General features: G+C 39.8%; 58 protein-coding genes and 4 pseudogenes. 32 read left to right on the plus strand and 30 right to left on the minus strand.

Annotation, left to right across the window (positions count from 1 at the left end; genetic code table 11):
- Positions 1-1,682 (plus strand): cadherin-like domain-containing protein (locus tag VB691_RS16845; protein WP_323292678.1); only part of this gene is annotated, 1,682 nt, incomplete at its 5' end.
- A gap of 208 nt (positions 1,683-1,890) precedes the next feature.
- A complete protein-coding gene (locus VB691_RS16850; RefSeq protein WP_323292679.1) occupies positions 1,891-2,181 on the plus strand; it encodes a hypothetical protein in 291 nt (96 codons plus the stop codon).
- 47 nt (positions 2,182-2,228) lie between these two features.
- Here VB691_RS16850 and VB691_RS16855 read toward each other — a convergent pair whose 3' ends face one another.
- The 5 genes from VB691_RS16855 to VB691_RS16875 all read right to left on the minus strand — a co-directional run bounded on the left by VB691_RS16855 (position 2,229) and on the right by VB691_RS16875 (position 5,886).
- Complete coding sequence (locus tag VB691_RS16855) at positions 2,229-2,609, minus strand: hypothetical protein (RefSeq protein WP_323292680.1); 381 nt, start codon at positions 2,607-2,609, stop codon at positions 2,229-2,231.
- A gap of 5 nt (positions 2,610-2,614) precedes the next feature.
- A complete protein-coding gene (locus tag VB691_RS16860; RefSeq protein WP_323292681.1) occupies positions 2,615-4,630 on the minus strand; it encodes a ribonuclease R family protein in 2,016 nt (671 codons plus the stop codon).
- 183 nt (positions 4,631-4,813) lie between these two features.
- Positions 4,814-5,029, minus strand: a complete 216-nt coding sequence (rpsR, locus tag VB691_RS16865) for a 30S ribosomal protein S18 (RefSeq protein ID WP_323292682.1) — start codon at positions 5,027-5,029, stop codon at positions 4,814-4,816.
- 34 nt (positions 5,030-5,063) lie between these two features.
- Positions 5,064-5,258, minus strand: a complete 195-nt coding sequence (rpmG, locus tag VB691_RS16870) for a 50S ribosomal protein L33 (RefSeq protein WP_323292683.1) — start codon at positions 5,256-5,258, stop codon at positions 5,064-5,066.
- Between the two features lie 166 nt (positions 5,259-5,424).
- Positions 5,425-5,886 carry a hypothetical protein gene (locus VB691_RS16875; RefSeq protein WP_323292684.1) on the minus strand — a complete coding sequence of 154 codons (462 nt, stop codon included), beginning with the start codon at positions 5,884-5,886 and terminating at the stop codon, positions 5,425-5,427.
- Positions 5,887-6,117: 231 nt separating this feature from the next.
- On the opposite strand from VB691_RS16875, the gene VB691_RS16880 reads away from it, so the two are divergent.
- A complete protein-coding gene (locus tag VB691_RS16880; protein ID WP_323292685.1) occupies positions 6,118-8,205 on the plus strand; it encodes a M13 family metallopeptidase in 2,088 nt (695 codons plus the stop codon).
- Between the two features lie 237 nt (positions 8,206-8,442).
- Here VB691_RS16880 and VB691_RS16885 read toward each other — a convergent pair whose 3' ends face one another.
- Complete coding sequence (locus VB691_RS16885; RefSeq protein ID WP_323292686.1) at positions 8,443-8,604, minus strand: hypothetical protein; 162 nt, start codon at positions 8,602-8,604, stop codon at positions 8,443-8,445.
- Between the two features lie 98 nt (positions 8,605-8,702).
- Positions 8,703-9,137 carry a peroxiredoxin gene (locus VB691_RS16890; protein ID WP_323292687.1) on the minus strand — a complete coding sequence of 145 codons (435 nt, stop codon included), beginning with the start codon at positions 9,135-9,137 and terminating at the stop codon, positions 8,703-8,705.
- Positions 9,138-9,246: 109 nt separating this feature from the next.
- On the opposite strand from VB691_RS16890, the gene VB691_RS16895 reads away from it, so the two are divergent.
- From VB691_RS16895 to groL, 6 genes are all read left to right on the plus strand, one after another.
- A complete protein-coding gene (locus VB691_RS16895) occupies positions 9,247-9,651 on the plus strand; it encodes an Npun_F0494 family protein (protein ID WP_323292793.1) in 405 nt (134 codons plus the stop codon).
- 74 nt (positions 9,652-9,725) lie between these two features.
- A complete protein-coding gene (gene cobQ, locus VB691_RS16900) occupies positions 9,726-11,213 on the plus strand; it encodes a cobyric acid synthase CobQ (RefSeq protein WP_323292688.1) in 1,488 nt (495 codons plus the stop codon).
- Positions 11,214-11,231: 18 nt separating this feature from the next.
- Positions 11,232-11,471, plus strand: a complete 240-nt coding sequence (locus VB691_RS16905; protein WP_323292689.1) for a 2Fe-2S iron-sulfur cluster binding domain-containing protein — start codon at positions 11,232-11,234, stop codon at positions 11,469-11,471.
- A 154-nt stretch (positions 11,472-11,625) separates the two neighbouring features.
- A complete protein-coding gene (gene cysE, locus VB691_RS16910; RefSeq protein WP_323292690.1) occupies positions 11,626-12,387 on the plus strand; it encodes a serine O-acetyltransferase in 762 nt (253 codons plus the stop codon).
- A 233-nt stretch (positions 12,388-12,620) separates the two neighbouring features.
- The gene (groES, locus tag VB691_RS16915; protein WP_323292691.1) at positions 12,621-12,932 is read left to right on the plus strand and encodes a co-chaperone GroES; all 312 of its coding nucleotides are present in this window, start codon (positions 12,621-12,623) and stop codon (positions 12,930-12,932) included.
- Positions 12,933-13,010: 78 nt separating this feature from the next.
- Entirely contained in the window at positions 13,011-14,633 is a 1,623-nt protein-coding gene (gene groL, locus VB691_RS16920; RefSeq protein ID WP_323292692.1) for a chaperonin GroEL, read from the plus strand.
- Positions 14,634-15,117: 484 nt separating this feature from the next.
- Here the strand turns inward: groL and VB691_RS16925 are convergent, their stop codons facing one another.
- The 5 genes from VB691_RS16925 to VB691_RS16945 form a co-directional block, all read right to left on the minus strand.
- Entirely contained in the window at positions 15,118-15,669 is a 552-nt protein-coding gene (locus tag VB691_RS16925; RefSeq protein ID WP_323292693.1) for a Uma2 family endonuclease, read from the minus strand.
- Between the two features lie 81 nt (positions 15,670-15,750).
- On the minus strand, positions 15,751-16,302 hold the full coding sequence (locus VB691_RS16930; protein ID WP_323292694.1) for a Uma2 family endonuclease: 552 nt from the start codon (positions 16,300-16,302) through the stop codon (positions 15,751-15,753).
- A 146-nt stretch (positions 16,303-16,448) separates the two neighbouring features.
- Positions 16,449-16,781, minus strand: a complete 333-nt coding sequence (locus VB691_RS16935) for a XisI protein (protein WP_323292695.1) — start codon at positions 16,779-16,781, stop codon at positions 16,449-16,451.
- A gap of 67 nt (positions 16,782-16,848) precedes the next feature.
- A complete protein-coding gene (gene ahr / locus VB691_RS16940) occupies positions 16,849-17,850 on the minus strand; it encodes an NADPH-dependent aldehyde reductase Ahr (RefSeq protein WP_323292696.1) in 1,002 nt (333 codons plus the stop codon).
- 79 nt (positions 17,851-17,929) lie between these two features.
- A complete protein-coding gene (locus tag VB691_RS16945; RefSeq protein WP_323292697.1) occupies positions 17,930-18,820 on the minus strand; it encodes a J domain-containing protein in 891 nt (296 codons plus the stop codon).
- A gap of 304 nt (positions 18,821-19,124) precedes the next feature.
- On the opposite strand from VB691_RS16945, the gene VB691_RS16950 reads away from it, so the two are divergent.
- Complete coding sequence (locus tag VB691_RS16950) at positions 19,125-19,775, plus strand: lysophospholipid acyltransferase family protein (RefSeq protein ID WP_323292698.1); 651 nt, start codon at positions 19,125-19,127, stop codon at positions 19,773-19,775.
- 3 nt (positions 19,776-19,778) lie between these two features.
- On the opposite strand, the gene VB691_RS16955 is transcribed toward VB691_RS16950, so the two are convergent.
- Positions 19,779-20,276 (minus strand): GAF domain-containing protein, encoded by a 498-nt coding sequence (locus tag VB691_RS16955; RefSeq protein WP_323292699.1) that lies wholly within the window; start codon positions 20,274-20,276, stop codon positions 19,779-19,781.
- Positions 20,277-20,377: 101 nt separating this feature from the next.
- Here VB691_RS16955 and VB691_RS16960 point away from each other — a divergent pair, with 101 nt between their 5' ends.
- Positions 20,378-21,709, plus strand: a complete 1,332-nt coding sequence (locus VB691_RS16960) for an FAD-binding oxidoreductase (protein WP_323292700.1) — start codon at positions 20,378-20,380, stop codon at positions 21,707-21,709.
- A 237-nt stretch (positions 21,710-21,946) separates the two neighbouring features.
- Here VB691_RS16960 and VB691_RS16965 read toward each other — a convergent pair whose 3' ends face one another.
- Entirely contained in the window at positions 21,947-22,357 is a 411-nt protein-coding gene (locus VB691_RS16965; RefSeq protein WP_323292701.1) for a hypothetical protein, read from the minus strand.
- A 120-nt stretch (positions 22,358-22,477) separates the two neighbouring features.
- Entirely contained in the window at positions 22,478-22,843 is a 366-nt protein-coding gene (gene patD, locus VB691_RS16970; protein WP_323292702.1) for a heterocyst frequency control protein PatD, read from the minus strand.
- Positions 22,844-23,106: 263 nt separating this feature from the next.
- On the opposite strand from patD, the gene VB691_RS16975 reads away from it, so the two are divergent.
- From VB691_RS16975 to VB691_RS16985, 3 genes and pseudogenes are all read left to right on the plus strand, one after another.
- On the plus strand, positions 23,107-25,350 hold the full coding sequence (locus VB691_RS16975) for a bifunctional (p)ppGpp synthetase/guanosine-3',5'-bis(diphosphate) 3'-pyrophosphohydrolase (protein ID WP_323292703.1): 2,244 nt from the start codon (positions 23,107-23,109) through the stop codon (positions 25,348-25,350).
- Positions 25,351-25,545: 195 nt separating this feature from the next.
- A complete protein-coding gene (locus tag VB691_RS16980) occupies positions 25,546-26,043 on the plus strand; it encodes an orange carotenoid protein N-terminal domain-containing protein (protein ID WP_323292704.1) in 498 nt (165 codons plus the stop codon).
- A gap of 89 nt (positions 26,044-26,132) precedes the next feature.
- Positions 26,133-26,402 (plus strand): annotated as a pseudogene (locus tag VB691_RS16985) (nuclear transport factor 2 family protein); the annotation flags it as partial.
- Positions 26,403-26,527: 125 nt separating this feature from the next.
- Here VB691_RS16985 and VB691_RS16990 read toward each other — a convergent pair.
- Positions 26,528-26,968, minus strand: coding sequence for a hypothetical protein (locus VB691_RS16990; protein WP_323292706.1), 441 nt, complete (start codon positions 26,966-26,968; stop codon positions 26,528-26,530).
- 157 nt (positions 26,969-27,125) lie between these two features.
- Entirely contained in the window at positions 27,126-27,368 is a 243-nt protein-coding gene (locus VB691_RS16995) for a hypothetical protein (protein WP_323292707.1), read from the minus strand.
- Positions 27,369-27,536: 168 nt separating this feature from the next.
- Here VB691_RS16995 and VB691_RS17000 point away from each other — a divergent pair, with 168 nt between their 5' ends.
- Positions 27,537-27,689: a chlorophyll a/b-binding protein gene (locus VB691_RS17000; RefSeq protein ID WP_007308517.1), complete on the plus strand. Its 153-nt coding sequence runs from the start codon at positions 27,537-27,539 to the stop codon at positions 27,687-27,689.
- 224 nt (positions 27,690-27,913) lie between these two features.
- On the opposite strand, the gene rpoD is transcribed toward VB691_RS17000, so the two are convergent.
- The 3 genes from rpoD to crtE form a co-directional block, all read right to left on the minus strand.
- Positions 27,914-29,197, minus strand: a complete 1,284-nt coding sequence (rpoD, locus tag VB691_RS17005) for an RNA polymerase sigma factor RpoD (RefSeq protein ID WP_323292794.1) — start codon at positions 29,195-29,197, stop codon at positions 27,914-27,916.
- An 870-nt stretch (positions 29,198-30,067) separates the two neighbouring features.
- Positions 30,068-30,526, minus strand: a complete 459-nt coding sequence (locus VB691_RS17010) for a divergent PAP2 family protein (protein WP_323292708.1) — start codon at positions 30,524-30,526, stop codon at positions 30,068-30,070.
- A gap of 21 nt (positions 30,527-30,547) precedes the next feature.
- Entirely contained in the window at positions 30,548-31,477 is a 930-nt protein-coding gene (gene crtE, locus VB691_RS17015; protein WP_323292709.1) for a geranylgeranyl diphosphate synthase CrtE, read from the minus strand.
- A 262-nt stretch (positions 31,478-31,739) separates the two neighbouring features.
- On the opposite strand from crtE, the gene VB691_RS17020 reads away from it, so the two are divergent.
- The 4 genes from VB691_RS17020 to dps all read left to right on the plus strand — a co-directional run bounded on the left by VB691_RS17020 (position 31,740) and on the right by dps (position 35,630).
- Positions 31,740-32,258 (plus strand): type II secretion system protein, encoded by a 519-nt coding sequence (locus VB691_RS17020; RefSeq protein ID WP_323292710.1) that lies wholly within the window; start codon positions 31,740-31,742, stop codon positions 32,256-32,258.
- A gap of 69 nt (positions 32,259-32,327) precedes the next feature.
- Positions 32,328-33,065 (plus strand): class I SAM-dependent methyltransferase, encoded by a 738-nt coding sequence (locus VB691_RS17025; protein WP_323292711.1) that lies wholly within the window; start codon positions 32,328-32,330, stop codon positions 33,063-33,065.
- A gap of 87 nt (positions 33,066-33,152) precedes the next feature.
- Positions 33,153-34,862 (plus strand): P-loop NTPase fold protein, encoded by a 1,710-nt coding sequence (locus tag VB691_RS17030; RefSeq protein ID WP_323292712.1) that lies wholly within the window; start codon positions 33,153-33,155, stop codon positions 34,860-34,862.
- 246 nt (positions 34,863-35,108) lie between these two features.
- Complete coding sequence (gene dps, locus VB691_RS17035; RefSeq protein WP_323292713.1) at positions 35,109-35,630, plus strand: DNA starvation/stationary phase protection protein Dps; 522 nt, start codon at positions 35,109-35,111, stop codon at positions 35,628-35,630.
- Positions 35,631-35,720: 90 nt separating this feature from the next.
- Here the strand turns inward: dps and VB691_RS17040 are convergent, their stop codons facing one another.
- Positions 35,721-36,260, minus strand: coding sequence for an EF-hand domain-containing protein (locus tag VB691_RS17040; protein WP_323292795.1), 540 nt, complete (start codon positions 36,258-36,260; stop codon positions 35,721-35,723).
- A pseudogene (locus tag VB691_RS17045) lies at positions 36,237-37,580 on the minus strand (NAD(P)/FAD-dependent oxidoreductase); the annotation flags it as partial. The pseudogene VB691_RS17045 and the gene VB691_RS17040, both read right to left, overlap by 24 nt.
- Positions 37,581-37,837: 257 nt before the next feature.
- On the opposite strand from VB691_RS17045, the pseudogene VB691_RS17050 reads away from it, so the two are divergent.
- Positions 37,838-37,942, plus strand: a pseudogene (locus VB691_RS17050) (hypothetical protein); the annotation flags it as partial.
- A 46-nt stretch (positions 37,943-37,988) separates the two neighbouring features.
- Here VB691_RS17050 and VB691_RS17055 read toward each other — a convergent pair.
- Entirely contained in the window at positions 37,989-38,537 is a 549-nt protein-coding gene (locus VB691_RS17055; RefSeq protein ID WP_323292714.1) for a PAS domain-containing protein, read from the minus strand.
- Between the two features lie 365 nt (positions 38,538-38,902).
- On the opposite strand from VB691_RS17055, the gene sufD reads away from it, so the two are divergent.
- The 5 genes from sufD to VB691_RS17080 all read left to right on the plus strand — a co-directional run bounded on the left by sufD (position 38,903) and on the right by VB691_RS17080 (position 45,075).
- Complete coding sequence (gene sufD, locus VB691_RS17060; protein ID WP_323292796.1) at positions 38,903-40,249, plus strand: Fe-S cluster assembly protein SufD; 1,347 nt, start codon at positions 38,903-38,905, stop codon at positions 40,247-40,249.
- Positions 40,250-40,330: 81 nt separating this feature from the next.
- On the plus strand, positions 40,331-41,593 hold the full coding sequence (locus tag VB691_RS17065; protein ID WP_323292715.1) for a SufS family cysteine desulfurase: 1,263 nt from the start codon (positions 40,331-40,333) through the stop codon (positions 41,591-41,593).
- 93 nt (positions 41,594-41,686) lie between these two features.
- The gene (locus tag VB691_RS17070; protein WP_323292716.1) at positions 41,687-42,145 is read left to right on the plus strand and encodes a chemotaxis protein CheW; all 459 of its coding nucleotides are present in this window, start codon (positions 41,687-41,689) and stop codon (positions 42,143-42,145) included.
- A gap of 4 nt (positions 42,146-42,149) precedes the next feature.
- Positions 42,150-43,367: a CheR family methyltransferase gene (locus VB691_RS17075; RefSeq protein WP_323292717.1), complete on the plus strand. Its 1,218-nt coding sequence runs from the start codon at positions 42,150-42,152 to the stop codon at positions 43,365-43,367.
- Positions 43,368-43,395: 28 nt separating this feature from the next.
- Positions 43,396-45,075, plus strand: a complete 1,680-nt coding sequence (locus VB691_RS17080) for a methyl-accepting chemotaxis protein (protein WP_323292718.1) — start codon at positions 43,396-43,398, stop codon at positions 45,073-45,075.
- 55 nt (positions 45,076-45,130) lie between these two features.
- On the opposite strand, the gene VB691_RS17085 is transcribed toward VB691_RS17080, so the two are convergent.
- The 5 genes from VB691_RS17085 to VB691_RS17105 all read right to left on the minus strand — a co-directional run bounded on the left by VB691_RS17085 (position 45,131) and on the right by VB691_RS17105 (position 47,845).
- Positions 45,131-45,469: a DUF433 domain-containing protein gene (locus VB691_RS17085; protein ID WP_323292719.1), complete on the minus strand. Its 339-nt coding sequence runs from the start codon at positions 45,467-45,469 to the stop codon at positions 45,131-45,133.
- 63 nt (positions 45,470-45,532) lie between these two features.
- Positions 45,533-46,243 (minus strand): hypothetical protein, encoded by a 711-nt coding sequence (locus tag VB691_RS17090; protein WP_323292720.1) that lies wholly within the window; start codon positions 46,241-46,243, stop codon positions 45,533-45,535.
- Positions 46,218-46,544, minus strand: coding sequence for an ATP-binding protein (locus VB691_RS17095; protein ID WP_323292721.1), 327 nt, complete (start codon positions 46,542-46,544; stop codon positions 46,218-46,220). Before VB691_RS17095 ends, VB691_RS17090 begins: the two co-directional genes overlap by 26 nt.
- Before the next feature lie 97 nt (positions 46,545-46,641).
- Positions 46,642-46,992 (minus strand): phage holin family protein, encoded by a 351-nt coding sequence (locus VB691_RS17100; protein WP_323292722.1) that lies wholly within the window; start codon positions 46,990-46,992, stop codon positions 46,642-46,644.
- Positions 46,993-47,029: 37 nt separating this feature from the next.
- On the minus strand, positions 47,030-47,845 hold the full coding sequence (locus VB691_RS17105; RefSeq protein ID WP_323292723.1) for a hypothetical protein: 816 nt from the start codon (positions 47,843-47,845) through the stop codon (positions 47,030-47,032).
- Positions 47,846-47,957: 112 nt separating this feature from the next.
- Between VB691_RS17105 and VB691_RS17110 the strand changes: the two genes are divergently transcribed.
- From VB691_RS17110 to VB691_RS17135, 6 genes and pseudogenes are all read left to right on the plus strand, one after another.
- Positions 47,958-48,350 carry a hypothetical protein gene (locus VB691_RS17110; RefSeq protein ID WP_416245234.1) on the plus strand — a complete coding sequence of 131 codons (393 nt, stop codon included), beginning with the start codon at positions 47,958-47,960 and terminating at the stop codon, positions 48,348-48,350.
- Positions 48,351-48,622: 272 nt separating this feature from the next.
- Positions 48,623-49,872: pseudogene (locus tag VB691_RS17115) on the plus strand (RNA-guided endonuclease InsQ/TnpB family protein).
- A gap of 53 nt (positions 49,873-49,925) precedes the next feature.
- Positions 49,926-51,098, plus strand: a complete 1,173-nt coding sequence (locus tag VB691_RS17120; RefSeq protein WP_323292725.1) for a transaldolase — start codon at positions 49,926-49,928, stop codon at positions 51,096-51,098.
- A gap of 177 nt (positions 51,099-51,275) precedes the next feature.
- On the plus strand, positions 51,276-52,025 hold the full coding sequence (locus VB691_RS17125) for a Uma2 family endonuclease (protein ID WP_323292726.1): 750 nt from the start codon (positions 51,276-51,278) through the stop codon (positions 52,023-52,025).
- Between the two features lie 79 nt (positions 52,026-52,104).
- The gene (locus tag VB691_RS17130; protein ID WP_323292727.1) at positions 52,105-53,088 is read left to right on the plus strand and encodes a GntR family transcriptional regulator; all 984 of its coding nucleotides are present in this window, start codon (positions 52,105-52,107) and stop codon (positions 53,086-53,088) included.
- An 11-nt stretch (positions 53,089-53,099) separates the two neighbouring features.
- Positions 53,100-53,777, plus strand: coding sequence for a lecithin retinol acyltransferase family protein (locus VB691_RS17135; RefSeq protein ID WP_323292728.1), 678 nt, complete (start codon positions 53,100-53,102; stop codon positions 53,775-53,777).
- A gap of 24 nt (positions 53,778-53,801) precedes the next feature.
- Here the strand turns inward: VB691_RS17135 and VB691_RS17140 are convergent, their stop codons facing one another.
- Together VB691_RS17140 and VB691_RS17145 are read right to left on the minus strand one after the other, a co-directional pair.
- Positions 53,802-54,641 (minus strand): lysostaphin resistance A-like protein, encoded by an 840-nt coding sequence (locus VB691_RS17140; protein WP_416245250.1) that lies wholly within the window; start codon positions 54,639-54,641, stop codon positions 53,802-53,804.
- A gap of 269 nt (positions 54,642-54,910) precedes the next feature.
- Positions 54,911-55,309: an AbrB family transcriptional regulator gene (locus VB691_RS17145; protein ID WP_323292729.1), complete on the minus strand. Its 399-nt coding sequence runs from the start codon at positions 55,307-55,309 to the stop codon at positions 54,911-54,913.
- Positions 55,310-55,898: 589 nt separating this feature from the next.
- Between VB691_RS17145 and VB691_RS17150 the strand changes: the two genes are divergently transcribed.
- The gene (locus VB691_RS17150) at positions 55,899-56,879 is read left to right on the plus strand and encodes a succinate dehydrogenase/fumarate reductase iron-sulfur subunit (protein WP_323292730.1); all 981 of its coding nucleotides are present in this window, start codon (positions 55,899-55,901) and stop codon (positions 56,877-56,879) included.
- Positions 56,880-57,671: the final 792 nt, after the last annotated feature.

Below are 57,671 nucleotides of genomic sequence, written 5' to 3' on the forward strand. Positions count from 1 at the left end.
ATACCTTCACCCCAACTGCTGACTTTAATGGTGCTGTTAATCTTTCTTACGGTGTAAGTGATGGTACTGTTACCTTAGCAGGTCAAACTCAAAGCTTCTCTGTAACTGCTGTTAATGATGCTCCTGTTGGTTCACCGACGGCAACTTTAGGCAACACTGCTGAAGATACTGCGATTAATATTGTTGCTGCTGACTTATTAGCAGGTTTCAGTGATGTAGATGGTGATACCTTATCCGTAGTCGGTTTAACTGCGAACAATGGTGCATTAGTCAACAACAATAACGGTACTTATACCTTCACCCCAACTGCTGACTTTAATGGTGCTGTTAATCTTTCTTACGGTGTGACTGATGGTACAGATACCTTAACTGGTCAAACCCGTAGCTTCTCTGTGACTCCGGTTAATGATGCTCCTGTAGGTGTTAACGATAGTGGTGTCGGTTTCAGCACCAATGAAGACACCGCCTTCCTCACTGCTAACGTCCTCACCAATGACACCGATGTGGACAACGGCGATGTATTGACCATTATCAGTTTCAATACCATCGGCACATTAGGTTTAGTCACCAACAATGGCAATGGCACTTTCAGCTACAACCCCAACAACAAATTTGAGTCTCTCAATAATGGGCAAACAGCTACCGATAGCTTTAGCTACACGGTTTCTGATGGCAATGGTGGAACTAATACAGCCACTGTCAGCATTAACATCAATGGTGTAACGGATATACCCGTACTAACCCAGATCAGTGCTGAAAGCCTTACCAATGTTACGGGCTATCGGATTGAGAATAATGCGATCGCTGAAGGTGGCTCAATGCTAAGTCTGATTAACGGAAGTGCTAACGAAGTCGGCACTGCTACTTTCACCTTTAACGGTCCCTCTGGTCTCTATCATGTGATTATCGGCACCTTTGATGAGAACGATGGTCAATCTACATTTAACCTAACCCAACAGGGCAATCTCGTTGGCTCTATCGTGCTTAACCAAGACCTTAACAGTAATGTTCCTAGTAGTACGACGAAGGTAGAACGGATCTTGGGCGGTGATCTAACTGTCACCACTGGCAATAGTTTCACAATCACGGGCTTCGAGAATGATGGCGAACCTGCCCGCTTGGACTTCATTCGCTTTGTCCCAGTTGATGCAGTAACTACCGCGCCTGGAGGCAATGGTTCAGATAACATCATCGGCGGTAGCGGTAGCGATACCCTCGGCGGCGGTAATGGTAACGATAACATCTACGGTGGTAATGGTTCAGATAACATCATCGGCGGTAATGGTAACGATACCCTCATCGGTGGTGGCGGTAGTGATACCCTCTACGGTGGTAACGGCAACGACCTCTTGTACGGTGATGGCTTCCTAAGTGGCGGCATTGGCAACGATGTTCTCTATGGCGATAATGGTAACGATACCCTCTATGGTGGTCTTGGCAGTGATACCCTCACAGGTGGCAATGGTCAAGATGTATTTGCCTATACTGGTGGGGATGGTTCTGATACCATTACTGACTTCGTTAAGGGTCAAGATAAGATCGGACTGTATAACGGTTTCAGCTTCGGGCAACTGAGTTTCTCAGGTAGCACTATCAAGGTGACTTCCACTAATGAAATTTTGGCAACACTGACTGGTATTAATACCACGACGCTAACGGCTGCTGATTTCGTCTCCTTGTAGACTGATTTAATCCTTTAATCGTCAAAAAGATCGTCCTCTACTGTAGAAGGGCGATCTTTTTGCTTTTAAGTGCCTAAACAAAATTAATTGCACTATAAGTTGATTCATAAAAATTGAATTTCAAGAATATTTGACTTCATTATTGCCTCGTTATATAAAAGAGCGTAAAATAACCTATGTCAACAGATATCTGAGCAAATTCTTCGATATGGAAAATCAAAAACCCCAATGGACTATGACTGAACATTCTCTTTTGGCGATCGCTACTGAAATGCACAGTCATTTTCGTGATCTACAATCCTACTACAAAATTGCCAAAGGAAATTTATTGAGTAAGTTAGAATCAACTTCTGATCAACAAGAAATAACAGCCATCCAAGAGGATCTTCATGACGTTGAAGAAAAATTAACTTTCTTTCATGTTCTCAATAACTCTATTTCTACCGTTGATACTGTTTTGCATACTCCGAAAATGATTACTGAATTCAAAAAACCTTAGCAGGATGATGAGGGTTTTACGATTAATTGATTGCAATAAAACTCAGGTTAACTAAATTTTTCAGGATGATCTTGCCAAACCTGAGTAATAAACTGCCTTAATTTTTCTTTAGCTTCTTGTCGACTTTCTGGGGAAGTTTTTTGAGTTTCTATCTCAGTTAATAAAGGTATAACTTCTGTATCTAAAGCCACCCTAAAAAGAGTTATGGGATATAATAAATCAGACGTTGAACGAACATCAATCAAAACTTTAGGCATTGATAACTGATGATAAACCTGTCTATCTTCAGCAATAACCGCCAAAAATAAAGGACGAACCCAACACCGTTGACGCAATTCAACCACTTGAATCACTTCACAATAAAGACGGTGATCATCATGTTCTAAACAAACAATTTGATGAGGACTAAATAAAGCAACTTCAGTCATAAAATCTAAATCATTGTTGACTGAACTTCATTTTCAAGCATTTCACGGAAACGAATTTCATCACGATGGGGATCAGCGCGACTCACTTGAACATTCAAGCGATCGCCTAAAGACACCGTGCGCTCAAAGCGATGAGGTAATTCTAACCCCAATTCTTCCAACAGCAAAACCCCCAATTTTTCATCCTCCCGTAACCACCGTAACACCACCCCTTGCCAAATTTGATCCCCATTGCGACGCAAAAACTCTAACCCCCAATAACGGTTGGTTTGTCGTTCGAGGAAGGTTGCTTCCTGGGCTGAGAGAGTGACACTATATAAAATCTGTTGCATCACATCCAAAGGAAAAGGCAAAGGATCACCCCTTAAATGGGCTTTTAACTGAAAATGGGTTAATAAATCCGTATAGCGACGAATGGGGGAAGTTACCTGAGTATAAGTATTTAACCCTAAACTAGCGTGACGACTGGGCAAAGTGCCAATTTCACTACGAGGCATACAACGACGTAAAGCACAAGCACGAACCGGCCCTGCTGGCAAGACCAGCAACTCCTCATCTGAGGGTAATTCTGGTTGGGGTTGTCCCCGAAAGGGAACAGGAATATTATGTTCTTGACAATAGCTTCCTGCCACTTCTCCCGCGAGAATCATCATTTCTGCCACTAATTGACGAGAGATCGAATTATCCACTAATTCAATAATAATCTCGTCTTCCGATTTGACCTTAATCACCGCCTCTGGCATTTTAATGGTGATTGAACCCTGAGACTGTCGCCAATAGTGTCGTTGTTTCGCTGCACTGGCCAACACCGCTAATTCTGATTCAGCAGTAATGCCTAACTGCAACATTTCATCCACATCATTATAAGTGAGGCGATAAGTTGGTTTAATCAGACTGGCATGAATAGAATAATCTTGTGCCGCCCCTTTCTCATCTAAGATAATCCCAAAACTGAGAGAAGGACAGATTTTGCCCTGAATTAAACTCATCGGCCCCGTTGCTAACTCTGTGGGAAACATCGAGATCATGCCAGTGGGTAAATATAACGTTGTGCTGCGTTTTCTAGCTTCTAAATCTAGCTCATCCCCTGGGGTGATAAAACGAGTAGGATCAGCAATATGCACCCATAACTTGACCCTATCCCCGTCTAAAAATTCCACACTCAACCCGTCGTCAATTTCTTCCGTACTTTCATCATCAATGGTGTATACCTTAAGATGAGTTAAGTCCAAGCGATCGCTATCAGCATCGGGGGGTAGATTTTGTAAGCAAGAATACGCCACGTCCAGTACCTTTTTCGGAAAATTGATCGGATAAGAGCTACGCCGCAAAAATAGGTTTTCATGACGACTCCACCATCCTAACTCTACCAATAATTCAAAGGCAGCTTCAGAGGTCGTGGGTCGCCCAATTTCGCTGAGAAGATCTTGAGCATTGCGGTGGGTTTGCTCTGGTTGTAAAATAAATTTTTCTAACTGTTCTAACCTGGTGCGATCGCTTTCTGTCCAGTCAATGGCTTCTTGGGCGATCGCCTGTTGAAGATGCCCAAAAAAGGTCGCTTTTTCTTGTTCACGTTGTTGTTCAACATCAAGTTGGTGTTTAATTTCTTCAACTTGACTGGCCGAACGCGGTTCGTAATTGTCGCCTTTTTTCTTAAAATAAATCTTATCGTCACATAGTAAACTATGGGCGGCATAACAGAGGCCGGGGGTTTGTTCAGAGAACAGAAAATTAGCCAATTCCCCTGGACTGACGGCCTCTCCTTCTTCTACCAATAATTCCCAGGCCACCTCTAAACTTGATGGATCTAGGTACGGTTGAACTTCTCGGAGAAAGGGCGCAATATCCGCCGTGGTGTAGGGGCCCCCTTCTACTTCATATTCTACCCGTTGGGGCCGCAGTTTATGGGAGTGACCCCCACTATCAATCACTATCCAGTCTTTTTTGCCTTCTGGACGCTCAACAACCGCCAAACGACGTTCTCCGTTAACTCTAAATTCAATGAGTTGTCCTTTTTCCACCCGCTTTTTGCCTTAATTGTTTTATGCAGATCTTTAACTATTCTATTTCCAGTCTAGCTTGACTAGGCCGTCGGGTCTGGGATTCACAAGTAATAAGTGTTAAGTAATTAAGTTTGGTAAAGGGGGTAAAGTGTCGAGACGAGTTTTTAACTGACGACACCTCACGCCCTTGCTTGAAAAAGGTTATGCTTCTTTGTTGACAAAGGGCAACAAGGCTAGAAAGCGGGAGCGTTTGACTGCCGTGGTTAAGGCTCTTTGCTGTTTGGCAGTTAACCCCGTAATGCGTCTGGGTAGAATTTTTCCCCGTTCGGTGATAAATTTCCGCAGCAGTTCCGTATCTTTGTAGTCGATCGGTTGCTTGGGGGGAATGGGGGAAAGACGTTTGCGATAATAACTCATGAGCTTGACTTTTTCCTTATGTTATGCTAGTCAATTATTTAATCTCTTTGTGAACGGTATGAGCGTTACAGTGACGACAGAACTTTTTGAGTTCTAATCTTGCAGTGGTGTTACGGCGGTTTTTGCTGGTGGTATAGCGGTTAACCCCAGGCGATCTCTTGTCTGTATTTGTCCGACATTCTGTACACTCTAAGGTGATAATCTGTCGAACCCCTTTTTTGCTGGCCATAGTTTAATTTAGCAAATCACTCAATTAATTTAATTTACACACAAACGGCTATTATCGCATATTGTCAAGGAGTTTGCAACTGGCGACTCAGGGCAACGGGCAACGCCGCATCTGGCAACGCCGCATCTGGCAACATTAAAATCGTTGAATTTACAACGAAGTTCGCTTACTTTTTACGCAAAAAACTAAACCATAAAGCCCCAACTCCTGCGGTAATTAATAAACTTTGAATAGGAGCGAGGGGAAAAGAGCTATAGTGTAAATCTTGTTGAGAGTCATGGCTAATTTTATCAACCTCAACCCCTTTTTCAGTGACAGGAACAATTAAAATTTCTCCATGGCCTTCATCTATGATTTGTACTTCCCAGTCTCCAGGAATGGAGGTATCAGGTAAAAAAGCAAACCTTCCTTGTTCATCGGTTGTAGATTCTAACCAAGGTTTTTCCGTATCATTTGGCGCAAAAATAATCACATCGGCATTTTTCGCTACTTCATCCGTACTGTAAACAGTTTGAAATTCTAATTTATCAGAGAACAAATAATTTGTTTGCATGGTGTGGGCTAAGGTTTCAGAAGATATTCCCATCACCCCAAATAAAAATGGTAACGAAAGTATGAACTTTTTCATCTCGACTACACTCCTCATTAAGACTGGATTAGAGCTAGGAAAATTATAACAATTCTCAAACATTAGTTAGCGATCGCGGGAGCAAAAAAACTCTAGCACTAGAGAAATCCTGGACTATATATGAGTTCAAAAGAACTATTCAGCTTGAAGAATAGTTTTGACTCAACCCAGTAGGAACAATCTAATCTCAAAATTTATCAGGTATCCCAATAAACTCGATTAATTTTGCTCATGATGAAGTCTATTGCTCATATATCCCTCGTTACGATGACGGCGATCGCTCTTTTAGGTTCCCAACCTGAGTACGCATCCAGCCAGTCTACAGATTCCACTCTTTCTAAAGCAGAACCCTCGCAACAGGGTTTTTCTGTGAATCACATGGATTTGTCCGTTGAACCCCAGAAAAACTTTTATCAATTTGCGGCGGGTAACTGGCTCAAAAAGGCCGTTATTCCTGACGATAAACCATCAGTGAGTAGCTTTGATGAATTAGACGAACAAAATAATCAAAAAATCCAAAAAATCATTAAAGAAGCCCAGGCAAAAAGTTCTCAATCCCCTAAAGGTAGTATTACTCAACAAGTCGGCGATTTCTATACGGCTGGCATGAATACCGAGTTGCTAGAAAAATTAGGAGCAACTCCTCTAAAGTCTGAACTCAACAAAGTTAAGACCTTAACTTCTAAAAAAGACTTAATTCCTTTACTCGCTCATCAGAATTTAATCGGTGTAAGTTCCATTGTGGATCAGTATGTAGCCCCCGACAAAAAACAAGCGACGGTTAATGCGTTATATCTTAGTCCTGCGACTTTACCTGTCAGCAATAGAGAGTTTTATTTAAGTCCTAATTTTGAGCCTCAACGGAAGGCCTATCTGACCCATATTGCTAAAATGTTATCCCTCATCGGAGAGAATCCCAGTCAGGCAGAAGCCCAGGCAAAAACCATTTTAGAGATGGAAACGGCTCTTGCCAAAGTGACCCTTTCACCCACTGAAGCGCGAGATGTGGATAAAGTTTATAACAAATTTACTCTAGCTCAATTACAAAAAAGTTATCCTAATTTTGATTGGCAACAATATTTTTCTCTCTTGGGCTTAACGGATGTTAAAGAAGTTATTGTAGAAGAACCCCGCTATTATGAGAAAGTTAATGTCCTATTAAAAGAACGTTCCCTAGAGGATTGGAAAACCTATCAACGCTGGCAATATTTAACTGCTAAAGCAGTTTATCTGAATGATGATTTTCTTCAAGAAAAATTTGACTTTTTTGGTAAAACGATGTTCGGAGTTACCGCCCTACCGCCCCGCAATCGGATTATCACAGACACGCTATTGTCTTCTTTAAATCCTCCTATTTCCCAATTATTTGTTAAACAATATTTTCCCCCTGCTACCAAAGCTAAAACAGAAATAATGGTAGCTAATATAAAAGCGGAATTTAAACGTCGTTTAGAACAGAATCCTTGGATGAGTGAGGCAACTCGTCAAAAAGCGATCGCTAAATTAGACAAAATGAAAATCTTAGTTGGCTATCCAGAAAAATGGCTAGATTATTCTGCTATTGAGATTAAAGCTGATGACTATTTTGGCAATCATACTCGTCTGACGGAGTGGAAAAATCGATATAATTTGGCCAAATTAAAACAGCCTGTTGTTACTGAATATTTTGTCTTAAATGGAACGTTTCCTACCCAAGTTAATGCCGCCTACGTTCCCAGTAGTAATAGCATTCAAATTCCTGCGGGAATTTTACAACCGCCTTTCTTTGATGCCAAACTAGATAATGCGGTAAATTATTGTTCTATTGGTGCAGTGATCGCCCATGAATTTACTCATGGTTTTGATGATAAGGGTCGTCTTTTTGATGGGGATGGTAATCGTAAAGATTGGTGGACAAAAGAAGATGGGGAGAATTTCTCTCAAAGAGCGAATCAATTAGTGAAACAATATAATCAGTATGAAGTGTTACCTGGATTATTTGTCAATGGTCAATTAACTTTGGGAGAAAATATTGCGGATTTAGGTGGTATTACCATCGCCCTTTCTGCGTTAAAACGTTCCCTCACAGCCGAAAAACTTGCAACTAAAATTGACGGTTTTACTCCTGAACAACGGTGTTTTATTGCCTGGGGACAACTCTGGAAGACGAAAGATCGTCCTGAAATTGTGCGACAATTAGTCCAGACAAATCCCCATCCTCCCAGTGAGTTTCGGGTAACGGGGCCGTTGGTAAATGTGCCTGAATTTTTCCCTACTTTTAGCATTAAAAAGGGTGATCCTTTATGGCGTGATCCTGCTGAGCGGGTCACAATTTGGTAATTTTGATGAAGTTAGATCCAGAAAATCTGTAGTGGCAGGTTTAACCGCAAAAGTGGCTCTCCCGTACCTGTGGTGATAAGTAAAGCTTATAATTCGTAGGGTGGGTTAGACGCGGCAACGATTTTGAGGAAAAACTAATAAGTTTTAATCCGCGTCGTAACCCACCATCTTAAGTATTGTATCTGATTATACATTTTATACCAAGATGTCGGGAGAGCCAATAAATTAACAGTATTGTTACTGAGCAACAATTTTAGCAGGATGACGAGGCGGTTGGCTTGGCTGATGGGAGATGGCCTCTGATTTTTCAATTCCGAATGTAAAGGAAAAATTAACAGAGGACTTTGGAGAATCGTCGTACAGTGATGCAGCGATCGCCTTGCCCAAAAACTCTAGCACTAGAGAAATCTTGGACTATATATGAGTTCAAAGGAACTATTAAAATAAAAAACCCCACCATCAGGTGAGGGAAGATGAATTCGAGTTAATTGTTTTAATTAACCCACAATACCTAAAATATCTTGAGCATGGGTAGCAGTTTGTACTTTTTCATCCACATAACTAATTTTCCCTTCCCCGTCAATGATGTAGGTGACGCGCTTAGAATATCCGCCACCTGACACATCATAAGCATTGGTTAAGGTTCCGTCTTTATCAACCAACAGTTGGAAAGGTAAACCATACTTTTCCTTAAACATTTTATGGGAAGTTTGATCATCCATACTCACCCCAAAGACAACCATATCCTTATCTTGATATTGTTGATAATTATCACGGAAGCTTTGAGCTTCTTTCGTGCAACCAGGAGTATCATCTTTGGGATAGAAGTATAAGACGACGATTTTACCTTTATAGTCTGATAAAGAGACAGTTTTGCCCTCATCATCAATAGTGGTAAAACCAGGTGCAACAGTTCCAACAGCTAAAGCCATAGCTTCTCATTCCCAAATCAAAAAGTGATCACTCTTGATCATAAAACTTTACACGACAATCGAAAACCTTTCATAATAAAAATAGTCATCTTCTAAGTCTTTGACCATGATGAGAACATCAACCCAACCCCTTAACCTTACTTATACCAATAACACCCTAAAACGGGCAGAAAGAGCTTTAGGCTGCGCTCCCTTTCAGTTAAACTTATTTACAGCCATGAAGACAGACAGTGTACCTTTGCCCAATATTGCGGGAGAAACCGGAGTCAAACAAGGATATACTCTTAAATCTTTATCAGAACAACGGGTCGAAAAAGACCTCCTGTGGTTAATTCAGGTGGGGCTGTTGCGACGAGAAGTCGATGGACAAGGAATTACCGATAGTTTTCGTTTAACCCCATTAGGACGGCAATTAGTGGCAAAATGGAAAGAACAAGGAGAAAAGCTGCCTCAACCGTCTTGGTGGGAACGACTGGTTAATCAATTTATCCGTTGGTTTAGTCTACCGTTTTAACATCTGTAGGGGTCAACGGCCGTTGACCCCTACAAAATTCCAAAACTGAATAACCGAGAGGTCAATAATTATTAATGAAAGCCATGATGGTAGTGGGAACTACCTCCCACGCCGGAAAATCCTTTATTACTGCTGCCATTTGTCGCATTTTAGCCCGTCAAGGCTGGCACGTCACCCCCTTTAAAGGGCAGAATATGGCACTTAATGCTTATGTTACTGCTAATGGGGGGGAAATCGGTCATGCTCAAGCGGTACAAGCTTGGGCCGCGGGAATTACCCCTAGGGTAGAAATGAACCCCATTTTGCTCAAACCCCAAGGAAATATGACCTCACAAGTGATTATGGGGGGAAAAGCAGTGGGAGTAACTACTGCAACTGAGTATTATGAAAAGTATTTTGATAAGGGGTGGCAAATTATCACAAAATCCCTAGAAAGTTTAGCAAGAGAATATGATTTTGTGGTCTGTGAAGGGGCAGGAAGTCCAGCAGAAATCAATCTCAAACATCGAGATTTAACTAATATGAGAATTGCCAAACATCTTAATGCCCCGACAATTTTAGTAGTAGATATTGATCGCGGGGGGGCTTTTGCTCATGTGGTGGGAACGTTACAATTATTAGATGAAGATGAACGAGCTTTAATTAAAGGGGTTGTAATTAATAAGTTTCGGGGACAGAAATCTCTATTAGATTCGGGGATTGAATGGTTAGAAAATTACACCGGAATTCCCATATTAGGGGTCATTCCTTGGCGTGATATGTTATTTCCTGCCGAAGATTCTTTAGATTTATTAGATAGGCAAACCTCTCAATCTCAAAAAGAACTTAACCTTACTGTTTTACGGTTGCCTCACATCGCTAATTTTACAGATTTTGACCCCCTTGATGCTGAAAATACTGTCTCGATCAACTATCTAAATATTAACGATCATTTAGGTTATCCTGATGCGGTAATTATTCCAGGTTCAAAAACAACTATTAATGATTTAATGGCACTTCATCAAAGTGGAATGGCTAAACAAATACAAGATTATGTCGCAGCAGGTGGCATTGTTTTTGGCATTTGTGGCGGTTTTCAAATGTTAGGAGAAATGGTATTTGACCCCGATCAATTAGAAGGAAAAAATGAATCTTATCCAGGACTAAAATTGCTGCCTTTAGAAACAATAATTACTCCCGATAAAATTGTTCGTCAACGACAAACTTGTTCGGTTTATCCCTATCCAGGATTTCCCGTAACTGGTTACGAAATTCATCAAGGAATCACCCGTGTAGCTAGGATAATTCATAAACCTGCTAATACTATTACCCATGCTTTATTTGAAGATTCTAGTTTAGGTATTGTCAATGATAATCAGTCCATTTGGGGTTGTTATTTACACGGCGTTTTTGATAACGGGGCCTGGCGACGAACTTGGTTAAATTATCTACGAAATCGACGAGGTTTAGGGTCTTTACCCACAGGAATTCCCAATTATAGAGAACAAAGAGAGGCAAATTTAGATAAACTTGCTGACTTGGTTGAGGAGTTTTTAGACTTAACACCATTGTTAAATAATTGATAGATTGAGGAACATTTTATGAAAGTTCAAGTGCAATTTTTACCAGACGATATTACCATTGAAGCTGAAGCAGGGGAACCGATGTTAGAAGTAGCAAAACGGGCCGGAATTCTGATTCCTACTGGGTGTTTAATGGGGTCTTGTCATGCTTGTGAGGTAGAATTAGAAGATGGAACCCCTATTTGTGCTTGTATTAGTGCAATTCCAGCAGGAAGTAAATCTATAACTATTAATCTTTATACAGATTTAGGTTGGTAAAGGAAAAAATTTCTAAAAATTCCCCAGAAGCGATCGCTTGACTCTCATACCTTTTTTATACAATCGGAATAATCAACCATTTGGGTGAACCGTCGCCGTCCCCCAGTGATAAAATGAGGATAAGACGCACTTTTTGAACAGGAAATTCAGTTTGGTGTTATCATCCATCATCGCCGATTTTCGCATCATTTTTGAACGAGATCCCGCCGCCCGTAACTGGCTGGAAGTTCTTTTTTGCTATCCTGGACTACAAGCGATCGTACTGCATCGGTTCGCTCATCGCTTCTATAATTTTGGTGTTCCCTTTTTCCCCCGATTAGTTTCTCATATCGCACGCTTTCTGACGGGGATCGAAATTCATCCAGGGGCTAAAATCGGTACTGGTGTCTTTATCGATCATGGTATGGGCGTGGTGATCGGTGAAACCGCAGAAGTGGGAGACTATAGCTTAATTTATCAAGGTGTTACCCTAGGGGGAACCGGAAAAGAAAGCGGAAAACGTCACCCAACGGTTGGCACAAATGTTGTTGTGGGAGCCGGAGCTAAAGTTCTTGGTAATCTTAATATTGGTAATAATGTTAGGATTGGAGCGGGTTCTGTCGTGCTGCGGGATGTTCCTTCTGATTGTACTGTGGTGGGAATTCCTGGCCGCATTGTTTATCAGTCTGGAGTGCGAGTTAACCCCCTAGAACATGGTAATCTGCCTGACTCGGAAGGGAAAGTTATTCGGTTACTATTAGATAGAATTGACGCATTAGAACAACAAGTTCAACAACTACAAGAAGATAGATTAAAAGAACGAGAATTAGTGGCCAGCAAGGTTTCTCAGTCAGCTTTAGAAAATGCCTATAATGCTAGTCAAATCTGTTATTTGAAAGATAAGGAAATTGAGGAGTTTTTAGGGGGAACGATGTAAGTAAAAAGTAAAAAGTTAATTGCTTATTACTTACCCTTGATTCTTTCTTTAAGGGAAAGCCTTGATTTAAGCTGACTTTAACAGAAAAATCCGCCCTAAGTTCGGGAACCCGTACCCTTATAGCAGTTGCCAGGGGAGGCCTTATTTCGTTACATTAGCACTCGGAAGGTGAGAGTGCTAATTTTTTTGAGACAGCCCTCAACTTCATCACCAAATCTTAGGAGGATTCGTTCATGGCAGCAATCAGCATTAATGTATCTACAGTTAAACCCCTTGGCGATCGCATTTTCGTCAAAGTAAGCCCCGCCGAAGAAAAAACCGCAGGCGGTATCTTATTGCCCGATAATGCCCAAGAAAAGCCCCAAATTGGCGAAGTTGTCGCCGTCGGCCCTGGTAAACGCAACGATGACGGAACCCGATCTGCATTAGATGTCAAAATCGGTGACAAAGTGCTTTACTCCAAATATGCTGGCACCGATGTCAAGCTATCGGGAGAAGATTATGTATTACTCTCAGAGAAAGATATTTTAGCAGCCGTTGCCTAGACAAATGAAGGCAACTCACTTCATTTATTGATTCCTAACAACTCATTTTTCAGGATCTACTTACAAGAGGCATAAACTATGGCTAAATTGATTGTCTACAACGAAGATGCACGTCGTGCATTAGAAAGAGGAATGGACATCCTCGCCGAAGCAGTGGCCGTTACCTTAGGCCCCAAAGGTCGTAACGTTGTTCTAGAAAAGAAATTTGGTGCGCCCCAAATCATTAATGACGGGATCACCATTGCCAAAGAAATTGAATTAGAAGACCATATCGAAAATACCGGAGTTGCCTTAATTCGTCAAGCGGCTTCTAAAACTAACGATGTGGCCGGAGACGGAACCACCACAGCTACCGTCTTAGCTCATGCGATCGTTAAAGAAGGGTTACGCAACGTCGCAGCAGGTGCTAACCCCATTTCCCTCAAACGGGGTATTGATAAAGCTACCGACTTTTTAGTTGAAAAAATCGCCGAACACGCCAAACCCGTTGAAGATTCCAAAGCGATCGCCCAAGTAGGTTCGATCTCTGCGGGAAATGACGAAGAAGTGGGCAAAATGATCGCTGATGCCATGGATAAAGTTGGCAAAGAAGGGGTCATCTCCCTTGAAGAAGGTAAGTCCATGTTTACCGAACTGGAAATCACCGAAGGGATGCGCTTTGATAAAGGGTATATTTCCCCCTACTTTGTCACAGATCCCGAACGCATGGAAGCAGTGTTTGAAGATCCTTGCATCTTGTTAACCGACAAAAAAATTAACCTGGTTCAAGACTTAGTGCCTGTATTAGAACAGGTTGCTCGTCAAGGCAAATCTTTAGTAATTATTGCTGAAGATATCGAAAAAGAAGCTTTAGCAACCTTAGTTGTTAACCGTTTACGGGGTGTCTTAAACGTTGCTGCGGTCAAAGCTCCTGGATTTGGCGATCGCCGTAAACAAATGCTCGAAGATATTGCGGTTTTGACTGCTGGTACAGTTATTAGCGAAGATGCGGGCCTCAAGTTAGAAAATACCAAACTTGAGATGTTAGGATCTGCCCGTCGGATTATTCTGACCAAAGACAATACTACTATTGTGGCCGAAGGTAACGAAGCGGGAGTTAAATCTCGTTGTGAGTTGATCCGTCGTCAAATGGAAGATACAGAGTCTTCTTATGACAAAGAGAAGCTACAAGAGCGTTTAGCTAAGTTATCCGGTGGGGTTGCAGTAATTAAAGTTGGTGCTGCCACTGAAACCGAAATGAAGGATCGCAAACTTCGTTTAGAAGATGCCATCAACGCCACAAAAGCGGCGGTTGAAGAAGGAATTGTGCCTGGTGGTGGTACAACCCTCGCTCACCTCACTCCTGTCCTAGAGGAGTGGGCTAAGAGCAACCTGGCCAATGAGGAGTTAACAGGTGCGTTAATTGTTTCTCGTGCCTTAACTGCACCCTTAAAGCGTATTGCTGAAAATGCCGGTCAAAACGGTGCGGTGATTGCTGAACGAGTGAAAGAAAAAGAATTCAACGTCGGTTATGATGCTGCAACTGGCGAGTTTGCCGATATGTTGGCAGCAGGTATCGTTGATCCCGCAAAAGTGACCCGTTCTGGTTTACAGAATGCCGCTTCTATTGCTGGTATGATTTTGACCACTGAATGTATTGTGGTTGATAAACCTGAGAAAGACAAAGCCCCTGCTGCTGGCGGTGGAGACTTTGACTATTAATTCTCAGTTAACCTAAACTGAATAATAGGCCCTGTCCTTTGAGGATGGGGCATTTTTGTATGAACTACCTACGGACTTTGCTACGCTACCTCCGAGGTTTCTGACGCTTCATCTAAGTTACTTACCCAACAAGTTGGAACCGCTTGCAAGATAGAGGTAGCTTATCTACGTCTAAGGACGCTAGTTCCTAACGCCCATTTACAATCTTTGTTTGTAGGGGGTATTTCAACCAAATCCTACCTTACGGGTTTTCTCTCCGAATACTGCCACCAACTGTATTGATTAGGGGTAGAAAAGAGCTTTCACGGCATTACTGCACTGCGGAAAAGGTTAACATCCCTGGTAGCAAGCGGGTCTATTACTGTTTTTGCCTCGCTACACTTGATGTTACAAGAACTTTTTTGTTTTGTCCAGTAGATCTTGTCCTGGCGAGAAATCCCTCGCACTGCGTTCCTTGTGCGGGGATTTCTCGCTCCCGAAGAAGTTAATCAAACTCAGGGGGCCAGATTTCTACAACAGGTAATTCCCATCCTGGAAGGATTTCCGGTACTTCAAGCACATCCCCATCTTTCAGGACAATTTTATCTGCATTGAGGCGACAAACTTCCATAGTACGAGTTCTGGGATCGACTAATACTCCAACTGTAGTTCCTAATTCCAAAAATTGCTGTATCTTCTCACGTAATTTAGTCAAACTATCAGTTTTAGATTTAACCTCAAACATCAAATCAGGAACTAATTCGGCATAATCTTCTGTGGTGCGTGGTAAACGTTGAGCTAGGATAAAAGAAGCATCAGGTGCGCGAACATCTCCATCAGCATTAGGTAAGCGAAAACCACCGCTAGAAGCAGTTACTCTGCCTAATTTTCTTGGTCTTACCCAATTTGATAACTGAGCAACAATGGCGGCAGCTACTTCATCTGATTCTAAACCTGAAGGACTCATAAAAATAACATCTCCCCCGACTAATTCCATCCGATAATCAGGATGTTCTGCTTGTAGTTTCTCTAAATCTTTAACCGTTAAACTAGGCATTTTTAAGATCTCCGAGTCTCTATGGGTGTGGTCAAAAGTATAGCAGAGGGCGGAAGGGGATTTGATTTTCGATACTACTTATCAATCAAATTCAGGGGCCCAGATTTCGACAACAGGTAATTCCCATCCTGGAAGGAGTTCCGGTACTTCAAGCACATCCCCATCTTTCAGGACAATTTTATCTGCATTGAGGCGACAAACTTCCATAGTACGAGTTCTGGGATCGACTAATACTCCAACTGTAGTTCCTAATTCCAAAAATTGCTGTATCTTCTCACGTAATTTAGTCAAACTATCAGTTTTAGATTTAACCTCAAACATCAAATCAGGAACCAATTCGGCGTAATCTTCTGTTGTGCGAGGTAAACGTTGAGCTAAGATAAAAGAAGCATCAGGTGCGCGAACATCTCCATCAGCATTAGGTAAGCGAAAACCACCGCTAGAAGCAGTTACTCTGCCTAATTTTCTTGGTCTTACCCAATTTGATAACTGAGCAACAATGGCGGCAGCTACTTCATCTGATTCTAAACCTGAAGGACTCATAAAAATAACATCTCCCCCGACTAATTCCATCCGATAATCAGGATGTTCTGCTTGTAGTTTCTCTAAATCTTTAACCGTTAAACTAGGCATTTTTAAGATCTCCGAGTCTCTATGGGTGTGTTAAAAAGTATAGCAGAGGGCAGTATATTTGAGATAAATCTTAGTTTTGCTCGGATTATTCATGAAGTAAGAAGTTCCTTTCTCCAGTCTATGAGTATTGGAAAACATTAGCAAACTTAATGGGTAGAGAACTCAGTAAATTGGCGCATATAAGGAGAGTGAAACGCCAACACGATATCTTCTTTAGGTACACCTTTTTCTAACAACATTGTAGCAATGCCGACTTCAGTACCATCATGTTGTATCCAAATTTTGCCGTCTTTGATATCTAGATGAATACTACATCCATGAGTCCGACTATTACCACGCCAACCCGTATGTAGTAAAAGGTAGTGATCGCCTTTGGGATCTAAAACAGCTTGGGTTTCGACTTCTTCTGGGGAACATTGCTGTTGTAACCGCGCTAAAATTAAGTCTTGAATAATTTGACGATATTGTTCTATTTCCATTGAACAATTACCTCCTGTTTTTCATCATAAACCAGTAAATTAATTTGAGTCCTTTCAACTACTAAAATTAAACTTTCAACACTAAACGATATCGAGGTTGACCATTTTCTAATTTAGCGATCGCCTCATTTACCTTGTCTAAAGGAAAGATTTCGATGATGGGTTCAATTTTATGGCGTGTGGCAAAATCTAGCATTTGGGCAATGGTGGTGGGACTGCCTAAAGGACTAGCTGAGACGGTTTTTTGTCCTAAAATTAAGGGGAAAATTTGCACAGATAAGGGGTTAGGAGTAACACCCACAAAATGCAGTCTACCTTTAGGCCGTAGGGCGTTAATATAGCCATTCCAGTCCAAATCAGCGTTTACGGTTGAAAGAATGAAATCAAAGGAATTTTCCACCTCTTTTAAGGCGTTTTCATTACGAGAATTAACAAAATGATTGGCCCCTAATTGTTTGGCTTCTTCCTCTTTGTCTGAACTGCTGGAAAAAGCGGTTACATCACAACCCCAAGCATGGAGAAATTGAATGGCCATGTGACCTAAACCACCAATACCAATCACTCCCACGCGATCAGTGGATTTAATGCCACATTCTACAATAGGATTAAACACCGTAATTCCGCCACAAAATAAGGGCCCGGCGGTTTCTAGATTAATTTCTGGTGGTAAGGGAAACACCCAACTATAATGGGCCCGTACTTTATCGGCAAACCCGCCATGACGACCAACAATGGTACTTTCGGCAGTTTGGCAAAGGTTTTGATCGCCACCCATACACCATTCACAAGTTAGACAGGAACGGGAAAACCAGCCTAACCCTACTTTTTGACCAACAGAAACGGTTTTGACTCTATTGCCCACTGCACCAATGGTTCCGACAACTTCATGACCAGGAACTAGGGGATATTGAGTCGTTCCCCATTCATTATTGAGCATACTGAGATCACTATGACAAATTCCACAGTATTCGACCTTAATTTCGATTTCTTCTTCTCCTAAGAGGCCAGGATCATACTCAAATGATTTTAATTCTCCCTTGGCTTCATGGACTGCATAGGCTTTAATCATATTTGTTTCCTCACTCGTTTGTTGTGAATTGTATCATTGAATTTTGTTTACAACAAATTAATGTTAAGTTAAGGCTACTTTATTTCTTAAACCATTGTTGCAGAGAATTAATACGTTGTGCTTTCTTTTCCTGTAGTAATTGATATTCTTCATAAGCGGTATTAATACGCGCCGTAATTTGATGAGCAAGGGGGTGTAAAGTGCGATCGGGATGCCATAAACGTAGTAAATTTTTATAAGCTTGTTCTGCTTTCGTTGGAGGGGAAAAGGTGGTAATGCCTAAAATTTTCCACCAGGAAGATGATTCATCAAGTAAGGTGCGATCGATAGTCTTTCCATTATCTAAAAGCAGGAATTGTAAGGAGTCCCAAGACATTCCATAACAGAAGGAATAAATGGCTTTAAGACTTGTTAAACCTAAGTTTTGAGTCGCTTTTTGATGCCATTTTTTAAAAGCGCAAAGATTGTCCCAAGTCCAAAATAAATGATATTCTTCCCCTAAAGATTCTAAAACCTTTTTGACTATAGGATCAGGTTCTTTTAAATTTAATAAATTAGATAATTCAGGAGAAAATTGAGTAATCAAGGGTTGATTTTTCCAGTCCCAATAATTAATACCAGGTTTTCCCATTTGTTGACGATAAAATGAGAACCATCCTAATTCCCAAACACAAGCCAAAGCAGTCGCTAAGGGGTAAAATTGTCCTGTTAAAACAGTGGAAGGGGCATCTTCTAATAAACAAGTTAAGGGGGTCAGTAAGGGAGTCGCTAAGGGGTAAAATTGCCCTTTTAAGTAATGTTTTGGGATATCTTCCAATAAACAGGCAAAAGGTTTATGTTGACCGTTTAAAACTGGAGTAGAAGATGGGTGACTTTTGCCAACAGAAAATGTCCAACAAATCCCAAAAAACATTAATCCCAAGAGTAAAACATTGAACAAAGAATCATTAATGAAAGCCACCACTCCCATAACAAAACCCCTTAAAGAGTGCAAAATATAACAGAAAGCCAGAGAATATGCTTAGTTTACCATAAAGCTTTAGTCGTTATTGTTTGATTTTAATGGAATAGGATAACTTCACAAACAAAACTGAGAAGGGATCTACCAGAGCTATCTTTAATTACAGTTACGGACGATGGTTCAAAAGGCAATTCCCTAGACCATACTATCTTTTTGACAAACCGTAGTATTTTTTGTGTTAGAATAAAAGATTGAAAGGTATGTTAGGGCTATGTGTCTTAAATTTCACCCTATCCAAACAGTAAGCAAACAGATGGAAAATAGCGAATTTAGGGAAAGAGAACCCATTTCCAGCTTATTTCTATATTACCTATTCAAAGGCTCAATCATTGTCCCCACCTTTTATAGTTACTTTCGTGGACGGGTGTATGGGAGAGAAAATGTCCCCATGAAACACCCTTTAGTGGTGGTGAGCAATCATGCCAGTTATTTTGATCCCCCTATGCTTGGCTCTGGTATGGGTCGTCCTGTGGCTTTTATGGCCAAAGAAGAATTATTTGAAATTCCCATCTTAAAGGAGGGAATTCGCTTATATGGGGCATATCCCGTCAAAAGAGGAGCAGGAGATCGCGGTGCAATTCGTTCAGCGATCGCAGCCCTCAAAGATGGGTGGTTAGTGGGGATTTTTATGGAAGGAACCCGCACCGTAGACGGGCGGATTAATGACCCCAAATTAGGGGCAGCCATGATTGCTGCTAAGGCGCAAGTTCCCTTACTTCCCGTCTCTTTATGGGGAACAGAGAAGATCCTACAAAAAGGGTCTTCTTTTCCTCGTCCCGTACCTATTACAATCCGTATTGGGGAAGTCATTGCTCCCCCTCAATCTAGTAAACGCAAAGAGTTAGAAAGTGTGACGGAAAAATGTGCCATGATTATCAATCAAATGCACGATCTTGGACGCTAACAATTAATTAGTATTAGCGATAGAGGGAGAATTGGCCAGGGTAAGAGACGCGGCTTTCATAACATCAAGATCAGCAGATTGCCAATGTTTGGTATCCTGGCAATTATGGGCAATTAATAGACCCCATAACCCCAGATTATTAAGCACAGGAACGACTAAATTAGCACGAACTTGTAACCCTTGTAAAAACTCTCGATGACAAGGAGAAATAACCTCAGTTTCAATATCATCTATCGCCCTAATTCTACCTTGTTCGTACCAACTGGCATACTCTCCATTAAAACACTGATCAGGGCCCATTGAGCCTAAAATTGAAAACTGTTTTGACTGTAATGCTTCATAAGTAACTTGTCCCGTCCAATGACGATAAAAATAATATAAAACAACCCGATCTACTTTGAGGGTATTTCTTAAATCATGGGTTGTTTCATTCACCAAACGATCTCTATCTAAAGCAGAAGTTAAGCGTTGGGTGATACGTTTTAAGGAAGGATCAGACATGGACTTTTTCGGCAACAATAGTTATCATATTTAACATTCTACTACAACAATATCTTTACTAATAAACTTCGCAACCTAACTCAATTATTTTTATGGTTACTATGACATCTCCCTGGGACAAAATTACGACCGAACTCTCTCATCTTGAGATTATCACCGATCCAATTCAACTAGCCAAACTTTCCCTAGACTATTACCATTTTAGCCCCATCCTCCAACCAAAGCTCCAGGATAAACGGGGCAATTTGGTGATTCGTCCCACTAAAGAAGCAGAAATCATCGAAATTGCCCAAACTTGCCTCAAATACAAAGTTCCTCTCACCGTCCGAGGGGCCGGAACGGGAAATTATGGGCAATGTATTCCCCTGGAAGGCGGAATAATCCTGGATACGACCAAAATGAACCAAATTCACTGGATAGAAAAGGGAGTCGCTTGTGTTGAACCTGGGGTCAAAATGGCAGCCTTTGATCAGCAAGCAAGGAAAATGGGGTGGGAACTACGCATGGCACCTTCTACCTACCGTATCGCTACGATAGGGGGCTTTATTGGAGGGGGTAGTGGGGGCATGGGATCAATTAATTATGGACAATTACGCGATCGCGGTAATCTTCAGGCTTTACGGGTTGTTACCCTAGAAGATGAACCCTGTATCATGGAATTACGGGGAGATGAAGTACAAAAAGTCAATCATGCTTATGGTACAAATGGAGTTATTATTCAATTAGAAATACCCTTGGCCCCTGCTTATCCTTGGGCAGAAATTATTGTAGTTTTTGATGATTTTATGCAAGCTGCTAAGTTTGGCCAAGGGTTAGGGGATAGTGATGGCATTGTGAAGAAATTAATCAGTATTCATGCGTCCCCAATTTGTCGTTATTTTCAACCATTACAGGATTATTTACCTTTAGATAAACATTGTGCTTTATTGATGGTATCTGAATATGATTTAGAAGCATTTCATGATTTAGTTTATGAATATAAGGGAGAAGTAACTTATCTAAAAACTGCCCAAGAAGCGAGTAAAGGAAACAGTTTATTAGAATTTACTTGGAATCATACCACCCTTCATGCTCGCAGTATAGATCCAACTCTGACTTATTTACAAACTTGTTACTTTACCTTAGACAAAGTAGAACATTTTTATCAAAAGTTTGGGGATGAAGTAATGATTCATTTAGAGTTTATTAAACTTCATGGTAAAGTAATTCCCGCAGGGTTACAATTAGTGAGATTTACCACGGAAGAAAGACTAAATGAAATTATTTGTTATCATGAAGAAAATGGAGCAGGAATTGCTAACCCCCATACTTATATTTTAGAAGATGGAGGACGAAAAGTTATTGATTTGAAGCAATTAAACTTTAAAAAAGAAGTTGATCCCTATGGGTTAATGAATCCTGGTAAAATGAAAGCATGGATAGACAATGGATAATGGATAATGAATAATTACCTCTCCCTGAAAGGGAAAAGGTAAGCTAAAACCCATTTCAAATGAGTTTTACGAGACTTAAGCAACCTCTTTAATATTGAGTGTTTTTGTAGAGTCAATTCATGAATTGACTCTACGGGTAGTGCTGCTGCGTAAGTCCTGTTTTAGCTTAGCTTACCCACCTTAAAATTATCTTGGGTTTTAATGTTTTAAGATTAATAAAAAAGGAAAATCTGTCAATTAACCATGATTTCGACATTCTTCCACTAAGCCATCAAACCCTTCCCAAATTTGAGCATCAGAAGCTTGAATAAGTCCAAAAGCAAACTTAGTTTTTTCCTCAATTTCTAACACTAACATCTTTTCTGATGGCTCAAATTTATAGGAAAGTGTCGCTGCAACTGTACCATCAGAGATCATCGGTTGATTTCTCACTTTCAGTTCAATTTTACCATTATTTTCCCCATAATATTCAGCCCAACCTTGATTAGAGCCATTGGAAGTCGGGGGTTTGATACATTCATTAAACTGCTTCTGATTGATGTTTTCATATTGTCTCAGAGATTTAGCCATAGCCGGAAACATTACCCCCATACTCAAACTAAAGGAAAAAGTTGTCAGTGCAGCGATAAAGCGGAGTTGACTTGACATATACATATTCTATAGTGGCACTGTAAATAAACGTTTTATGTATGATAGCGGATTTCACTGAGAATAAAGAAACAAAAAATACAGTTTAAGGAAAATTCTAGATTTTTCCCTAGCCACAGGCTATACAGTGATCTCTAGTAATCCTTGACAGTAACTAATTAGCTGTTCAAGCCGATCGCTGATCTTTTGTAACCGTTGTTGTGTCGTCCCTGCTTGACGAGATGACTGTAAAAACAAGAGATCAGTTCCCAAAAGTCTTAACATTCGGTGAATTTCCGTTTTAGCAGACTGTTGTAAAGCGATCGCGCTAGAATCTAAGTCTTCTAAGGTTAACGCCATGATCTCCTGTTCAAACACCTGTTGCACCTGGTCAAAACTTATTCTCAGGGCATCAAGATCTAAATCCTTGGCCCTGACTTGTTTCTGGAGAATTAACAAAACTTCCCCCAGGTGGCTATAAGATTGTTGATAAAATTTCGGTAACATTAAACACCATATTGCGCTAGAATTTGTAAACTAATATTAAACTTTATCTGCGACTTTAACTAATCTGAATCTGTTCTTAAACTGAAATTATTAAAACATATCCTCACTTTTCAGAACAAAGACAGTGCTGGTGGTAAAAATAGAACTTAAGCGGCAGTAAAACTCATAGTTTGCCCCCTGAGTTTCCCATCAGAGAAGAATTCGCGTTTTAACTCACCAATTATTGTTGTTTCATTCTATCCCTTGCTCAAGCCATTACTTCTATGAACGCAGTTACTCTTCCTGATCCCAAACCTGATTCCAAACCCGTTGAACTGATCCTTCCTGATTGGTTAAGCCAATGTTTGATAGAGTATCAAACCGATCAAAGTAGCCAGGATCTCAACCTAATCTGCCGCGCTTTTAATTTTGCCTATCAACTCCATGAAGGACAGTCCCGCAAATCAGGGGAACCTTACATTGCCCATCCCGTGGCCGTCGCTGGTATACTGAGGGACTTAGGGGGTGATAAAGCCATGATCGCAGCAGGATTCCTGCATGATGTGGTAGAAGATACAGAAGTCACCGTAGAAGAAATAGAAGAAAGATTTGGCCAGGAAGTTCGACTCTTGGTTGAGGGAGTGACAAAGTTATCAAAATTTAACTTTTCCAGTAAAACCGAACAACAGGCCGAAAATTTTCGCCGAATGTTTTTGGCCATGGCCCAAGATATTCGAGTGATTGTGGTCAAGTTAGCCGATCGCCTCCACAATATGCGAACCTTAGAGGCCCTAAACCAAGATAAACAAAAACGTATTGCCCTAGAAACTAGAGAAATTTTCGCCCCCTTGGCCAACCGTCTCGGAATCTGGCGATTAAAGTGGGAATTAGAAGATTTATCCTTTAAATATTTAGAAGCTGACGCTTATCGAGAAGTTCAGAATCATGTCTCTGAAAAACGGGCTGATCGAGAAAACCGCATCGAAACCGTCAAAAACATCTTACAGCAACGACTCGAAGATATTGGCATCCACGTCAAAGAATTACAGGGACGGCCCAAACACCTCTACGGCATTTATTATAAAATGCAGAGGCAGCATAAAGGCTTTCATGAAATTTATGATATCGCTGCCTTACGAATCATTGTCGAAAGCAACGAAGAATGTTATCGGGCCTTAGCCATTGTTCATGACGCATTTCGACCCATTCCTGGCCGATTTAAGGATTATATCGGACTGCCTAAACCAAACCGCTATCAGTCCCTACATACAACTGTAGTGGGGTTAAATGGTCGTCCCCTAGAAATCCAAATCCGCACCATAGAAATGCACCATATTGCTGAATATGGAATCGCGGCCCATTGGAAATACAAAGAAACTGGCGGCTCTGATCAGATCCTATCCCAAGAAGATGAAAAATTTACTTGGTTACGGCAACTTTTAGAATGGCAAAAGGATCTTAAAGATGCTCAAGAATACGTTGACAACCTCAAAGATAATCTCTTTGATGATGATGTTTACGTCTTTACCCCCAATGGTGATGTTGTTTCTTTATCTAGAGGGGCCACAGCAGTAGACTTTGCCTATCGTATTCATACCGAAGTGGGAAACCACATGAAAGGGGCGCGAATCAATGGAAAATGGTCAGTATTAGATAAACCTTTACATAATGGGGATATTGTTGAAATTATCACCCAGAAAAATTCCCATCCTAGTTTAGACTGGTTAAATTTTGTTGTCACCCCCACGGCCCGCAACCGCATTCGTCAATGGTATAAGCGATCGCGTCGAGAAGAAAATGTCTCCCGTGGTCGAGAAATGTTAGAAAAAGAATTAGGGAAAAGTGGCTTAGATGCCCTACTGAAATCTGACCCCATGCAAGCGGTGGCCGAACGCTGTAACTATCAAGCTGTCGAAGATTTACTGGCGGCCTTAGGCTATGGAGAGATTACCCTTAACCAAGTAGTCAACCGTGTCCGAGAAACCACCGTTAAGGCACAACAGGGGGACGATTCTGAGATTAACTTACCCACAGCCTCCCCTTCTCCTTTATGCCCTAGCAAACCGAATAAGTCCCCGATTGTCGGTGTGGAAGGATTGGTCTATCATATTGCAGGTTGTTGTCATCCTCTCCCTGGTGAACCGATTATAGGGGTGGTGACGCGAGGGGCCCGAGGCATTTCTATTCATGCTCAAGGCTGTTCTAACGTTGACACTGTACCAGGGGAACGATTAATTCCTGTACGTTGGAATGTCACCGATGACAAGGGATGTCTACCGACTTATCCTGTTGATATTTCAATTGAAGCCATTGATCGGTTGGGCGTTCTCAAGGATATTCTATCACGGGTGAGCGATCACCATGTCAATGTGCGAAGTGCCGGAGTCAGAACCAGTCGCAATAAACCCGCGATGATTAATTTACGCATTGATATCCGCGATCGCCAACAACTAGAATGCTTAATTAATAGCATCAGAAATATGGGCGATATTTTGAATATTCATCGGGTTAATGGGGTGGAATTTTAGGCAATTAGACTCAATTCCCGATCAAGTCAACTCCTATGTATCCTTCAATACATAGGTTTTTTGTTATGTCAAGCATTTGTAATACTTATTTGCAATTTGTAAAAAAATGTTACATAATGGGAGTCAAGGAGATAAAGCAAAGACAAAAAGCGAGTCTCCTCAAAGATACAGTGTCAATAGACTCTCAGAGGAATCATGACTTACACAGCAACCAATCCAGCTACAATTCTAAACAACCAAGCTGTTGACGTTACCTCTGTAACAGCAAGATTTCAGCGTCTCAGCACAGATGACAAACTCGGCTTACTCTGGGTTGCTTACACAGAAATTGGACGTTCTATCACCCCTGCCGCTACTGGTGCAGCCCGTTTACAATTTGCTGAAGGGATTCTCAACCAAGTTAAACAAATGTCCCAAGATGAGCAACTAAAATTTATGCGGGATTTGGTTAAGAAAGTAAGCACCCCCATCACCCGTGCTTATGGAACCCTCACCAACAATACCAAATTAGCTTTCTGGTATCAACTAGCTGAACTTATGGAATCTGGAGTTGTGATTCCTGTTCCTCCCTACTATAAGTTAACCCAAGAAGCGAACAATGCTTTAGTTGCTATCCAAAACCTAGATTTTAATCAACAAATTACTGTCTTACGCAACGCTGTGGTTGATATGGGAGTTGATCCCCTAGCATAATCGTTTTTCTAATCTTCCCTAATCTCCTAATAGTGAAAGAGCAGAATTTTCTGCTCTTTCTTTTAGTCCTAAATCCCTTAAATTGTAACATGACCGTATTTGAACAAACTCAAATAGAAGGCATTACCGAACCTGTTATTGAACGTTATTTTGACACATTAAATGCAGGAGAATACAGACAAGCATCTAAATTATTTGCTGTTGATGGTGTTTTATATCCTCCCTTTGAGTCTCCTGTGGTGGGACAAGATCCGATCGCCACTTATTTACAAACAGAAGCAACAGGGATGAAACTTCAGCCCCGTCAAGGGACAGTAGAAATCTTAGAAAAAGACCAGATCCAAGCCAGAATCACAGGAAAAGTACAAACTCCCCTATTCGGCGTTAATGTGGCCTGGACATTTGTTCTTAACCCTGTGCAAGAAATTATTTCCGTTGAAGTTAAGCTCTTAGCTTCTTTAAGTGAATTAGCTGGTTTGCAACGTTAAATAGCATAAGCAGGTTGCCTAAAAGCAGCCTCTAAAAGCTTACGTCCCAATTCTACATCTTGTGGTGAGGGAATCCAATCAGGATGACCAGTCATCAGCAAGCTTTCGATAGCTTCCTTATCAAAAAGATGCCAAGCCAACGCACCGTTAACCCTTCCTTGAATAGCATAACAATTGCTACTGATACATTGAATGGTAAAGCCGCTAATCATGCGCTTAATGACCATTTTTTCTTGAGGTTGAAGAGAACGGAATTGTAGAATCACTTCTTTTAATTCCTGGACGGATGACACCCATAAACCAGGAATAACCACTTGTAATTGTTGATTGCTATTAACAGCTAACCAATAGCGTCGAGAAGGATCAACCCCTTCTAACCAGGGTGAGGAATCATCAAGGCGATAGCGGGGCGAGAGGATAAAGGGCTGCGTCATCATTGATATCTTTATCGCTATAATTCTGGCTAAATTTCAGTTGATTTTCGGATCTGCTTTCTCAGATTCTAAAGGGTTATAGCAGAAGTGCAAGATAAGTTTACAAAACTTATCTTAAAGTCCCTAGGTGGCGATTTTGAGGTGATATCAATGATTCTAGTTAAGAGGGTTTCGGATAACTTCTGGCATAATAGTCAGAAGCAACTACTTCCAGCACTTCTCCCTCCCCTAGCAGGGGATAAACACAATTTACCCGATTTTCCCAAACAATATGAGCAATGTCGTAATCAGGGCAGTTAATACGATAAGTGGTATCTGAAACCACTGAGAGACGACACCCTCTTGGTAAGAGTATAGAGAGTAGCAGTTGAAGATTTTGGGCGCCTAAGTTGTTGGAAGCCATGTCACCTGAAAAGTTTTTATATTTTTTTAAGAGTTATTTTCGATTGTACAAGGTAGCGGTCAATCTTTAATATATTTGGTAGCTTCCCCTAAATTCCCTGAAATGTTGCTAAATACTTAATATTTGTTTACAATAGTTTACATAACATTATTCATTTTGCTACCCACCATGAAAAGCAACAACCAAAACGAAGGAAAATTCGGCTTTACAGGCTACGCTGAAAACTGGAATGGTCGCCTGGCTATGATCGGCTTTGTCTCTGCTTTAATTGTGGAATTAGTAACAGGTCAAGGGGTACTCCATTTTTGGGGAATTCTGTAACGAAATAGTCCCATTTTTGTCAATCTCATTGCTATTACTGGGTTTCTTTGCAGAAATCCAGTTTTTTGTCTCATGCACAATTTGGCTTATTTGTAATTTTAGATTATGTAATGTCTCCAATAACTTGCACTCCTTTTGGGAGAGGGATTATATTAAACTAAATTGAAATCCGACCAACTATAAAAGCTGATCGGAGTAGTTGACATTGAAAATAAATGAAAATGCTACCGAATATATTCTTTGAGAATACTATTACGATTAGGATGACGTAATTTTCGGAGTGCTTTGGCTTCAATTTGCCGAATACGCTCACGAGTAACATTGAAAATCTGCCCGATTTCCTCTAGGGTTTTCATCCGTCCGTCATCTAAGCCATAACGTAACCGTAATACGTCCCGTTCCCTCGGACTCAAGGTATCCAGCACATTCTCTAGGTCTTCTCGTAAGAGATTTTTAGAGACTTCATCTTCTGGGGTTTCCCCATCTGCTTCAATAAAATCCCCCAAACGGGAATCTTCTTCCTTCCCGATGGGGGTTTCTAAAGATATGGGTAATTGAGCCGATTTAGCGATGAAACGTAACTTTTCGATGGTCATTTCCATGCGGGTAGCGATCTCCTCCTCCGTGGGTTTACGGCGCATTTCCTGAGAAAGAATTTTTGTCGTTTTCTTAATACGGGAAATAGTTTCGTAAAGATGAACCGGAAGACGAATTGTCCGAGACTGATCAGCGATCGCCCTGGTAATGGCTTGACGAATCCACCAAGTAGCATAAGTGGAGAACTTGTAACCCTTCTCATGATCGAATTTTTCTGCCGCCCGAATTAATCCGAGGGAACCCTCTTGAATTAAATCCTGGAAAGACAGACCCCGATTCATGTATTTTTTAGCGATCGAAACCACCAAACGGAGGTTAGAATGAACCATTTTATCTTTGGCTTTGCGTCCCAAATACAGACGACGCTTAAACCTGGGAAGATAGGACTTTAGTTCTAACGTCCATGACTTCTCCAAATCTGAGATAATCTCTGGTTTTTTGAGACTAGCAGTAATTTCAGACCATCTAGGCTCTTTGGACAACTGAGCGCGGAGCATCTCCTCTGAGGTTTCCCATTGAAAGACTCGTTTGCCCCATTCCGTATCCGTGGGTACTTTGTCCAGTTCCTCCGAGAGAGCTTCCCTGATGCGCTCTAGTTGGAGTAAATCAGCAATTTTACGGGCCAGTTCAATTTCTTCTTCAGCGCGTAAGAGTCGAATACGACCTATTTCTTGCAGATAGACCCGAATTGAATCTTCAGTGTAAGGCTTTTTCTTACTCGGATCTCGACGACGAGAAGCGCTGATCTTTCGGGTTTTTTTCCCTTCCGGTTCAACCATTGCCTCATCGGTTACATCATCAGTTACGTCATCTATGTCTTCATCAATAAAGAACGCCACATCCATCTGAGGCTCATCCAGGGTTAGTAGGTCATTAGCCTGCGTCATGCCGTTTTCCTCTTGCTCCTTCAGTGCAAAACTAGAAGATAGGGTGAATTATTAGTTGAGTTAAGTCAGTGAGTCTAACTCGATTAGTTTTAGGATAAACTCAATTTTCTTGAAGGGGATCAATGTTTGGGTATCTGTTATTCGGGAGGATCACAGTCAGAATAACCATTTGTCATCCTTGCCATAATCGCCGTTATTTCATTGTCCCAGGTCAAAAAAATTAAATACCTATCCGATTGTAGCCTCGATTACAAAAAATCGGGAACGGTTTTTGATTTAATGGCAAAAGATTCCATAAATTTTTAGGTATGTTACCAGAGGTTAGAGATGGGGGGCCATTTGAGTTCATAATGATAGAAAAGTGTCTAACGACAATGGGGAAGTTGACTAACCTTAATTCATGTCATAAGGGAATATCATGGATTGGTTAGTCTTTGATTGGGTTCACCTACCTTGTTAGCGAGAAAACCTCTGATGATAGTCAGTTGAATTATGCTAAGGAATCATAACAGTCAAACGATCCATTCCTGGTTGCTATTGCCACCGGGTAATTCTCCTCAGCACTGATTGAATCTTCAGCTATTGTAATGAATTCTCATCGGAAGTGTCGCTAGATTATCCCTTCACAACGTTTGATGGTTGAGAAAAGTCCGGTACGTTTGTTCCTGGTAGATGAAAATATTTAGTGGGCTTACTCATACGTTAGCAAAGTTTTTTCTCTGTCGATCACATTCGGGCCAACAAATATGATGAAATATCAAAATTTGATGACCCTAATCCGTTGATTATTGAGTCAAAACCTTAATTTTTCTATTCTGTTACCTTTCCTTTTTAAGCGGAAATAACCAGATCAGACAGTGACACCCATCACAAAAGCGACGAGACGACATTTCATCAAAAGACAGGTAAAGCTAAAATAGAAATACCGATGCCCCAAGCTAAGCCAACCAAGACTTGAAAGGGGGTGTGTCCGAGTAACTCTTTTAACCGTTCTTCTGCATTTAAGTGATGAGCGTCGTGAAGAAACTCATCGAGTAATTGGTTAAGAATACGTGCTTGTTTCCCCGCCGCTTGACGAACTCCGGCCGCATCGTACATCACAATGACAGCGAATAAAGAGGCGATCGCAAATTCTGCACTTTCCCAACCTTTGGTAAGGCCGACACCTGTAGCTAAGGCACCCACTAAAGCTGAGTGGGAGCTAGGCATTCCCCCTGTACTCATGAAAAAGCGAAAATTGATTTTTCGATGACGAATCAATTCAATAATCACTTTTAACCCCTGAGCCGAAAAACAAGCGATTAAGGAAGCTAAGAGTATTTTGTTTTGAAGAATTGTTTCAACATCCTGCATAATATATGGTGAGGGAAAAATTTAGTTTTTGCGAGTAACAATAAAGTGGGCGATCGCCGCTAAGGGGGCTGCTTTATCCCCATAAGGAGTCAATTGAGCGATCGCTTCATCAACTAAGGTTTGGGCTTGTTTTTGAGATTCTTCGATGCCCCAAATACTAGGATAGGTGGCTTTTTGCGCCCGTTCATCTTTCCCTGCGGTTTTACCTAGTTCTTCTAGGGTTGCCGTGACATCTAAAATATCATCCACAATTTGAAAAGCCAAACCGATATTCTGGGCGTACTGGGACAACCGTTGCACATCATCAGCAGAAGCACCTGCTAAAATGGCTCCAGACACCACAGAAGTCTCTAATAAAGCTCCGGTTTTATGAATATGAATTGATTTTAATGTCTCAACTGTAACATCTGATTTCCCCTCAGATTCGAGATCTAAGACTTGACCCCCCACTAACCCAGCGGCCCCGACGGTACGCCCTAAACGAGCAATTACGTCAACCAGGTTAGGCAAATCTACATTACGGGTTTGGGTGGCAACGTGTTCAAAGGCGTAGGATAATAGGCCATCTCCGGCCAAAATAGCGATATCTTCCCCATAAACTTTGTGATTCGTCAATTTTCCCCGTCGATAATCATCATTGTCCATGGCGGGGAGATCATCATGAATTAAAGACATGGTGTGAATCATTTCCAAAGCACAGGCCGTAGGAAGTGCCATCTCAGTTGTTCCCCCCATGAGATCACAGGTGGTTAGACAAAGAATAGGACGAAGCCTTTTGCCACCGGCTAAGAGAGAATAACGCATGGCCTCATAGATTTTTTCGGGACGACTAATGGGAAGAGATGCGTCGAGTGCTGCTTCAACTAACTGTTTTTTTTCATCGAGATAGGACGCGAGGTCGAAACTAGATGCTTCTGATTGCGCCACACGGTTTTCGCTTGTCATAACCATGTCTAACTGCCTTAACCAACCAATTGCTTTGTATCATTTCTCTCAGTTTACAGGATCTTTGGTTCTCATTCCCAAACTCTAACTAACTGTGTTTAATTTTGCCTGGCCGGTGTTATTTTCTTTATTGTGGCTAACAACGGATAATTTTTAGGGGTTATTGATCTGATTTGAGCCTAATTTGGGTATCCTTTACACAAGATCATTTTTTTACTTGGTTATGGTTAATTTAAGTCAACACTAAAGCAGAAATAGGTTTAAATTTATGTTGCTGCTTAATCGATTATCTCTCGCTTATTTGTTGAGGCTTTCTAAGAAGTCTCAACCCGGATTTACCCTGCTTGAATTACTCATTACTGTTATTATTATTGGCATTTTATCATCTATTTCAATTCCCGCTTATGTGGCAACGGTTGATAAGTTTCATTATGGCAAGGCAAAAATTCACATGGGATGTTTAAAACGGGAATTAGAAGGACTTAGGCTGGAGAAAGGTTATTTTCCTCCAGATGTAGGCAATAATAATGTTCCAGTCGGAACAGAATGCTTTATCAAAAATAATACAAACTTAGTGCCTTATAATTCTAAATATGACTATGAAAATTGGACTGCTTCTGGAGGCTGTTTAATTCAAATTAGTTTTTTCGGTAAGAATAAAAAAAGAGATCAGCCTGGCAATGAAATTCGTTATACAGAACCTGGTTTTCATGAATATAAACTAAATAAGGGTGATGATTTAATTTTAAGTCTAGGTATTCAACCCAAAGAATTTTGTAGTCCTTAATTGGCTTTAATTAACCCAGATAGCTATTTATTTGATATGATGTCAATAATTTAATTATCTTGAGGGATTATGTCGCAACAGGAAACTTATAAGGTGTGGGAAAAAGCGGAACTCTCTAAAAGCTTTGTGGAAGGGGTTAGAGGCGCAATTCCGTTGGCAGCAGAGCAAATTGAAATAATACTAAGGTTAATTAATTTAACTCAATCTCAGGTTGATAATTTTCTTGATTTAGGTTGTGGTAATGGCATTTTAGGCAAAGCTATTTATTCAGATTTTTCTCAAGCAAAAGGCTGTTTTTTAGATCTTTCAGAACCCATGATTAAAGCAGCAAAAAACAATTTAAGTGAGCAACAAGAATCAATTTTTATCATGGCTGATTTTGGACAAAAAGATTGGATTAATTTGATTGATAAAACAGTTAAATTTGATGTCATTGTTTCAGGTTTTGCCATTCATCATTTACCAGATAATCGCAAAAGAGAAATTTATGAAGAAATCTATCAACTCCTGAAACCAGGAGGATTATTTTTGAATTTAGAACACGTTTCTTCGGTTTCTTCGTTGGGTAAAAAAGCATTTAATGATCTTTTTGTCGATTCTCTTTATGCTTTCCATCAACAACAAGGTTCACAAAATTCTCGTCAAGAAATTGAGTCACAGTATTATAATCGTCCTGATAAGGTTGCTAATATTTTAACTTTGGTGGAAACTCAATGTCAGTGGTTAAGAGTTATTGGCTTTATTGAGGTTGACTGTTTTATAAAAATCTTTGAAATTGCTTTGTTTGGGGGTATTCGTCCTCATTAATGTAAATTATTTGTGACTTTTTTGAGAGGGTTACTAGGCAATCAATTAAATTTTTGCTAACATAAATAAAATCAGCAATTTACAATTATGATGTCTAGTAATTCTACTCAGTCTAATCTTCAAGGTGGCCGTCAACAGGTAAAAGAAGTTCTTGATTTATTTCTTAATGATAATCAGCTTAATGTGTTAGCTATTAAGGGTAAGTGGGGAGTTGGAAAAACTTATTTTGTTGAAGATTTTCTTAAAGATTTTCTTAAAGAAGCTAACAAAGGATATTATTATGCTTCTGTTTTTGGTTTATCTTCCCTTGAACAGTTAAAAGCACAAACTTTAGCGGGTTATGTTTCCCATGAAAATAATGCCATTGTAAAAAAAAGGGTAGGAAATTGGTGGGGTTTATTCAATAACAAGTCATCACTAATGGAAAAAAATACAGTAACCAGTGATATTCTAATTCCCAATATAGGAAATTTTAAACTAACAGGGCCAATGATTATGATGGCTAGTAATTTGCTATTAAATTTAATGTTTAATAAAGTAAAAAAATCAATTATTTGTATTCATGATCTCGAAAGAAAATCAAGCTTAAAACTAGATGAAATTTTGGGGTTTATTGAACATTTAGTTCAAAAACAAGAATGTAAAGTTATTCTCATCTATAATGAGGAACATCTTTTAAATGATGACACCTCAACAAAAGCATTAAAAGAATATCGAGAGAAAGTTATTGATATTGAGGTAGAGTTAAACCCGAAGGTAGACGAAAACCTTTGTATTATTTTTCAAAAAGATGATCCTGATATAGAAGTTATTCAAAAAACCTTTAACACTGCTAACACAAATAACATCAGAATTTTCAAAAAAATTCATTGGAATTTAGATAAATTTAGACCTTTAATGGAAAATTGGGAACCGAAAGTTCGTTCTCAAATTATCATCAATATTATTGTAATTTCTTTGGTTAAACTTGATCATAGTTATGGTGTGAGTATAGATACGGTTTTAACTTATACAGAATATTTTTCGATACATGAAAAAAATGTAGAAAATTCAGAAAGAATAAAGGAGAGATCTAAACTTTGGGATTGTGGATATTCTAATCTGGAAATTAATACTGAAATTCGCAATTTTATAGAAACTTATTTATTAGATGAAAATGAATTTGTAAGTAAGGGAGAAGTATTGAATAAAAAAGAAGTGACAGGAAAAATTCTTGAAAAATTAGATTTGATTTGGCAACCTTATTATAATTGTTTTGGAGATTCTGAAACAGAGATTTCAAATCGAATAACTCAATTTTTAGAAAGTCATTATCTTGACATATCAATTGAGCAATTTAAAACATTAGAAAAATTAGCTTCAGTGATTAAAGTAGATATTTCTAGTTATAAAAAACCATTGTTAAAGCATATTATAAAAATAACAGAACCTAATGATTTAGAAAGTTTAAGATCTAGAGTGAATGATTTTCCTGATTTACTAGAATTTCTAGAAAGCAGAATTACAGAATATTATGCCAGTAAAGATATTACAACAGTTTTACTGGGTATTGTTGACAAAAATTCTTCTTCAGAAGAAGATAGAGAGTTTTTAAATCGTCAAACTATTGATGATTATTATAAGTGGCTTCGTGTTGGTCACCCTAAATTATGTGACATGGTTAAATCATATTTTTATCAAGGAAATCTTCTTTCTGATAATTTAAAAGAAGCCATCAAAAAACTAGCTAGAGAAAGCCCCCTCAATGCAATGAGAGCAAAATCTCTTTCTATTATTACTGATGAGCCAATAGACTAATTTTGTGATCAAGCAAATCTTCTAATCGGTGGGTTACGGTGGATAATCAATTAACCTATTAGCTGCATAAGATATCCCCACCTAACCCACCCTACACAAGAGTTTTAGAGTTTATGCTTGACAAGTCATACTCATTATGACTACAATGAGGCCAATCAAACTCATAACGACTTCCACTTAAGAACCAAAGGGATAAACCTAATAAGGGAAGTGGAGTAGAAATATTAACGAAAAGGAGACATAATCATGGCAACAGCACAAGTCACGAAACCCCAAGCAAAAGCCCGTTTATACCCCACTCGTATCGATATTGCTGCAGATGTACGTCAAGAAATTATTGCTATCCTTAGTCAAACCTTAGCTACCAGTTTAGATCTCAAAACCCAAGCTAAACAAGCCCATTGGAATGTCAAAGGACTAGATTTTTACCAATTACATGAGCTTTTTGATACCCTAGCGGGTGAATTAGAAGGCTATGTGGATATGGTAGCGGAAAGAATTACTGCCTTGGGAGGGACAGCCATGGGAACTGCCAGAATTGCGGCATCTGAGTCCTTAATTGCCGAATATCCCTATGATATCGTCGATGGTGTCCAACATATCACCGCCTTAGCTGATCGTTATGCTACTTATGGGGCCCATCTTCGTGAAGCCATTGGTAAAACTGATGAATTAGGAGATGCTGATACGGCTGATCTTTATACCGAGATTTCCCGTGATATTGACAAACGATTATGGTTTTTAGAGGCTCATCTGATTAAGCAATAAAATACCTTAAAGGTAAGATCAGTAGTAGTCGATTCTACTACTGATCTTACCTTTAAGGAAGTTCTCTCTATTGTAAACTAGACACAACAGTTAAGCTTGAGGAACTGCGGTTTTGAACTGGTCAAAAATTTGAGAAAACTCCTCATAACTAAGTTCTTGATCGCCGCTAGTATCAGCTAACTTGAGCATTTGCTCAATTTCAGCATCAGAGATCCCTGTGTCACTGTCTCGCAAACATAACTTTAATTCTTCGAGACTAATACGACCCGAACCATCAAGATCAAAGAAGCGGAAACGTTGTAACATGGCTTCTTCCGAGGTATCCGTTAAATCACAATGGATAAGATTCGTAAACTCAGCCAGGGTGAGACTTTCACTATTAGGACTGACTGTGACCATATCCATCACTTCAGCGAATCTCTCAGGAGAATAAAAACGACCCACAGACTGCAATAAAGCTTGTAGTTCTGACTTAGATAAGACTTTGTCCCCATCTTGATCAAACCGCTTGAATGTCTCTTCATAAAAGGCCATTTGCTTGTGATCGATCGAGCTAACATCATAAGTAACTTCTTTTTTACCTTCAGCGATCGCACTCAAATGTTCAATGGCAGTCAAGGTATAAGCCATCTTCTCATTGTCATCTTCAAGCTGAATTTCAGGATCTTGTCCTGGTGTAGTAATTAAACGCGCCCCTTTACTTTCTGTAAAGTAACTCCAGGCCCACTGAGTCATCACAATTAGCTTATTGTCGAATTCGAGCAGGTAGAAGACATGGATAAATAACCAGACAAACCAAGCGAGGAAACCGGATAATTTTATCCATCCCATATCGACAACAGCTTGGTGTTTGCCAATAACCGCTAAGTTACCCCAGTCCGTATACTTAAACGGGGCTAAAGGCTTGTTTGTTAAACCATTGCGGATAAAACGGGCGACATATTCCCCTTCTTGCATGGCTACAGGGGCGATACCGGGTAAAATACCCCCTTTACCGTCGGGATAATGAGCTACGTCCCCAATGACAAAGATATTCTCGTATTTAGGTAGATGAAAATTAGGCTCAACTATAACTTTTCCCGCTTTATCTAGTGGCGCGTCGGCACATTCAGATAAGATATTAGCAACAGGAGAAGCTTTCATCCCTGCTGTCCAGAGAATAGTACGGGCGCGAATTTGCTCTAAGGTATCACCACAACGGTAGGTTATACATTGGCCCCTAATATCGTTGACTCTAACCCCCGTTTTCACCGTCACCCCTAGGTTTTCTAAGGATTTTTGGGCTTTGAGTGAAAGATGGTGAGGATAGGCAGGTAAGATGTATTGAGGACTCTGTAAGAGGATTATTTTCGCTTGGGAAGTGTCAATATTGCGGAAATCTTCTTTTAAGGTTCCATGGGCTAATTCAGCTAAGGCTCCTGCTAATTCTACCCCAGCCGGGCCCCCACCTACTAAGACAAAGGTTAACCATTCTTTTCTTCTTTCGGGGTCAGGTTCTTTTTCCGCGGCCTCGAAGGCAATAAATATCCGCCGACGAATTTCTTGGGCGTTTTCAATGGTTTTTAAGCCTGGGGCCTTATCTTCCCAGTTATTGCCAAAGTATTGATGGGTCACACCTGTGGCTACAATGAGGGAGTCATAAGCAATTTCTCGGTAACGCATTTTGACCGTTTGTCTTTCGGGGTCAATGTCGGTCACTTCTCCCATTAACACTTCAGTATTTTTATTTTTACTTAAAAGAGAGCGTAATGGGGAAGAAATATCAGCAGGGGATAATCCTCCGGTTGCTACTTGATATAGTAATGGTTGAAAAACATGAAAGTTTCGTTTATCAATTAATGTGACTTTGACGGGGGCTTTGGCTAGTTTTTGGGCGGCATAAAGTCCTCCAAAACCACCACCGACAATGACGACATGATGAAGATCAGTGTTATTGTTCTGACTAACCATAAGTTTTTTCTCTTCCTTGGTTTGGCTTGGGGAATTTAAGGACAACTAATAATCAAACAAAACCTACACATCTTTTTTATTCTAAAAAAGACGCATTAAGGATCGTGAATTTGCTTGAGGGAATTGGGGGGGGTTAAGGTCTAGAGTTTTACTTAATTAATAGCTTAATTTATCTACAAAAGTTTTAAAGTATATATTAATACTGTTTCATTTACAAACATCCTATATAAACAGATAGAAGTCCAAGTCTTGAAGGTCATTTTTACCTGGTTAAAAGTGTAGCTATAAGTGCTGATGGTAGGACTATTGTTAGTGGGAGTTGGGACAAGACTATCAAGGTTTGCAATTCTGTAGGGGTTTAATAGTATTAAGTCCCTACAGAATTGCAAACCGCAACAGCCCTTAGATTTAAACTGTGACATCTCTTATGGAGGCGATATAGGCAGTCTTTGACTCCCAAGTAATGCTAGAAACCTGCATTTCCGCCATAATTATGTGACCCCCAGGACGAAAAATTGTTACCTCTGTATTTTCGTCTGCTATAGGTAAGCCTAAAAAATGATTGATTAATTCAGATTTAGGACGACCAAATAGTTTCTCACCAGCTGAATTAATAAACTTTACTTTTCCTTCATGATTAATAAGCAATAACCCATGTGCTACCCCTTCTATAATTCGTTGAAAATCGCTTTTATTGACTTCTTGATTATCTAGATTTTTGAGTTGTTTAATAACTTGCTCTTTGACTTCTAATGCTTGTTTAGGCTGCTCATTTTCTTGACTCACTTGAGCTATAGAGTCCTCATTTGTGCTTTGATTATCTGTTCTTTTTCTTTGTTTGTTGATGGCTAGTTTCCCTTGAAATGGCAGTTTTTGAAAGAATAAAGCATTATTAATCACAAAAGAATTGGATGCTTTTGCATCTAATAGCTTATTAAGCTTCAATTTCGTTTTCATGGGGAGGTAGGAAATGATTAGTATACTTCAAAAATAACATCACTTTAATTCCTGTTCTGTACAAAATGGCACAATTGTTACTTAGCAGGTAAACACAACAATGACACATTTATCAATGAATAATTAATAATTGATAATTAATAATTATTCATTATTCATTATTACGCCATGGCCCTACGTCTGCTGTTTCTCCAAGAAATATCAAACACCCTATGATGCAAAAAAGCAACTTTAACAACAAAAATGTTGCTAAACTATTGTAAGATAGTTATAGAGCCAGGTTCAGTCAACCGATGGCATCAACCTTTTAGACAGACTTAACCTGTTTAGAGAGAGCGTACTTGCGTATTACTTCAATTAACCGCATGAATAACCCAACCCTAGATAAAACGAGTCAAGAAACCTACCTAGACAACTTATTACAGCAGTGTCAAGCAAATTCTCCTGTTATTGATGCTGAATATCTGCAAAACTTAAGGAAAAATGCTGTTTCTCAGGTCAAAGAATTAAGCCTTCCTACTCGTCGGGATGAAGAATGGCGGTTTACTGATCTCTCTGAATTATATCAGTTAGAATTTAAAACAGCAAAACCTGAGAAAGTTACTCAACAAATTGCTGATATTTTTATCTTACCCGAAGCCCAAAAAAGCTGTATTGTTTTTGTCAATGGGCAATATGTTTCTGAGTTATCTAATGTTTCTGCTTTATCGACAGATATCTATGTTGGTAATTTAAACAATCTTTCAGATACACAAAAAAGTAAGATTGTCAAGTATTTAGGGAAACAAGAAGGGGAAAAAGACGCATTTACCGCATTAAATACAGCAGGATTTAAGGATGCTGCTGTCATTTGGGTTAATCCTAATATTGTGGTTGAAACCCCCATACAATTGCTATTTATTGCCGTTGCTAGTGATACTCCTACCCTCATTCAACCTCGTACTTTAGTAGTAGCGGAAAAGGGTTCTAGTTTGTCTTTTGTTGAATATTATGGCAGACTTGAACAATGTTCTGACGTGATACAAAATCAGCCTTATTTTACTAATTCTGTGACAGAAATTTGGTTAGAAGATAACGCCCAAATTAATCATAGTCGCATCCAACGAGAATTAGCGAATAGCTTCCATATTGGTAAGAGTGCCATTACTCAAAATCAAGATAGTCGTTATACTTGCAATGAGGTAAATTTAGGAGCAAAATTATCTCGTCATACTCTACAAATTTTACAAAATGGCAACCAAACAGAAACCCATCTTAACGGGTTAACAATGATTGATAATCAGCAAATTTCAGATACTCATAGTGCGGTTTTGCTCAATCATCCCTATGGTGTAACCAATCAATTACATAAATGTATTATAGATGGTAATGCTCACGGGGTTTTTAATGGCAAAATATTCGTTCCTAAACCTGCTCAAGTTACCAGTGCTACCCAATTAAACCGGAATTTGTTATTATCATCTAAAGCTCGTATTAATACGAAGCCAGAATTACAAATTACGGCGGATAATGTTAAATGTTCCCATGGGGCAACTATTAGTCAATTGGAAGCGGATGAACTCTTTTATTTACAGAGTCGGGGGTTAAATGAAACTGATGCCCGTCATCTACTAATTGATGCTTTTGCAGCAGAAATATTAGAAAGAATTCCCGTAAATTCTCTCCAAGAAAGACTAACTCAATGTGTTGCTTGTCGTACCGTAGATGCTTAATTAAGGGCGTAAGCATTGCGCCCCTACAAATTCACAAAATTCACAAAGGGCGTAAGCATTGCGCCCCTACAAATTATAATTATGACTGCCATTAAAGAAAAAACCATCGCCACCAAAGTTCGTGCAGATTTCCCAATTTTACACCAAGAAATTCACGAAAAGCCCTTGATTTATTTAGACAATGCTGCTACTTCTCAAAAACCTGTAGCGGTACTTGATGCGTTGCGGAATTATTACGAAAAAGACAATGCAAATGTTCATCGTGGGGCCCATACTTTAAGTGTCAGAGCAACAGAATCTTATGAAGGGGCAAGAGATAAGATAGCTAAGTTTATTAATGCTGCTTCTCGACAAGAAATCATCTTTACAAGAAATGCAACTGAAGCTATCAATTTAGTTGCCTATAGTTGGGGTATAAATAATCTAAAACCAGGAGATGAAATTATCACCTCAGTGATGGAACATCATAGTAATATTGTTCCTTGGCAAATCATTGCAAAACAGACGGGGGCAGTGATTAAATATGTACAATTAACCGACAATGAAGAATTTGATTTAGAACATTTTAAATCTTTGTTGTCTGAGAAAACCAAGTTAGTTACTATTGTTCATGTTTCTAACACATTAGGTTGTATTAATCCCGTTGAAGAAGTTATCAATTTATCTCATAAAAATGGGGCTAAAGTCTTAATTGATGCTTGTCAAAGTGTTCCCCATACTCCCATTAATGTGCAGGAAATGGGTTGTGATTGGTTAGTAGCAAGTGGACATAAAATGTGTGGCCCGTCAGGAATTGGTTTCTTGTATGGAAAGCAAGCAATTTTAGAAGAAATGCCCCCATTTTTAGGCGGGGGAGAAATGATCAATGAAGTCTTTTTTGATGGGTTTACCTGTGGCGAATTACCCCATAAATTTGAAGCAGGAACCCCCGCCATTGGAGAAGCGATCGCTTTAGGGGCGGCCGTTGATTATTTAATGGGTATAGGCATGGATAATATTCATGCTTATGAGGAAGAATTAACCGCCTATTTGTTTAAAAAACTGGCAGAAATTCCTAACCTGAGAATCTATGGGCCAAAACCCACAGAAGACGGTAAAGGAAGGGCAGCCTTAGCCGCCTTTAATATAGAAGGAATACACGGCAGCGACTTATCAACCATCTTAGATCATGAAGGCATTGCCATTCGTTCCGGCCACCATTGTACTCAACCCTTACATCGTTTGTTTAAGGCCTCTGGAAGTGCCAGAGTAAGTTTATATTTCTATAATACTCGTGAAGAAATTGATGCTTTTATTGTGGCGTTAAAAGAAACCATTGATTTCTTTATGAATATGATGGAATAATATCAAGATAGCCTGCGTTTTTGGGGGTGGGTTTAACCCACCTTTTTTATCGCCGTATAATAGCAATATCTGGGAGTTTCTTAAAAAAATAGTATGCTCTTACTGCTCTTTCACCTTGGGGATGAAAAATACGCCATTGACAGTAAACAGGTGGCAGAAATTATCCCCCAAGTTTTGCTGAGAAAACTATATCAAGCTCCAAAATATGTGGCAGGAGTCTTTAACTATCGTGGTAAAATTGTGCCGGCCATCGATTTATGTCATCTAATTGGGGGTTATCCCTGTCGTCATTGCCTCAGCACTCGGATTATCATGGTAAATTATCCCATGCCTGATGGTACAACGCGCTACGTCGGACTGCTGGCAGAGCGAGTGACGGATACCATGTATAAACCCAAAAATGAGTGGATTCCCACAGAAGTCAATTCTGAGTCAACGACTTATTTAGGTGAAATGATTCCCGAAAAAGACGGGATGATTCAACGACTACGGGTAGAAAAATTACTATCAGACTCCCAACGGACATGGCTTTTACCTGAAAATCGGTCCTAGTAGCATGAATCAGCATTATCAGATGATCGAAGCATTACTTGCCCAAAGAATGGGCTGGGAGGTGAGCAAAATTGGGTCACGCCAATTGACCAAAGCTATTGCCGCCCGTCAAAAAGCCTGTGGTTTCATCGATCTTCGTTCCTATCTTGAACGCTTACAAGCGAATGCCAAAGAATTTCAGGAATTAATTGAACAACTGGTTGTCAGAGAAAGTTGGTTTTTTCGCCATCGAGAAGCCTTTGTTCTACTCCGTCACCATATTACTAACCAATGGCTGCCAAACCATCCCCAAGAAACCTTAAGGGTGCTAAGCATTCCTTGTTCCACGGGAGAAGAACCCTATTCCATTGCTATGACTTTACTCAATTCTCCCTTAGCACCTCAACAATTGCAGATTGAAGGGATGGATATTAGTCAAATCGCCTTAAGCTATGGAAAACAAGGGATTTATGGCAAAAATTCCTTTCGTAATCATGATTGGGTAGAACATCAACAATTTTTTGAGATCAACGAAGAAAGCTATCATATCTCTGAGTCTATTCGCCGTCAAGTGAAGTTTAGCAGCAGAAATCTTCTGGCCCCTTGGTTGCCGGGTGATCCTCCCTATCATGTAATTTTTTGTCGTCATTTATTAATTTATCTGGATGAATTGGCCCGCGATCGCGTGATCAAGACCCTTGATCGCTTACTATGCGATCAAGGTCTGTTATTTGTGGGGGCAGTGGAAACCACCTTGATTAAATCCCCGACTTTCCGCTTTATGTCCCATCCGTCAGCCTTTGCTTACCAAAAAATCCTCACCCCATCTTCCCCGACACCTCCCATTGTCTTTGGGCCCGTTTCACCCGTAACAAAAAGCAAAAAACCTCAAACATCCCAGCGCGTCCCCTTATCTTCACATAAAGTTTCAGAACCTAAACTTTCTTTCTTGGAAATGGCGCGACAACTCGCTAATCAGGGAAAATTAAAAGAAGCGGCCCAGTCTTGTCATGACTATCTGAAACGCTCTCCTATTGATGCCTCTGCCTACTTATTATTGGGGGAAATTTATCAAGCAGAGGGGAATAATGAACAAGCGCAACGATATCTCCAAAAAGCCCTTTATCTCAAACCTAATTATCGTGAGGCTTTAGCGCATTTGGTATTACTCAGGGAAAGTCAAGGAGATACTCAAGGGGCGGCCGTTCTCAAAAATCGTATGCAACGACTAGACAATCTTTAAGGCTGAAATTATGAAGATCTACAAATCAATGTCTATTGAATCAAAACTACTCGGATTGCTGATTTTTTCAGCCTTTATCATGGGAGTGGGGGCAGTTGTGACTTGGGTGGGAATGTCCCAACTCTATGCAGAAGTCAGACAAATGGCTGAACAGGATCTTTCTTTGATCCAAAATTTGATTCAAATGCAGGAAAATCAACTGGCCCAAGTGGTGGATTTTGAACAGGCCCTCAGAGCCGGAATTAATACTACTAAAAATGCTAACGATCAAACTAATTTTAATCAATCTAGAACTAACTTTCTGGATAAACAAAGTCGCGTAAGCAGTGCTATTGAAGCCTCCCAAAGTTTGATTCAAAAGCAAATTCAAGTCACTAATAATCAGTCAGAAAAGCAAAACTTTGAAGCCATTGCTAAGAACTTAAATGAATATCAGCAAAGTTATATTTTTTATAATAACCAAGCGGAACAAATGTTCAGCTTAATTATGAGTAATCAAGTCCCATCTGCTAAAATTGCTGCCATTAAAATTCAACCCTTACAAGAACAACTAAAACAAGAAAATACGGAACTTTTACAACAGGTTGTTGGTTTATCCCAAGAAGCGGCTAATATTGCTAAACAACATCAACAAAATACTGTCACCATTGTTTCTTTTACCTTCCTAATTAGTATTATTGCTATTTTAAGTTTAGGTTATTGGATAACTCGTAATATTACCCGTTCATTAGGGAGAGCAGTTCAGGTAGCTGAAGCGGTTTCTCTTGGTAATTTAACGGCGGAAGTTGAAGTGACATCTCAAGATGAAATTGGGCAATTATTAGAAGCTTTAAGAACTATGATTGAGAACCTCAATTCTCTCATTTCTAAGGTGCAACATTCTGGCATTTCTATTACCAGTTCAACGACGCAAATGGCGGCTTCTCGGAAACAATTAGAAGCAACTTTAACGGAACAAATTGCCTCTACTAATGAAGTGACAACTACGGCCCAAGAAATTGCTAATACTTCAGAAGAATTAGTCAAAACTATGGAGCAAATCACGGAAATGTCCCAAGGCACAGCCCAGGCAGCAAGCCAAGGACAGCATGATTTAGGGAGGATGGAAACTACTATGCGACAATTAGCAGACGCAACCACATCTATTGCTTCTAAATTGGGGGTAATGAGTGAAAAAGCTCATAATATTAATAGTGTGGTTTTAACCATTACTAAAGTGGCTGATCAAACTAATTTACTCTCTCTTAATGCTGCCATTGAAGCAGAAAAAGCGGGAGAATATGGGGCTGGTTTTGCGGTTGTAGCGAGGGAAATTAGACGTTTAGCTGATCAAACTGCGGTGGCAACTTTGGAAATTGAACAGATGGTTAAAGAGATGCAATCTGCTGTTTCTACTGGTGTTATGGAAATGGATAAATTTAATAAGGAAGTTAGTAATAGTGTGGAAGATGTGGGGAGTATTAGTCATCAAATTGCCCAGGTAATTGAACAGGTACAAAGTATTACCCCACGCTTTGAATTAGTCAGTAAAAGTATGGAAGAACAATCTCGCAGCGCACAACATATTCGGGAGGCAATGGAACAACTTAGTGAAGGTTCTGAACAAACCGCTTATTCTTTACATGATACTCATATTGTTCTCGAACAATTAGATGATGCTGCCCAAGGTTTACAGGCTGAAATATCTGTATTTAAAGTAAAAAGTTAAGTGGTAATAGATGAACTACCCCTCAAACTCTGTAGGGACAATTCATGAATTGTCTCTACATGAATACTCTAACTTTTAATGAATCTTGTCTTTGTTGTTTAATCTGTTTCATTTTTTCTCTTTGAGGGGAATGGTGTTTTAAGGCTTCTTTATAATGAGTTTCTTGCCAGTTTTTTATTCGTAATAAATAAGCCTCAATTTTTAATTGATTCTGGAGATAATAAGTAATAGTCGCGTAGATTTTTTCTAAACTCAAATCAGGATAAATTCCTCTTATTTCTTCGGGGGTATATCCTTCTTTAAAATAGAATAATACGTTATCAATTCCAATTCGATGACCTTTGATTCTAATATCATCTTCAGAAATAAAGACAAAATAATCTTCTAATTGCATAATTGATGTTTTTGTTATTCAAACCTATTCCATACTATAGCTAACCTGCTGACTTGCGACTAATTACTTTTTACTTAAACAAATATCCCGCAACTCTTTCTCCTCATCATGACTCTGTAAATATCCGTCTACCCACCCACACCCCTCATTCATTAATTTATCTAAATCAAAATTCCACATTTTTTGCTCAGACTGCTGTAGTATTTTATCTTGTTCTCTGACGGCATTTTCTACTTCCAGTTGTGCTAATTTAACATTTTTGTCTGCTTCTATTGCTTTTTTGACTGCTTCTTGCGCTTGCGTTGTTGCTTTCAGTTCCTTTATTTTAGCCTCATCAACTTTTTTATTAGCTTTAATAACTTCATCTTTAGCATTTTCTGTTTGAGTATTAGCATCGTTAACTTTTTTATCAGCATCGTTAACTTTTACATTCGCATCAGCAATTTTATTGTTAGCGTCTCTAATCTTTTGAGTTGTCCATAATGTTGTTCCTCCTGCTACTAATAACAAAGATACTGCAATGACTCCACTAATTGTAACTCGTCTTTTTGCTTTGCGGTTTTGTTGTTCTAAATTCGTTTTAGTTGTTCTTGCTTCATCAATTTCTATTTGAACTTGTTGTAAACTCCTTTCTGCAATGATTCGTTGTTCTCTTTCTTTATTTAACTGTTCTAATAATTCCTGATATTTAGTTTCTTGTTTTTCCCGAATAAAGCGCACAAAATAATCATGCCATAATTGATAAGAGTCATAAGGTTTCTCTTGTATCAGCAATATCTACATCAGTCACCTCTAAATCTTGATCAGATTCAAAATAAATAACAAAAAAATTATCCCTTTCTAAATCATCCTTTAAACACAATAATTCCGTTGACTTACCGCAGCCAATATGTCCTGAAAATAGGGTACAACTGGGTTCATTCGGATCAGGAAAAATGATTTGATTCTTTAACTTTGCAACCATTTCTTCCCCTCGTACCTCAGAAAAATCAATATAATATTGACGATCTTCTTCCTTTTGAATATTGAGAGTTTTGGTTGGGTTAGTAGCACGAAAAAATTGTTTAATATCCATTATTATCTAAATCAGTAAGCTTCTCATTATTAGTAAGGTAGGCAATGCCTACCTTACAGTTATAGCGTTTTTCACACTTATAAGGTACATTAGCAGTCTAAACTTCTTTAGGTTCTAAAGCTTGACTTAACACACTAGAAACAAAAGAAAGAATTATTGAGCCAAATAAAGCATCCCAAAAGGAATTAATCTCAAATCCAGGAGTAAAATAAGAGACGAGAGAAAAAGAAATTGCATTAACAACAAATAAAAATAAGCCCAGAGTAAGAAAAGTTAAAGGCAGGGTAAATAAAACAAGAATAGGGCGAACAACAGCATTAATTAATCCCATAACCAAAGCAGCGATCGCTGCTACCATCACCCCTTTAATGATAATGCCTGGAACCAAATAAGCAGTAATCAATAATGAGAAGGCGGTAATGATCCAAGTAAGTAAAAATTGTGACATAATCTTCGTCTTAGCAGATATCGTTGTCACCGATATTTTAACCTACCTCAGAGGGATTACGAGCATGAGAATGGGTTTTTTGTAATGTATGGGTTTTCGCACCCAGATTAACCCCTTCCTCCGATTGTTCTAATACTAACAGGGGGGTGGGTTTCGCTTTTTGATCCCAATTCATAGAAACAACATGGCCTTGAATGGCCGGTTGCCAATGTTCATTATTCGTACTCGGAGACAGAAACATCTCAATACACTCAATAAGTTGGCTAACTGTGGCCGCACTTGACTGAGTGGGTAACTTGGTTAATTTAATTTCAATGCGAAACAAAATCCCTTTATTCCATTTGCCTTCTTGGGTTTCCACTTCGTAAGTGACATCAAAACTTTCATCAATTTGTCTACCACCGGCCACAACTCCCGCCTGTACTCTATCCGTATTTGGCCGTAGGGCAGTGCCGATTAATTGAGTCACTTTCATCTTAATTTGATTGACAACCACATAGTGAAAAACCTCCTCATCCATTCGCATTCGCAAATAATCCAGGTTGAATTCCCTAGCATGGACTAGATCTGGGTTTTCCTCCATCTTTCTAATGGTAACTAACGCTAATTTCAGCTTTTTCTTGAGATCTTTACTCTTAAATTGTTCAAAGGTGAGGGCTTTCGTCGTTTTATTCAGTTGCCATTTACCATAACTCACTAAAGCAATGATTATGATTAACAGTGATAGGGTGCTAATCATCCAAAGCTGTCCACTAAGATTGTTGGACTTAGCAGGAGGGGTGACAGAAAGAGATTGAGGGCTTTCTGTGGTTTGTGCTAAAAGTGGTTGACTGAAAAACCATGGAGAAGACATAGGGATGATGAGTTAAGATTGGCTTGATATCTTAAGAATTCCCAAAAGTAGGGTCAGATCCATACATTCTTTAGGAAAATTTTTTAAAGTCTATTTCTTAAGGTGAGGTCTAATGAAGGGATTTTTTCTCTGTTGTTGTTTGTTATTATGTTTGAGTTTCTGGGGCTGTCAATCGGATTCTAACACTCCCCCTGAGCTTTCTCCATCTTCTCCTGAACCCACTACTAATCAAAAACCCATGAATGATCAGACTCAACCCCCTAATACAGTCATTACGGCTGTGACTGAACAAATTGCTCAACAAACCGGCCTTAAAACTGATGCTTTACAAATTCAAGAAACTGAAGTAAAAACTTGGTCAGATGGCTGTTTAGGCCTGGCTAAACCCGATGAATTCTGTACTCAGGCTTTAGTAGAAGGATGGCGCATTGTGGTGACGGATGGCCAAAAAACTTGGGTATATCGCACCGATCAAACCGGCCGGAATTTGCGTCAAGAATCTTAAGGATTCAGATAATTTGGGGATTATCTCTCGTCCCTAAGTATATGTGCAAATTTTGACAATTTTGGCGATAATCATCTCAGGAAATAACGTTTCAATGATTAGGAATTCCTGAAATTCTCCGTCCTAGAGAGAGCCAAATGATATCGTTAAGAGCGATAGGATTATCGGAAATTTTGGGTTTAACACCCCGTCGTAGAACGACGGCTCTTTGATGCTTGTCAATGACGAGCGTTGTGTGCTAAGCTATATTTAGGTGTTACGGCTTAACATAAATGTTAGTTTTCGAGTTTAAAGTTAGAGCGAAAAAACATCAATACTTAGCCATAGACGAGGCAATTAAAACGGCTCAGTTTGTCCAAAACAAGTGTTTACGCTATTGGATTGACAATAAAGAAGTTGGGAGATATGACCTTAATAAGTATTGTCGTGTATTGGCTCATGACTTTAAGTTCGCTAACGAATTGAATTCTCAAGCTAGACAGTCAAGTGCTGAAAGAGCATGGTCAGCCATATCTCGTTTTTACGACAACTGCAAGAAGAAGATTCCAGGCAAAAAAGGATATCCAAGGTTTAAAAATAATTGCCATTCTGTTGAGTATAAAACAACAGGATGGAATCTTGACCCTTTAACCCGTAAGGCTATTACCTTTACTGACAAAAAAGGTATTGGGAGGCTTAGATTAGTGGGAACGTATGACTTACATTTCTACAAGATTGAGGCTATTAAACGGGTTAGATTAGTTAAACGTGCGGATGGATATTACTGCCAATTCATTCTTTCAGTTGACCTAAAAATAGAAACCCAACCAACAGGTAAAGCTATCGGTTTAGATGTGGGGCTGAAATCTTTCTACACTGACCACGAGGGAAATAAAGTAGAAAACCCTCGCTTTTTAAGAAAAGGTGAGAAGAAAATTAAAAAACTTCAAAGAAAAGTTTCTAAGAAGAAAAAAGGTTCTTCTAATAGGAGAAAAGCTAGACAGAAATTGGGTAGGAGACACCTCAAAATAAGTAGGCAACGTAAAGAGTTTGCTAAAAGAATAGCATACTGCGTAGTTCAGTCGAGAGATTTGATCGCTTACGAAGATTTGAGAATAAAGAACCTAGTTAAAAATCACTGTTTAGCTAAGTCGATAAGTGATGCTGCATGGTATCAGTTTCGTCTTTGGTTAGAGTATTTTGGGACAAAGTATGGTAAACATACTATTGCCGTTCCACCCCAATATACATCTCAAAATTGTTCTAACTGTGGCAAAACTGTGAAAAAATCTCTGTCAACGAGGACTCATATTTGTTCTTGTGGATGCACTCTCGACAGAGATGAGAATGCGGCACGAAATATATTAAGAATTGGTTTAAGTACCGCAGGGCATACGGGAACTTGGCTGCATGACAGTCAAAACGCTTGGGGAGAGGATGCCTCTACTTTGGTTGGTGGTAACACCTGTCAAAGTAAGCAACCTCTGTGAACCAGGAATCCCCGCCGTTCTACGGCGAGGGAGTGTCAATAATCTTTAGTTAGCTACATCACTATCTGAAATTTTTGACTTTGACACTCATCTGTAAGGAGTAATTATGGCAACATTATTAGAGCAACTTCGGGAATTTACCATTGTGGTTGCTGATACTGGGGATATTCAAGCTATTGAAACGTTTACACCCCGTGATGCCACCACTAACCCTTCTTTAATCACCGCAGCGGCCCAAATGCCCCAATATCAGTCCATTGTGGATGATACTCTCAAAACGGCGAGAGCAGAATTGGGCAAAGATGCCTCGGCCTCTGATGTGGTGACTTTAGCCTTTGATCGCTTAGCTGTGTCTTTTGGGTTAAAAATCCTTAAAATTATTCCTGGGCGTGTCTCAACAGAGGTAGATGCGAGATTATCCTATGATATGGAAGGAACCCTCGAAAAAGCACATTATTTGATTTCTGAATACGAAAAAGCAGGAGTATCCCGCGATCGCATTTTGATTAAAATTGCTTCAACTTGGGAAGGGATTAAAGCGGCTGAAATTCTCGAAAAAGAAGGGATTCACTGCAATTTAACTCTATTGTTTGGAATGCACCAAGCGATCGCCTGTGCGGAAGCTAAAGTTACCTTAATTTCTCCCTTTGTGGGCCGCATTCTTGACTGGTATAAAAAAGAAACAGGAAAAGATTACGCCCCGGATGAAGATCCTGGGGTGGTTTCGGTAACAAGCATCTACAATTATTACAAAAAGTTCGGTTACAAAACCGAAGTAATGGGCGCAAGTTTCCGTAATATTGGCGAAATTTGTGAACTAGCTGGTTGTGATTTATTAACGATTTCTCCTAAGTTGTTAGAACAATTACAATCAACGGAAGAAGCTTTACCTCGCAAGCTAGATCCCAAGAAGGCAGCAACCATGGATCTTGAGAAAATTTCCTTGGATAAAGCTACTTTTGATGAGATGCACAAGACAGATAGAATGGCCTATGACAAGCTAGATGAAGGAATTAGTGGCTTTAGTAAAGCCCTAGAAAGCCTTGAAGAAATGCTCAAAGAAAGATTGGCCAGTCTTGAAGGAGATCTCACTGTGAATAATGCAGCAGCCGACATTTTCCGAGTCTATGATTTAGATGGAGATGGCTTTATTACCCGCGAAGAATGGGCCGGGACTGATTTGGTATTTGATGCGATCGACATTAACCACGATGGCAAAATTACCCCTGAAGAAATGGCGGCCGGTTTAGGCGCGGCCATTGGTTTAACTGAAGGTTAAGGCTGTGGGGTGGGCCTTCTTGCCCACCTTCCACTCCTCCAAATATGGTGAAAGGTAAAAAGTTTATCCTAATGTCGGGCAGAATACCCCATCGTATTACGTTGGGGTACCTCACTTCAGAGGTTTCCTGTCCAAATTGGTTAAAATAATCTCAGATATAATCGACTCTACTCAACTATGAGCTTAAAAACAACAGTTAAACCAAAAAGTATCGGCCATAAAATTATTTGGGAAACCTTACCTGATGACTTTGAATTACCCGATGAACCTGTGGATAATTTAACTCAACCTCTCTTAGCAGCAGTATTACGAGAAATTCTAGAAATTGCTGGTTTAATTAGGCCAGAAATGCTCATTGCAACTAACTTTGGTATTTGTACTAAAGTAGATGGAAAAACAGCGATTAAAGCCCCAGATTTGGTTTATATTCCTCAAGTTAAATCAACGGAAAAGGAACGAAAAAGTTATACCCCTTATACAGACGGGGATTTGCCTGTAATTGTCATGGAATTTATTTCAGAAACTGAGGGAGGTGAATATTCTATTAATCCCCATTATCCCTATGGAAAATGGTATTTTTATGAGCAAATTTTAAAAATTCCTGTATATATAATCTTTCATCCCCTAGAGGGAATCTTAGAATGTTATCGCTTAGTAGAAGGGCATTATCAAGCTAAAAATACCAATGATAAAGGTTATTATTGGCTTGAAGAAATCAACCTATTTTTAGGGGTTTGGCAAGGAACAAAAGCTGATCGTTCTGGTTATTGGTTACGGTGGTGGGATAGTTCAGGAAACCTGCTTCTTTGGGGTACAGAACGCATCGAACAAGAAAAACAAGAAAAGGAGATACTTTTGAAAAAACTTAAAGATTTAAGTCAAAGACTCAAAGAAATGGGTATTGAACCTGAAGTTTATGATAAATAGAAGTAAGAACATTTGTTCAGGGAACGATTCAGGCTAAAATAGCATCCTATAATTTTAGTGTTCCCTTGGCGTGGTTGCTATGCTCCAGTTTCAAATACAGTCCGACAGTGATATTCCCGCCTCTAAACAACTGTTTGACCAAATTCGCTTTGCCATTGCCTCCCGTCAATATCCCCCTGGCCACCGTTTACCCAGTACCCGACAATTAGCCACCATTACGGGACTCCATCGCAATACTATCAGTAAAGTCTATCAACAATTAGAAGAATCTGGCCTCGTTGAATCTATTGCTGGGTCTGGTATTTATGTGAAAGCACAACGCCACGAAGACGCATCCTTACCTGACTCTCCTTTGTTTAGCAAATATCCTGATGCCAGTCAACTCATTCATAAAAGCCTTGATCAACTCCTCTGGGAAGGGTTAACCTTAACTCAGGTCAAAGAATTGTTTCTCGCTGCCATAGACTGGCGTTTACGCTGTAGTGCGAAGGTTTTAGTAACTGTACCTAACCGAGATTTAGGGGCCGGTGAACTCATTTTACAGGAATTAGAGAAGGCATTGGCCATTCCTGTACAGTTAGTCCCGATGGAAGAGTTGCCCCAGATACTCTCTACAACCCAGTCGGTAACAGTCGTTACTAGCCGTTATTTTATCGCAGAAGCAGAGTCTATTGCCTCTCCCTATGCAACTCGTGTTATTTCTTTGGATATTTATGATTATGTGAAAGAACTCGCTATGATCAAAGAATTATCCACAGATACTCGTTTAGGTATTGTTAGTTTGAGTGTGGGAATTATTAGTGTGGCCGAAATTTTGATTCACAGTTTGCGGGGGGATGATTTATTATTAATTTCAGCCCAAGCAAGCGATCGCCATCAACTTTTGGCTTTGGTTAGATCTGCTCAAACTATTATAACTGATCCGGCCAGTTATCCCATTGTTAAACAGGCTATTCTAGCAGTGAGAGATGATTTAATTCGTCCCCCTGATGTAATCTGTTCTGAGAATTATATTGGAGAAAAATCTATTAATTTATTAAAACGAGAATTAGGATTAGGATAATTGATTTAATTATGGCACAGGGCGATCAATTGTATGTTTATCGAGAATTAATGAACCTAGAAGGGGTTTATGAACATCATGGCATTGACTGCGGAGATGGGACAATTATTCACTATCGAAAACCGAGTGAAGTGGTTGAACGGACTTCTTTAGAAACTTTTAGGAGAGGAAACACAATTTATTTACGACAATATCCTGATAGTTTTTGTTTTATTGCTGATGTTGTTGTCAGTCGTGCTAAAAGTCGTTTAGGAGAAAAAAAATATAATTTATTGTTTAATAACTGTGAACATTTTGCCACCTGGTGTAAAACAGGAATTAACTACAGTAAACAAATTCAAGAATTTATACCAGTCATCAAAAACATTAAAGTTGATAATTTATATAATCCTCTAAAAAATGCCTTACAAGATACCGAACCTCAAACGGCTAAAGCTTTATTAAACAGTGCATTAGGAGATCTTAAAAATGTTTGGGATGATATTCAACCGAAATATAAAATAGCGATTAAAGAACAAGAAACCTGGCAAAAAGTGGCACAAGAAGCCGTAAGACGTAACCGTGATGATTTGGCCCGTGCTGCCTTACAAAAAAAGTTAAACTATCAACAACAAGCTAATCAATTAAAAGAACAATTAGAGCAATTAGCTATTTTAACCGAAGATGTTTTAAAGAAGCTTAATATATAGTTTTTTTTACGATAAATAAGTCTTTTATAAAAGTGGCCATTGCCATAAAATTAAACCTGTTCCTAATAAACACAAAATTCCCATAACACCCGCTAAAGGTTGCTTATTAATGCCAATTATCCACTCTATTTTTTCATCCTTATAAGATATCATTTGCGCCGCATCTAAACAAGATAAACCCCACACCCAACCCGCATGAAGTCCCCAAGCTAACCCTAAACTCCCCTCATCAACAATTCTCGCTAACACTAAAACCATCCCCATCATCCAAAGTCCAGGTAACTGAGGTATCGTTTCTTTGCGTTCCCATAACAAATGCACTAGCGCAAAAATACTACTTGCGATGATGGCGGCTAACCATTTCTCATAATCTTGTTCTAAGATAGTCTGAAAAATTCCCCGAAAGACGAATTCTTCTGTGAACCCTATCCATAATCCTAACCCCAAAATAGGCAACGCAACCTTACCCAGACTAATTAGGTTCTCAGGATGCCATTTTAGCCACCCCAAACGACTTTCTAAAGCAAAAATGATTCCTAACCCGCTAACCCCCATCACAATGCCTAAAATGAGGGAAACCAAAAGCTGCGATCGCCAGGATAACCCATAATCAGATAAACTTGTTCCTTCCACCATCAGGGTAAACCATGCCAACAGGGGAACAATTAAATACAAAGGAACTAATAAAGGGAGTTTTTGGGCTACGCTTAGGGGTTGAAAGGGTTGCCAATGCAACTTTTTTCCTAATGGCAAAGCAATGGGCAACCAAAAAATCACCCAAGCTAATAAGAAAAGAGAGATTTTACTCCCAGAAGGAAGCATCTTGAAAGTATTAAGCCAATGACCAAAGTGGGGAAGTAACATTTCTTGCCACTTGACCCCATTAGGAGTCAGGGCCAAGGCATTTTTGACAGGGATTAAGGAGAGCATAGGGGCAGAATAGCTAAGAATTCTCATCTGACGATAACATATCTTTTTAGCTAGAGTCCGCCCCACAATGTTTGAGTATCACTCTCGTTTGAATTGAAAGGTTTCACCTGTGCCGCCCTTCAAGATCAGCTTACAGACTAGCTTCTCTTTTTCGATTTAGTTTGATGGCATCAAGTTAATCTTTATCCCTAAATGAATGAGAATTAGGCCGCGTCATCATCCATTGCTTCACCCTCAACATCGAGTTGTTTGAGGTGAATGTGCTTGTAGCCTAATTTAATTTCAAATTCATCCCCTGGTTTCAATCCCATCTGCTCAGTATAGGTAGAACCGATGACAATTTGACCATTCTTATGAACGCTGACACGGAATGTAGGTTCACGGCCACGGCCATCTTTAGCCATACCAGGTTCAAGAGGAACGCCTTTCGCACCGAGAACAGCATCATAAAAGTCTGTTAAATTAACGCGAGTTTGGCCCTCTTTTGTGACTGAGTAATAACCACATTTCTTGGCTGTTTCCCGCCGAGGCAAGTGGGACAACTCTTTTACTTTTTGAAGTAGGGCCTTTCCTGTTAAGGTAGTAGGATTTGGGTCAGTCATGATCTTGTCAATGTTCCTTGATTTTATCTCAGTGGTTCGTTTCTTTTGTTGATCTTTATTGATCATATCAAAAATATAGCGTTAAATTCCTAAGTTGAGCAAAAAAATTTCAAGAATTATGAAGTGGATTCGGGGAGACTTAAAGGGGGGGAAATTGATGGCACCTGACCCCTCTCCAGATAAATTGCTCCAAAAGATCCCCCAAAATTTTAGTCACTCACACACTCTAAGAAGCTTCAGAAAGTTAGAGATCAAGATGCTCAAAAGTTGACTAGGCTTAAGTTTCAGTTACTATAAGTGTGGCCAGACTGGTCAGATTCAGTGCCAAGTCAATTAGTGCTAAGCCATTTCCTAAACATGGATCATATCGGTTTCAGGAACCTAAGCTGTTACCGAATGTAGGGGCGCAAGGCTTGCGCCCTAGGGCTGACTTGCTAAAACCTACTTGAAATGCGTTTTAACTGAGGTCAGGCCCCCGTAAATCTGTAAAATGTATTAAATTAAAACCCATTATGTTCACTCGCACTGCCTGACACAATAAAATAAAGGAGCTAGTCAGTCTCCTAATAAAATTATCTTCATTGCTTCCATGCAAGTCCTGTTTAAAATTCTTCGACAAAAGCCCAATAGTGCGCCTCAGTTCCAGAGTTATCCCTTGGAGGTTCAGCCTGGTAATACCATTTTAGAATGTCTTAATCGAATTAAATGGGAGCAGGACGGCGGTTTAGCCTTTCGTAAAAATTGTCGCAATACCATTTGTGGCAGTTGTAGTATGAGGATTAATGGTCGTTCTGCTTTAGCTTGTAAGCAAAATGTTGCCCAAGAATTAGAAATGTTGCCCCAGTCCCACCAGCAAGACTTACCCACTATTACTATTACCCCTTTGGGCAATCTGCCCGTAATTAAAGATTTGGTGGTGGATATGTCACGGTTTTGGGATAATTTGGAAAAGGTAGATCCTTATGTCAGCACCCAGGGACGCAAGATTCCTGAAAAAGAATTTTTGCAGACCCCGCAAGAGCGATCGCGTCTTGATCAAACGGGAAACTGTATTATGTGTGGGGCTTGTTATTCGGAATGTAATGCCATCACGGTTAATCCTGAGTTTGTGGGGCCCCACGCCCTGGCCAAAGCGCAACGCATGGTGGCTGACTCCCGTGATACTGAAATTGAAACCCGCTTAGACCATTATAGTCAGGGAACCCAAGGGGTTTGGGGTTGTACTCGCTGTTATTTTTGTAATGCAGTCTGTCCTATGGAAGTCGCTCCCATGGATCAAATTAGTCGTCTCAAACAACAAATTTTAGACCGCAAAGATGCTCAGTCTAGTCGCGCTATTCGTCACCGCAAAGTTCTAATCGATTTAGTTAAACAAGGAGGATGGATTGATGAACGTAAATTTGGGGTCTTTGTCGTTGGGAATTATTTTCGAGACTTACAAGGCTTATTGAGTATTGCACCTTTAGGATTACGGATGATCGCTAGTGGCAAATTCCCCTTATCCTTTGAAGCTTCTCAAGGTACAGCCGTCGTGCGATCGCTCATTGAATCGGTTCAACATGACGAATAAACCCCCCAAACAACAAGTTACCCGCCTGCGGAGGCGGGTTAATCAGTGTACAAAGGATATGGACTCCTATGAAATCTAAAGTGAATCGTTAGATAGTTACTAAAGTGGACACTTGATACACAATGAATCTCTTACATTCCTAACATCTTTTTGCCGACTCAGGTGTTGATTATGGTTCTCACCCTTACACCTCCTTAAAAACTCGTTTTCAAAAGCTGCGGGCAATACCATCATTGTTCGTGTAGGATGTCGGTGTTTGAAACCATTGCGTTGATTAGCGGCCGGCGGCACAAACCCTAATCAATTCCTTCCGTTTAGAAGTTTGGTGTACTTCCTTGTGCCTATTTGTATAGTAGCACTCACCTTAGAAAAATGTGAATCACTCTTTACCAAACTTAATAATTAATTTTAAGGCAATAAATAAAATTTCTGGTAATCTCATCGTCAAGGGTATTTATCGAAAAATCATGGGTCTAAAACCCCGCCCTTCAGGGCATAATTGTGCTACAATGGAATTGTAGCGTTAACGGCTACCTACTGGGGGTCCCCCAGGAAGTGACGACTAACCCTGAATTGGCAGGGTGTCTGGAAACAGATGGATGTATGACCTAGTAAGGTAAGTACCAGTCAGCCTAGTAAACCTCACAAGAGAGTAGGTTTCAACAAGTAATTGTTGAATCATACTCAACTGCCTTTAGGCAGTGGAGTATGTCAAACTGATCCCTAACCATTTAGGTTGATGGTTAATCATCCTCTAATGAATTGCCATCAACCCTTAACTATCAACAATTA

The sequence above is a fragment of the Crocosphaera sp. XPORK-15E genome (assembly GCF_034931425.1).
Lineage (GTDB): Bacteria > Cyanobacteriota > Cyanobacteriia > Cyanobacteriales > Microcystaceae > UHCC-0190.

What these genes read in the sequence shown, in the direction of transcription:
- VB691_RS16850 (WP_323292679.1), top strand. Translation starts at nt 1,891, where the DNA reads ATGGAAAATCAAAAACCCCAATGGACTATGACTGAACATTCTCTTTTG.
- VB691_RS16855 (WP_323292680.1), bottom strand. Translation starts at nt 2,609, where the DNA reads ATGACTGAAGTTGCTTTATTTAGTCCTCATCAAATTGTTTGTTTAGAA.
- rpsR (WP_323292682.1), bottom strand. Translation starts at nt 5,029, where the DNA reads ATGAGTTATTATCGCAAACGTCTTTCCCCCATTCCCCCCAAGCAACCG.
- rpmG (WP_323292683.1), bottom strand. Translation starts at nt 5,258, where the DNA reads ATGGCCAGCAAAAAAGGGGTTCGACAGATTATCACCTTAGAGTGTACA.
- VB691_RS16875 (WP_323292684.1), bottom strand. Translation starts at nt 5,886, where the DNA reads ATGAAAAAGTTCATACTTTCGTTACCATTTTTATTTGGGGTGATGGGA.
- VB691_RS16880 (WP_323292685.1), top strand. Translation starts at nt 6,118, where the DNA reads ATGATGAAGTCTATTGCTCATATATCCCTCGTTACGATGACGGCGATC.
- VB691_RS16890 (WP_323292687.1), bottom strand. Translation starts at nt 9,137, where the DNA reads ATGGCTTTAGCTGTTGGAACTGTTGCACCTGGTTTTACCACTATTGAT.
- VB691_RS16895 (WP_323292793.1), top strand. Translation starts at nt 9,247, where the DNA reads ATGAGAACATCAACCCAACCCCTTAACCTTACTTATACCAATAACACC.
- cobQ (WP_323292688.1), top strand. Translation starts at nt 9,726, where the DNA reads ATGAAAGCCATGATGGTAGTGGGAACTACCTCCCACGCCGGAAAATCC.
- VB691_RS16905 (WP_323292689.1), top strand. Translation starts at nt 11,232, where the DNA reads ATGAAAGTTCAAGTGCAATTTTTACCAGACGATATTACCATTGAAGCT.
- groES (WP_323292691.1), top strand. Translation starts at nt 12,621, where the DNA reads ATGGCAGCAATCAGCATTAATGTATCTACAGTTAAACCCCTTGGCGAT.
- groL (WP_323292692.1), top strand. Translation starts at nt 13,011, where the DNA reads ATGGCTAAATTGATTGTCTACAACGAAGATGCACGTCGTGCATTAGAA.
- VB691_RS16925 (WP_323292693.1), bottom strand. Translation starts at nt 15,669, where the DNA reads ATGCCTAGTTTAACGGTTAAAGATTTAGAGAAACTACAAGCAGAACAT.
- VB691_RS16930 (WP_323292694.1), bottom strand. Translation starts at nt 16,302, where the DNA reads ATGCCTAGTTTAACGGTTAAAGATTTAGAGAAACTACAAGCAGAACAT.
- VB691_RS16935 (WP_323292695.1), bottom strand. Translation starts at nt 16,781, where the DNA reads ATGGAAATAGAACAATATCGTCAAATTATTCAAGACTTAATTTTAGCG.
- ahr (WP_323292696.1), bottom strand. Translation starts at nt 17,850, where the DNA reads ATGATTAAAGCCTATGCAGTCCATGAAGCCAAGGGAGAATTAAAATCA.
- VB691_RS16945 (WP_323292697.1), bottom strand. Translation starts at nt 18,820, where the DNA reads ATGGGAGTGGTGGCTTTCATTAATGATTCTTTGTTCAATGTTTTACTC.
- VB691_RS16950 (WP_323292698.1), top strand. Translation starts at nt 19,125, where the DNA reads ATGGAAAATAGCGAATTTAGGGAAAGAGAACCCATTTCCAGCTTATTT.
- VB691_RS16955 (WP_323292699.1), bottom strand. Translation starts at nt 20,276, where the DNA reads ATGTCTGATCCTTCCTTAAAACGTATCACCCAACGCTTAACTTCTGCT.
- VB691_RS16960 (WP_323292700.1), top strand. Translation starts at nt 20,378, where the DNA reads ATGACATCTCCCTGGGACAAAATTACGACCGAACTCTCTCATCTTGAG.
- VB691_RS16965 (WP_323292701.1), bottom strand. Translation starts at nt 22,357, where the DNA reads ATGTCAAGTCAACTCCGCTTTATCGCTGCACTGACAACTTTTTCCTTT.
- patD (WP_323292702.1), bottom strand. Translation starts at nt 22,843, where the DNA reads ATGTTACCGAAATTTTATCAACAATCTTATAGCCACCTGGGGGAAGTT.
- VB691_RS16975 (WP_323292703.1), top strand. Translation starts at nt 23,107, where the DNA reads ATGAACGCAGTTACTCTTCCTGATCCCAAACCTGATTCCAAACCCGTT.
- VB691_RS16980 (WP_323292704.1), top strand. Translation starts at nt 25,546, where the DNA reads ATGACTTACACAGCAACCAATCCAGCTACAATTCTAAACAACCAAGCT.
- VB691_RS16990 (WP_323292706.1), bottom strand. Translation starts at nt 26,968, where the DNA reads ATGATGACGCAGCCCTTTATCCTCTCGCCCCGCTATCGCCTTGATGAT.
- VB691_RS16995 (WP_323292707.1), bottom strand. Translation starts at nt 27,368, where the DNA reads ATGGCTTCCAACAACTTAGGCGCCCAAAATCTTCAACTGCTACTCTCT.
- VB691_RS17000 (WP_007308517.1), top strand. Translation starts at nt 27,537, where the DNA reads ATGAAAAGCAACAACCAAAACGAAGGAAAATTCGGCTTTACAGGCTAC.
- VB691_RS17010 (WP_323292708.1), bottom strand. Translation starts at nt 30,526, where the DNA reads ATGCAGGATGTTGAAACAATTCTTCAAAACAAAATACTCTTAGCTTCC.
- crtE (WP_323292709.1), bottom strand. Translation starts at nt 31,477, where the DNA reads ATGGTTATGACAAGCGAAAACCGTGTGGCGCAATCAGAAGCATCTAGT.
- VB691_RS17020 (WP_323292710.1), top strand. Translation starts at nt 31,740, where the DNA reads ATGTTGCTGCTTAATCGATTATCTCTCGCTTATTTGTTGAGGCTTTCT.
- VB691_RS17025 (WP_323292711.1), top strand. Translation starts at nt 32,328, where the DNA reads ATGTCGCAACAGGAAACTTATAAGGTGTGGGAAAAAGCGGAACTCTCT.
- VB691_RS17030 (WP_323292712.1), top strand. Translation starts at nt 33,153, where the DNA reads ATGATGTCTAGTAATTCTACTCAGTCTAATCTTCAAGGTGGCCGTCAA.
- dps (WP_323292713.1), top strand. Translation starts at nt 35,109, where the DNA reads ATGGCAACAGCACAAGTCACGAAACCCCAAGCAAAAGCCCGTTTATAC.
- VB691_RS17040 (WP_323292795.1), bottom strand. Translation starts at nt 36,260, where the DNA reads ATGGCTTATACCTTGACTGCCATTGAACATTTGAGTGCGATCGCTGAA.
- VB691_RS17055 (WP_323292714.1), bottom strand. Translation starts at nt 38,537, where the DNA reads ATGAAAACGAAATTGAAGCTTAATAAGCTATTAGATGCAAAAGCATCC.
- sufD (WP_323292796.1), top strand. Translation starts at nt 38,903, where the DNA reads ATGAATAACCCAACCCTAGATAAAACGAGTCAAGAAACCTACCTAGAC.
- VB691_RS17065 (WP_323292715.1), top strand. Translation starts at nt 40,331, where the DNA reads ATGACTGCCATTAAAGAAAAAACCATCGCCACCAAAGTTCGTGCAGAT.
- VB691_RS17070 (WP_323292716.1), top strand. Translation starts at nt 41,687, where the DNA reads ATGCTCTTACTGCTCTTTCACCTTGGGGATGAAAAATACGCCATTGAC.
- VB691_RS17075 (WP_323292717.1), top strand. Translation starts at nt 42,150, where the DNA reads ATGAATCAGCATTATCAGATGATCGAAGCATTACTTGCCCAAAGAATG.
- VB691_RS17080 (WP_323292718.1), top strand. Translation starts at nt 43,396, where the DNA reads ATGTCTATTGAATCAAAACTACTCGGATTGCTGATTTTTTCAGCCTTT.
- VB691_RS17085 (WP_323292719.1), bottom strand. Translation starts at nt 45,469, where the DNA reads ATGCAATTAGAAGATTATTTTGTCTTTATTTCTGAAGATGATATTAGA.
- VB691_RS17095 (WP_323292721.1), bottom strand. Translation starts at nt 46,544, where the DNA reads ATGGATATTAAACAATTTTTTCGTGCTACTAACCCAACCAAAACTCTC.
- VB691_RS17100 (WP_323292722.1), bottom strand. Translation starts at nt 46,992, where the DNA reads ATGTCACAATTTTTACTTACTTGGATCATTACCGCCTTCTCATTATTG.
- VB691_RS17105 (WP_323292723.1), bottom strand. Translation starts at nt 47,845, where the DNA reads ATGTCTTCTCCATGGTTTTTCAGTCAACCACTTTTAGCACAAACCACA.
- VB691_RS17110 (WP_416245234.1), top strand. Translation starts at nt 47,958, where the DNA reads ATGAAGGGATTTTTTCTCTGTTGTTGTTTGTTATTATGTTTGAGTTTC.
- VB691_RS17120 (WP_323292725.1), top strand. Translation starts at nt 49,926, where the DNA reads ATGGCAACATTATTAGAGCAACTTCGGGAATTTACCATTGTGGTTGCT.
- VB691_RS17125 (WP_323292726.1), top strand. Translation starts at nt 51,276, where the DNA reads ATGAGCTTAAAAACAACAGTTAAACCAAAAAGTATCGGCCATAAAATT.
- VB691_RS17130 (WP_323292727.1), top strand. Translation starts at nt 52,105, where the DNA reads ATGCTCCAGTTTCAAATACAGTCCGACAGTGATATTCCCGCCTCTAAA.
- VB691_RS17135 (WP_323292728.1), top strand. Translation starts at nt 53,100, where the DNA reads ATGGCACAGGGCGATCAATTGTATGTTTATCGAGAATTAATGAACCTA.
- VB691_RS17140 (WP_416245250.1), bottom strand. Translation starts at nt 54,641, where the DNA reads ATGTTACTTCCCCACTTTGGTCATTGGCTTAATACTTTCAAGATGCTT.
- VB691_RS17145 (WP_323292729.1), bottom strand. Translation starts at nt 55,309, where the DNA reads ATGACTGACCCAAATCCTACTACCTTAACAGGAAAGGCCCTACTTCAA.
- VB691_RS17150 (WP_323292730.1), top strand. Translation starts at nt 55,899, where the DNA reads ATGCAAGTCCTGTTTAAAATTCTTCGACAAAAGCCCAATAGTGCGCCT.